Annotated in this window: 49 protein-coding genes and 1 tRNA gene; 34 read left to right on the top strand and 16 right to left on the bottom strand. The window is 52.7% G+C overall.

Going from position 1 to position 51,636, the window contains the following annotated elements:
- Positions 1 to 13 precede the first annotated feature (13 nt).
- The 20 genes from HMPREF9098_RS07720 (at position 14) to HMPREF9098_RS07820 (ending at position 20,623) form a co-directional block, all read left to right on the top strand.
- A tRNA-Trp gene (locus HMPREF9098_RS07720) sits at positions 14 to 89 on the top strand.
- 83 nt (positions 90 to 172) lie between these two features.
- The gene (gene secE, locus HMPREF9098_RS07725) at positions 173 to 391 is read left to right on the top strand and encodes a preprotein translocase subunit SecE (protein WP_003783590.1); all 219 of its coding nucleotides are present in this window, start codon (positions 173 to 175) and stop codon (positions 389 to 391) included.
- A gap of 16 nt (positions 392 to 407) precedes the next feature.
- Positions 408 to 959: a transcription termination/antitermination protein NusG gene (nusG, locus tag HMPREF9098_RS07730; RefSeq protein ID WP_003783591.1), complete on the top strand. Its 552-nt coding sequence runs from the start codon at positions 408 to 410 to the stop codon at positions 957 to 959.
- Positions 960 to 1,121: 162 nt separating this feature from the next.
- Positions 1,122 to 1,556 (top strand): 50S ribosomal protein L11, encoded by a 435-nt coding sequence (gene rplK, locus HMPREF9098_RS07735; protein ID WP_003783596.1) that lies wholly within the window; start codon positions 1,122 to 1,124, stop codon positions 1,554 to 1,556.
- Positions 1,556 to 2,251 (top strand): 50S ribosomal protein L1, encoded by a 696-nt coding sequence (rplA, locus tag HMPREF9098_RS07740; protein ID WP_003783599.1) that lies wholly within the window; start codon positions 1,556 to 1,558, stop codon positions 2,249 to 2,251. Before rplK ends, rplA begins: the two co-directional genes overlap by 1 nt.
- 231 nt (positions 2,252 to 2,482) lie before the next feature.
- On the top strand, positions 2,483 to 2,980 hold the full coding sequence (gene rplJ / locus HMPREF9098_RS07745; RefSeq protein WP_003783601.1) for a 50S ribosomal protein L10: 498 nt from the start codon (positions 2,483 to 2,485) through the stop codon (positions 2,978 to 2,980).
- 64 nt (positions 2,981 to 3,044) lie between these two features.
- Entirely contained in the window at positions 3,045 to 3,419 is a 375-nt protein-coding gene (gene rplL, locus HMPREF9098_RS07750; RefSeq protein WP_003783603.1) for a 50S ribosomal protein L7/L12, read from the top strand.
- 222 nt (positions 3,420 to 3,641) lie between these two features.
- Positions 3,642 to 7,844, top strand: a complete 4,203-nt coding sequence (rpoB, locus tag HMPREF9098_RS07755) for a DNA-directed RNA polymerase subunit beta (protein ID WP_003783605.1) — start codon at positions 3,642 to 3,644, stop codon at positions 7,842 to 7,844.
- A 61-nt stretch (positions 7,845 to 7,905) separates the two neighbouring features.
- Positions 7,906 to 8,244, top strand: coding sequence for a hypothetical protein (locus HMPREF9098_RS07760; RefSeq protein WP_003783606.1), 339 nt, complete (start codon positions 7,906 to 7,908; stop codon positions 8,242 to 8,244).
- A gap of 60 nt (positions 8,245 to 8,304) precedes the next feature.
- Positions 8,305 to 8,643 carry a hypothetical protein gene (locus HMPREF9098_RS07765; protein WP_003783609.1) on the top strand — a complete coding sequence of 113 codons (339 nt, stop codon included), beginning with the start codon at positions 8,305 to 8,307 and terminating at the stop codon, positions 8,641 to 8,643.
- Positions 8,644 to 8,711: 68 nt separating this feature from the next.
- Positions 8,712 to 9,200: a hypothetical protein gene (locus tag HMPREF9098_RS07770; RefSeq protein ID WP_003783611.1), complete on the top strand. Its 489-nt coding sequence runs from the start codon at positions 8,712 to 8,714 to the stop codon at positions 9,198 to 9,200.
- Positions 9,201 to 9,287: 87 nt separating this feature from the next.
- On the top strand, positions 9,288 to 13,514 hold the full coding sequence (rpoC, locus tag HMPREF9098_RS07775) for a DNA-directed RNA polymerase subunit beta' (protein WP_003783613.1): 4,227 nt from the start codon (positions 9,288 to 9,290) through the stop codon (positions 13,512 to 13,514).
- 326 nt (positions 13,515 to 13,840) lie between these two features.
- On the top strand, positions 13,841 to 14,761 hold the full coding sequence (locus HMPREF9098_RS07780; protein WP_003783616.1) for an ABC transporter ATP-binding protein: 921 nt from the start codon (positions 13,841 to 13,843) through the stop codon (positions 14,759 to 14,761).
- Complete coding sequence (locus HMPREF9098_RS07785) at positions 14,758 to 15,522, top strand: ABC transporter permease (RefSeq protein WP_003783619.1); 765 nt, start codon at positions 14,758 to 14,760, stop codon at positions 15,520 to 15,522. The genes HMPREF9098_RS07780 and HMPREF9098_RS07785 overlap by 4 nt, the downstream gene beginning before the upstream one ends.
- Before the next feature lie 81 nt (positions 15,523 to 15,603).
- Entirely contained in the window at positions 15,604 to 16,320 is a 717-nt protein-coding gene (locus HMPREF9098_RS07790; protein WP_003783621.1) for a hypothetical protein, read from the top strand.
- Positions 16,321 to 16,551: 231 nt separating this feature from the next.
- Positions 16,552 to 17,421 (top strand): 16S rRNA (cytidine(1402)-2'-O)-methyltransferase, encoded by an 870-nt coding sequence (gene rsmI / locus HMPREF9098_RS07795; protein ID WP_040564364.1) that lies wholly within the window; start codon positions 16,552 to 16,554, stop codon positions 17,419 to 17,421.
- 34 nt (positions 17,422 to 17,455) lie between these two features.
- On the top strand, positions 17,456 to 17,998 hold the full coding sequence (locus HMPREF9098_RS11750; protein WP_003783625.1) for a hypothetical protein: 543 nt from the start codon (positions 17,456 to 17,458) through the stop codon (positions 17,996 to 17,998).
- Positions 17,999 to 18,317: 319 nt separating this feature from the next.
- On the top strand, positions 18,318 to 19,322 hold the full coding sequence (waaF, locus tag HMPREF9098_RS07805) for a lipopolysaccharide heptosyltransferase II (RefSeq protein ID WP_003783628.1): 1,005 nt from the start codon (positions 18,318 to 18,320) through the stop codon (positions 19,320 to 19,322).
- Positions 19,323 to 19,507: 185 nt separating this feature from the next.
- Positions 19,508 to 20,194 (top strand): bacteriohemerythrin, encoded by a 687-nt coding sequence (locus HMPREF9098_RS11210; RefSeq protein WP_003783630.1) that lies wholly within the window; start codon positions 19,508 to 19,510, stop codon positions 20,192 to 20,194.
- A 27-nt stretch (positions 20,195 to 20,221) separates the two neighbouring features.
- Complete coding sequence (locus HMPREF9098_RS07820; RefSeq protein WP_003783632.1) at positions 20,222 to 20,623, top strand: bacteriohemerythrin; 402 nt, start codon at positions 20,222 to 20,224, stop codon at positions 20,621 to 20,623.
- Between the two features lie 106 nt (positions 20,624 to 20,729).
- Here the strand turns inward: HMPREF9098_RS07820 and ribA are convergent, their stop codons facing one another.
- The 5 genes from ribA to HMPREF9098_RS07845 form a co-directional block, all read right to left on the bottom strand.
- On the bottom strand, positions 20,730 to 21,329 hold the full coding sequence (gene ribA, locus HMPREF9098_RS07825) for a GTP cyclohydrolase II (protein ID WP_040564365.1): 600 nt from the start codon (positions 21,327 to 21,329) through the stop codon (positions 20,730 to 20,732).
- A 75-nt stretch (positions 21,330 to 21,404) separates the two neighbouring features.
- Complete coding sequence (locus HMPREF9098_RS07830) at positions 21,405 to 22,031, bottom strand: hypothetical protein (RefSeq protein ID WP_003783636.1); 627 nt, start codon at positions 22,029 to 22,031, stop codon at positions 21,405 to 21,407.
- 128 nt (positions 22,032 to 22,159) lie between these two features.
- Positions 22,160 to 24,439 carry a 5-methyltetrahydropteroyltriglutamate--homocysteine S-methyltransferase gene (metE, locus tag HMPREF9098_RS07835; RefSeq protein WP_003783640.1) on the bottom strand — a complete coding sequence of 760 codons (2,280 nt, stop codon included), beginning with the start codon at positions 24,437 to 24,439 and terminating at the stop codon, positions 22,160 to 22,162.
- A gap of 172 nt (positions 24,440 to 24,611) precedes the next feature.
- On the bottom strand, positions 24,612 to 25,139 hold the full coding sequence (coaD, locus tag HMPREF9098_RS07840; RefSeq protein ID WP_003783641.1) for a pantetheine-phosphate adenylyltransferase: 528 nt from the start codon (positions 25,137 to 25,139) through the stop codon (positions 24,612 to 24,614).
- 99 nt (positions 25,140 to 25,238) lie between these two features.
- Positions 25,239 to 26,183 (bottom strand): D-2-hydroxyacid dehydrogenase, encoded by a 945-nt coding sequence (locus HMPREF9098_RS07845; RefSeq protein WP_003783643.1) that lies wholly within the window; start codon positions 26,181 to 26,183, stop codon positions 25,239 to 25,241.
- A gap of 115 nt (positions 26,184 to 26,298) precedes the next feature.
- Here HMPREF9098_RS07845 and HMPREF9098_RS07850 point away from each other — a divergent pair, with 115 nt between their 5' ends.
- Entirely contained in the window at positions 26,299 to 26,625 is a 327-nt protein-coding gene (locus HMPREF9098_RS07850) for an FKBP-type peptidyl-prolyl cis-trans isomerase (protein ID WP_040564366.1), read from the top strand.
- A 119-nt stretch (positions 26,626 to 26,744) separates the two neighbouring features.
- On the opposite strand, the gene HMPREF9098_RS07855 is transcribed toward HMPREF9098_RS07850, so the two are convergent.
- Positions 26,745 to 27,335: a hypothetical protein gene (locus HMPREF9098_RS07855; RefSeq protein ID WP_040564367.1), complete on the bottom strand. Its 591-nt coding sequence runs from the start codon at positions 27,333 to 27,335 to the stop codon at positions 26,745 to 26,747.
- A 572-nt stretch (positions 27,336 to 27,907) separates the two neighbouring features.
- Positions 27,908 to 29,215 carry a 23S rRNA (uracil(1939)-C(5))-methyltransferase RlmD gene (gene rlmD, locus HMPREF9098_RS07865; RefSeq protein ID WP_003783651.1) on the bottom strand — a complete coding sequence of 436 codons (1,308 nt, stop codon included), beginning with the start codon at positions 29,213 to 29,215 and terminating at the stop codon, positions 27,908 to 27,910.
- A gap of 232 nt (positions 29,216 to 29,447) precedes the next feature.
- Between rlmD and HMPREF9098_RS07870 the strand changes: the two genes are divergently transcribed.
- Positions 29,448 to 30,404, top strand: a complete 957-nt coding sequence (locus HMPREF9098_RS07870) for a L,D-transpeptidase (protein ID WP_040564369.1) — start codon at positions 29,448 to 29,450, stop codon at positions 30,402 to 30,404.
- A 143-nt stretch (positions 30,405 to 30,547) separates the two neighbouring features.
- Here HMPREF9098_RS07870 and HMPREF9098_RS07875 read toward each other — a convergent pair whose 3' ends face one another.
- Positions 30,548 to 31,351, bottom strand: coding sequence for an RsiV family protein (locus HMPREF9098_RS07875; RefSeq protein ID WP_040564370.1), 804 nt, complete (start codon positions 31,349 to 31,351; stop codon positions 30,548 to 30,550).
- A 249-nt stretch (positions 31,352 to 31,600) separates the two neighbouring features.
- The gene (locus HMPREF9098_RS07880) at positions 31,601 to 32,677 is read right to left on the bottom strand and encodes a TerC/Alx family metal homeostasis membrane protein (protein WP_040564859.1); all 1,077 of its coding nucleotides are present in this window, start codon (positions 32,675 to 32,677) and stop codon (positions 31,601 to 31,603) included.
- Between HMPREF9098_RS07880 and HMPREF9098_RS12230 the strand changes: the two genes are divergently transcribed.
- Positions 32,666 to 32,791 (top strand): hypothetical protein, encoded by a 126-nt coding sequence (locus HMPREF9098_RS12230; RefSeq protein ID WP_257004615.1) that lies wholly within the window; start codon positions 32,666 to 32,668, stop codon positions 32,789 to 32,791. The genes HMPREF9098_RS07880 and HMPREF9098_RS12230 overlap by 12 nt on opposite strands.
- Positions 32,792 to 32,888: 97 nt before the next feature.
- Here the strand turns inward: HMPREF9098_RS12230 and ubiE are convergent, their stop codons facing one another.
- The 4 genes from ubiE to HMPREF9098_RS07900 are packed head-to-tail and all read right to left on the bottom strand — an operon-like array spanning position 32,889 to position 35,186.
- Positions 32,889 to 33,632 (bottom strand): bifunctional demethylmenaquinone methyltransferase/2-methoxy-6-polyprenyl-1,4-benzoquinol methylase UbiE, encoded by a 744-nt coding sequence (ubiE, locus tag HMPREF9098_RS07885; RefSeq protein ID WP_003783655.1) that lies wholly within the window; start codon positions 33,630 to 33,632, stop codon positions 32,889 to 32,891.
- A 21-nt stretch (positions 33,633 to 33,653) separates the two neighbouring features.
- Complete coding sequence (locus tag HMPREF9098_RS07890; protein ID WP_003783658.1) at positions 33,654 to 34,082, bottom strand: hypothetical protein; 429 nt, start codon at positions 34,080 to 34,082, stop codon at positions 33,654 to 33,656.
- The gene (locus HMPREF9098_RS07895; protein ID WP_003783660.1) at positions 34,082 to 34,753 is read right to left on the bottom strand and encodes a rhomboid family intramembrane serine protease; all 672 of its coding nucleotides are present in this window, start codon (positions 34,751 to 34,753) and stop codon (positions 34,082 to 34,084) included. The genes HMPREF9098_RS07890 and HMPREF9098_RS07895 overlap by 1 nt, the downstream gene beginning before the upstream one ends.
- A gap of 16 nt (positions 34,754 to 34,769) precedes the next feature.
- Positions 34,770 to 35,186: a gamma-butyrobetaine hydroxylase family protein gene (locus tag HMPREF9098_RS07900; RefSeq protein ID WP_003783662.1), complete on the bottom strand. Its 417-nt coding sequence runs from the start codon at positions 35,184 to 35,186 to the stop codon at positions 34,770 to 34,772.
- Between the two features lie 205 nt (positions 35,187 to 35,391).
- On the opposite strand from HMPREF9098_RS07900, the gene pheS reads away from it, so the two are divergent.
- The 6 genes from pheS to HMPREF9098_RS07930 all read left to right on the top strand — a co-directional run bounded on the left by pheS (position 35,392) and on the right by HMPREF9098_RS07930 (position 42,059).
- On the top strand, positions 35,392 to 36,387 hold the full coding sequence (gene pheS, locus HMPREF9098_RS07905) for a phenylalanine--tRNA ligase subunit alpha (protein ID WP_050781245.1): 996 nt from the start codon (positions 35,392 to 35,394) through the stop codon (positions 36,385 to 36,387).
- 54 nt (positions 36,388 to 36,441) lie between these two features.
- A complete protein-coding gene (locus HMPREF9098_RS07910; RefSeq protein ID WP_003783665.1) occupies positions 36,442 to 36,747 on the top strand; it encodes a hypothetical protein in 306 nt (101 codons plus the stop codon).
- A 133-nt stretch (positions 36,748 to 36,880) separates the two neighbouring features.
- Complete coding sequence (pheT, locus tag HMPREF9098_RS07915) at positions 36,881 to 39,241, top strand: phenylalanine--tRNA ligase subunit beta (protein ID WP_003783666.1); 2,361 nt, start codon at positions 36,881 to 36,883, stop codon at positions 39,239 to 39,241.
- A 157-nt stretch (positions 39,242 to 39,398) separates the two neighbouring features.
- Positions 39,399 to 40,262 (top strand): acetyl-CoA carboxylase, carboxyltransferase subunit beta, encoded by an 864-nt coding sequence (gene accD / locus HMPREF9098_RS07920; RefSeq protein ID WP_003783668.1) that lies wholly within the window; start codon positions 39,399 to 39,401, stop codon positions 40,260 to 40,262.
- Between the two features lie 199 nt (positions 40,263 to 40,461).
- Positions 40,462 to 41,844, top strand: coding sequence for a Na+/H+ antiporter family protein (locus tag HMPREF9098_RS07925; protein WP_003783672.1), 1,383 nt, complete (start codon positions 40,462 to 40,464; stop codon positions 41,842 to 41,844).
- The gene (locus tag HMPREF9098_RS07930) at positions 41,844 to 42,059 is read left to right on the top strand and encodes a SlyX family protein (RefSeq protein WP_003783673.1); all 216 of its coding nucleotides are present in this window, start codon (positions 41,844 to 41,846) and stop codon (positions 42,057 to 42,059) included. Before HMPREF9098_RS07925 ends, HMPREF9098_RS07930 begins: the two co-directional genes overlap by 1 nt.
- 90 nt (positions 42,060 to 42,149) lie before the next feature.
- On the opposite strand, the gene HMPREF9098_RS07935 is transcribed toward HMPREF9098_RS07930, so the two are convergent.
- From HMPREF9098_RS07935 to hscA, 3 genes are all read right to left on the bottom strand, one after another.
- Positions 42,150 to 42,515 (bottom strand): hypothetical protein, encoded by a 366-nt coding sequence (locus HMPREF9098_RS07935; RefSeq protein WP_003783675.1) that lies wholly within the window; start codon positions 42,513 to 42,515, stop codon positions 42,150 to 42,152.
- 67 nt (positions 42,516 to 42,582) lie between these two features.
- The gene (locus HMPREF9098_RS07940) at positions 42,583 to 42,987 is read right to left on the bottom strand and encodes a hypothetical protein (RefSeq protein ID WP_003783676.1); all 405 of its coding nucleotides are present in this window, start codon (positions 42,985 to 42,987) and stop codon (positions 42,583 to 42,585) included.
- Positions 42,988 to 43,080: 93 nt separating this feature from the next.
- The gene (hscA, locus tag HMPREF9098_RS07945) at positions 43,081 to 44,937 is read right to left on the bottom strand and encodes a Fe-S protein assembly chaperone HscA (RefSeq protein WP_003783678.1); all 1,857 of its coding nucleotides are present in this window, start codon (positions 44,935 to 44,937) and stop codon (positions 43,081 to 43,083) included.
- 220 nt (positions 44,938 to 45,157) lie between these two features.
- Here hscA and HMPREF9098_RS07950 point away from each other — a divergent pair, with 220 nt between their 5' ends.
- The 5 genes from HMPREF9098_RS07950 to HMPREF9098_RS07970 form a co-directional block, all read left to right on the top strand.
- Positions 45,158 to 46,534, top strand: coding sequence for an MFS transporter (locus HMPREF9098_RS07950; RefSeq protein ID WP_040564372.1), 1,377 nt, complete (start codon positions 45,158 to 45,160; stop codon positions 46,532 to 46,534).
- Position 46,535: 1 nt separating this feature from the next.
- On the top strand, positions 46,536 to 47,051 hold the full coding sequence (locus tag HMPREF9098_RS07955) for a single-stranded DNA-binding protein (protein WP_003783682.1): 516 nt from the start codon (positions 46,536 to 46,538) through the stop codon (positions 47,049 to 47,051).
- A gap of 628 nt (positions 47,052 to 47,679) precedes the next feature.
- The gene (locus tag HMPREF9098_RS12235) at positions 47,680 to 48,483 is read left to right on the top strand and encodes a site-specific integrase (protein ID WP_232617993.1); all 804 of its coding nucleotides are present in this window, start codon (positions 47,680 to 47,682) and stop codon (positions 48,481 to 48,483) included.
- Positions 48,484 to 48,627: 144 nt separating this feature from the next.
- Positions 48,628 to 49,989 (top strand): site-specific integrase, encoded by a 1,362-nt coding sequence (locus tag HMPREF9098_RS07965; RefSeq protein ID WP_306425525.1) that lies wholly within the window; start codon positions 48,628 to 48,630, stop codon positions 49,987 to 49,989.
- Between the two features lie 2 nt (positions 49,990 to 49,991).
- A partial coding sequence (locus HMPREF9098_RS07970) for a hypothetical protein (protein WP_003783691.1) occupies positions 49,992 to 51,636 on the top strand: 1,645 nt, incomplete at its 3' end.

The raw sequence follows: 51,636 nt of genomic DNA on the forward strand, positions 1-51,636 counted from the left end.
GTTGTAAGAGTTTAGGCCAATAGCTCAATTGGTAGAGTATCGGTCTCCAAAACCGAGGGTTGTAGGTTCGAGACCTACTTGGCCTGCCAGACAAAAAAACTAACCAGGCGAGACTTGGTTAGTTTTTTTTATATGATAATTTAGCTGTTAGATAACAGATTGAGACAATATTATGAATCAAGAAACAAGCCCTGAAAAACAAGGTGGTTTAAGACTGTTTCGTTATTTCAAAGAATCTATAGCAGAATTTAAAAAAGTGGTGTGGCCCAAGCGTTCCGACGCTGTGCGTATGACGGGATTCGTCTTGGTGTTTGTGACAATTTTTGCTATTTTCATTTATGGGGTGGATAGCATCATGTCTTTGCTGATCAATTTGATCCTGCTTAAATAAAAATAAGGAATTGGATATGTCGAAACGTTGGTATGTGGTACAGGCTTATTCTGGCTTTGAGAAGAATGTTCAAAAAACACTTAAAGAACGTATTGCCCGCGAGGGGATGGAGGAGTATTTTGGACAAATTTTGGTACCGGTTGAAGAAGTGGTGGATATTAAAAATGGTCGCCGTACGGTATCCGAACGCAAATTTTTTCCGGGTTATGTGCTGGTAGAAATGGAGATGATGGATAGCTCATGGCACTTGGTTAAGAGTATTCCAAAGGTTAATGGATTCGTTGGCGGTACAGTCCATCGCCCCCTCCCTATCACGCAAAAAGAGGTAGATGCCATGATGGCTCAAGTTGGCGGCTCTTCTCAAGATGGTGTAATGAAGAAACCTAAGCCGCGAGTGGAGTTTGATATTGGGCAGCAAGTGCGCATTAATGAAGGGCCATTCGCTGATTTTAATGGCGTTGTGGAACATGTAGAGTACGAAAAAAATAAATTACGTGTTATGGTGCAAATTTTTGGTCGGGAGACTCCTGTTGAGTTGGAATTTGGCCAGGTTGAGAAGACAGGTTGAGAAGATAGTGTGAGAGGTTTTAACTGATTGTTTATTTGAGTGCAGGCTGCTTTCATAGATTTTCGCTGTTGTGCTTTGAAAAAATATCAGTTATAATCGCCCGCTTAATTTGGGGAGCGGAATCGTTCTGCGTTTTACCCGTTTTTTGGAGTTTAATTTAAAATGGCAAAGAAAATTGTAGGCTACATCAAACTGCAAATCCCTGCAGGTAAAGCCAATCCATCACCACCTGTTGGCCCTGCGCTGGGTCAACGCGGTTTGAATATTATGGAATTTTGTAAAGCATTTAATGCGGCAACGCAAGGCTTGGAGCCTGGTTTGCCAACGCCAGTAGTAATTACGGCGTATGCAGATAAATCTTTTACTTTTGTTTTAAAAACACCTCCTGCATCTGTACTTTTGAAAAAAGCAGCTGGCATTAAGAGTGGTAGCTCAAATCCTTTGACCAACAAAGTTGGCACGGTTACTCGTGCGCAATTGGAAGAAATTGCGAAAACTAAAGAGCCTGACTTGACCGCTGCGGATTTGGATGCGGCAGTTCGCACGATTGCTGGTTCTGCGCGTTCTATGGGTTTGAATACTGAAGGAGTGGTGTAATGGCTAAGATTTCTAAACGCTTGAAAGAATTGCGCTCTTCAGTTGAGGCCAACAAGCTGTATTCAATTGATGAAGCAGTTGCTCTGGTAAAAAAAGCAGCTACTGCTAAATTTGATGAATCTATTGATGTATCTTTTAACTTGGGTGTAGATCCACGTAAATCTGATCAAGTGATTCGTGGTTCGGTTGTTTTGCCAAAAGGTACTGGTAAAACAACACGCGTAGCTGTATTTACGCAAGGTGCCAACGCTGAAGCTGCTAAAGCTGCTGGTGCGGATATTGTTGGTTTCGAGGATTTGGCTGAAGAAATCAAAAAAGGCAATATGGATTTCGACGTGGTGATTGCGTCTCCTGATGCAATGCGCATTGTAGGCCAGTTAGGTACAATTTTAGGCCCGCGCGGTTTGATGCCAAACCCTAAAGTAGGCACAGTAACGCCTAATGTTGCAGAGGCGGTTAAAAATGCTAAAGCAGGTCAGGTTCAATACCGTACTGATAAGGCAGGTATTGTTCATGCAACGATTGGCCGTGCTTCATTTGCAGAGGCTGATTTGAAAGCTAACTTTGATGCACTGTTGGATGCAATTGTGAAAGCAAAACCAGCTGCTGCTAAGGGTCAGTATCTGAAAAAAATTGCCGTATCCAGCACAATGGGTTTGGGTGTGCGCGTTGATACTGCAAGCGTGAATAATTAAGTAAAAGAATTTGGGTGGTCTGTATTTGTGCCGGCTGCCTGAAATGGGCTACTTAATTTATTTAAGTAGAAGTCCAAGACCGTAGGGAACGCAAGTTTTAAAAAATCACCCTACGCAGACGGTAGTCCTGAAAATATTAAGCAAGTGATTGCAAAATGTCTAATCAGGTTGCCGCGCTGGTGGAGTAGGATGTCTGATCCTATTCTTTTGATAAACAGTGGGAGGTAGACCTTGAGTCTCAATATTGAAACCAAGAAAGCAGCCGTAGAAGAGATTAGTGCAGGTATTGCCAATGCTCAAACTATGGTAATTGCTGAATATCGCGGTATCAGTGTTGCCAGCATGACTGAGCTGCGTGCCAATGCGCGTAAAGAAGGCGTTTATTTGCGTGTTCTGAAAAACACATTGGCTCGTCGTGCAGTTGAAGGAACTTCTTTTGCAAATTTAGCTGACCAAATGGTAGGTCCATTGGTTTATGCTGCATCTGAAGATGCAGTTGCTGCTGCAAAAGTGCTGCACCAATTCGCGAAAAAAGACGACAAAATCGTTATTAAAGCCGGTTCTTATAATGGTGATGTGATGAATGCTGCCCAAGTGGGTGAGTTGGCATCTATTCCAAGCCGCGAAGAACTGTTGTCCAAATTGCTGTTCGTTATGCAGGCGCCTGTTTCTGGCTTTGCCCGTGCTTTGGCAGCTTTGGCAGAGAAAAAAGAAAGCGAAAACGCTTAATTTCTCAACGATTTTATTTGTTTAACATTTTAAATTTGAATCAATATTTTGGAGTTTAATAGTCATGGCTATTACTAAAGAAGACATTTTGAATGCAGTTGAACAATTGACTGTGATGGAATTGAACGAGCTGGTTAAAGCTTTTGAAGAAAAATTCGGTGTATCTGCTGCTGCAGTTGCAGTTGCGGGTCCTGCTGCTGGCGGTGCTGCTGGTGCTGCTGAAGCAAAAACTGAATTTGATGTAATCTTGGCTGCTTCTGGCGATCAAAAAGTTGGTGTGATTAAAGTAGTTCGTGCAATCACTGGCTTGGGCTTGAAAGAAGCTAAAGACTTGGTTGACGGCGCTCCTAAAACACTGAAAGAAGGTGTTTCTCAAGCTGAAGCTGATGACATCAAAAAACAATTGGAAGAAGCTGGTGCAAAAGTAGAAATCAAATAATCTTTGATTTTTACAATTTGACAACTAGGGCTGGTAGTATTAAAACTACCAGCCTTGTTGTGCTTTGATATATTGGAAAAGTAAATTTTACAAAAAATTACTAATAAAGAGAATTTAAAAAGATTATTTTGTAAAATTTGTTTATATTTTACTCATTTTTACCAAAATCGGCCTGTGTCTTCATCGTCATGGGAATTTGTACTTTAATCGAGGTGTCTTGTAATGAATTATACGTTTACTGAGAAAAAACGTATTCGTAAAAGTTTTGCGAAGCGTGAGACCATTTTGGAAGTTCCATATTTGCTGACAACGCAATTGGAATCCTATGATAAATTTTTGCAACAAGACCGTGCCGCCGATAAACGTGTCGATGAAGGGTTGCAGGCTGCTTTTGGTTCGATTTTCCCAATCGTAAGCAATAACGGTTATGCAGAGTTGCAGTTTGAACAGTATATTTTGGGTGAGCCGGAGTTTGATATTCCTGAGTGTCAGCTGCGTGGTATTACCTATGCGGCACCATTGCGCGCCAAAATCAAACTGGTCATCTTTAATAAAGAGGGCTCCTCTAAGGTTGAGGATCGCGAAGTAAAAGAGATTCGCGAAAATACCGTGTATATGGGCGAAATTCCTCTAATGACACCGAGTGGCTCGTTTGTGATTAACGGTACGGAGCGCGTGATTGTATCGCAGCTGCACCGCTCGCCTGGTGTGTTTTTTGAACACGACCGCGGCAAGACGCATGCTTCTGGCAAATTGCTGTTTTCTGCACGGATTATTCCATACCGCGGTTCTTGGTTGGACTTTGAATTTGATCCGAAGGACTTGTTATATTTCCGTATCGACCGCCGTCGCAAAATGCCTGTAACGATTCTGTTGCGTGCATTGGGCTATAGCGATAGCGAAATGCTGAATATGTTTTACGATTGTGAGACCTATTATTTGGGTAAAGACGGTGTTCAAACCGATTTAGTCGTAGATCGTTTGCGTGGTGAAACTGCCAAGTTCGATATTGTGGACAACGATGGCAATGTGTTGGTATCGGCGGGTAAACAAATCAACGGTAAAGTGATTCGCGAAATTCAAAAAGCAGGATTGACGCGATTAACGATTGATGCGGAAATTTTGTTGGGCAAAACCCTGGCCAACGATATTATCGTTCCGGATACCGGTGAGGTACTGGCCGCTGCCAATAGCGAAATTACGGAAGAATTGTTGGCAGAATTGGATATTCAAGAGGTGAAAGAAATCAAAACCTTGTTTATCAATGATACCGATGCGGGCAATTATCTGTCGGCAACGTTGCGTACTGATGAAACACGCGACAAGCAGGCTGCACGTATCGCCATTTACCGTATGATGCGCCCTGGCGAACCGCCTACCGATGAAGCGGTAGAAGCCCTGTTCAACCGTATGTTCTTCCAAGAGGAGAGCTACGATTTGTCGCGCGTTGGCCGCATGAAATTCAACACGCGCACTTATGAGCAAAAATTGCTGCCTGCACAGGAAAATAACTGGTATGGCCGTCTGCTGAATGAAACTTTTGCCGGTGTAGGCGAAAAAGAAGCCAAACTGCATATTTTGAGCGTGGAAGACATCGTGATGACGATTGCCACGTTGGTAGAGTTGCGCAACGGCCATGGCGAAGTGGACGATATTGACCATTTGGGTAACCGTCGCGTGCGTTCCGTGGGCGAATTGGTAGAAAACCAGTTCCGTGCCGGTTTGGCGCGCGTGGAACGTGCGGTGAAAGAGCGTCTGAATCAGGCCGAAAGCGAAGGTCTGATGCCGACCGACCTGATTAACGCCAAACCCGTTTCTGCTGCCATTAAGGAATTTTTCGGTTCCAGCCAACTGTCTCAGTTTATGGACCAAACCAATCCGCTGTCCGAAATCACGCACAAACGTCGTGTGTCTGCATTGGGTCCGGGCGGTTTGACACGCGAACGTGCAGGCTTTGAAGTGCGCGACGTGCATCCGACCCACTACGGTCGCGTTTGCCCGATTGAAACGCCGGAAGGTCCGAACATTGGTTTGATTAACTCGCTGTCTGTTTATGCGCGCACCAATGATTACGGTTTCTTGGAAACACCGTACCGCCGCGTGGTGGACGGCAAAGTGACCAACGAAATCGATTATCTGTCGGCAATTGAAGAAGGACGTTATGTAATTGCGCAAGCGAACTCGGAAATTGATGAGAAAACCGGCAAACTGAAAGACGAACTGATTACCTGCCGTGAAAAAGGCGAAACCATTTTGGCGACTGCCGACCGCGTACAATACATGGACGTGGCGACCGGTCAAGTGGTGTCTGTTGCCGCTTCGCTGATTCCGTTCTTGGAGCATGACGATGCGAACCGCGCTTTGATGGGTGCGAACATGCAACGTCAAGCCGTGCCTTGCCTGCGCGCCGAAAAACCATTGGTCGGTACGGGCATCGAACGTGCCGTGGCCGTGGATAGTGCAACCGCCATTGTTGCCCGTCGCGGCGGCGTGGTGGAGTATGTGGACGCAAACCGCGTGGTGGTGCGTGTGCACGATGACGAAGCAACCGCAGCCGAAGGTGGTGTGGACATTTACAATTTGGTGAAATTCACACGTTCCAACCAATCCACCAACATCAACCAGCGTCCTGCCGTGAACAAAGGCGACGTGCTGCAACGCGGCGATTTGATTGCCGACGGCGCGTCCACAGACTTGGGCGAATTGGCTTTGGGTCAAAATATGACCATCGCCTTTATGCCTTGGAACGGCTACAACTACGAAGACTCGATTCTGATTAGCGAGAAAGTGGCTGCGGACGACCGTTACACGTCTATCCACATTGAAGAATTGAACGTCGTAGCGCGCGATACCAAACTGGGTGCGGAAGACATCACGCGCGATATTCCGAACCTGTCCGAAAAAATGCAAAACCGTTTGGATGAAAGCGGCATTATCTATATTGGTGCGGAAGTGGAGGCAGGCGACGTATTGGTCGGCAAAGTAACGCCCAAAGGCGAAACCCAGCTTACGCCCGAAGAAAAACTGCTGCGTGCGATTTTCGGTGAAAAAGCATCGGATGTGAAAGACACTTCTTTGCGGATGCCAACCGGCATGAGCGGCACTGTGATTGACGTGCAAGTGTTCACACGCGAAGGCATCCAGCGCGACAAACGCGCCCAATCCATTATCGATGCCGAGCTGCGCCGCTACCGTCAAGACTTGAACGACCAAGTCCGCATCTTCGACAACGACGCATTTGACCGTATCGAGCGTATGCTGGTCGGCCAAAAAGCCAACGGCGGCCCGATGAAACTGGGCAAAGGTAAGGCGATTACGGCGGAATACCTGCACGGACTGCCGAGCCGCCACGATTGGTTCGATATCCGCGTGGCCGACGAAGACATCGCCAAGCAGCTTGAACTGATTAAACTTTCACTGCAACAAAAACGCGAAGAAGCTGAAGCTGCGTTTGAAGTGAAAAAGAAAAAAATGACGCAGGGCGACGAGTTGCCGCCGGGCGTGCAAAAAATGGTCAAAGTGTTTATCGCCATCAAACGCCGCTTGCAGGCGGGCGACAAAATGGCCGGCCGCCACGGTAACAAAGGCGTGGTATCGCGCATTCTGCCGGTGGAAGATATGCCTTACATGGCAGACGGCCGCACGGTGGACATTGTGTTGAATCCGTTGGGCGTACCTTCGCGGATGAACATCGGTCAGATTTTGGAAGTGCACTTGGGCTGGGCGGCAAAAGGCATAGGCCAACGCATCGACAAAATGCTTGCCGAACAGCGTAAAGTGAAAGAAATCCGCAAGTTCCTGAACGAGCTGTACAACAAAAACGCGGCGCACAAAGAGGACTTGGACAGCCTGTCGGACGACGAAATCCTGTTGCTGGCCGACAATCTGCGCAAAGGGGCGACTTTCGCTTCCCCTGTGTTTGACGGCGCGAAGGAAAAAGAAATCTACGACATGCTGGAACTGGCTTATCCGAGCAATGACCCCGACGTGCAGAAATTGGGCTTCAACGATACCAAAACCCAAATCACCCTGTATGACGGCCGCTCCGGCGAACCGTTTGACCGCAAGGTTACCGTGGGTGTGATGCACTATCTGAAACTGCACCACTTGGTGGACGAGAAAATGCACGCCCGTTCAACCGGCCCGTACTCGCTCGTTACCCAGCAGCCGCTCGGCGGTAAAGCCCAGTTCGGCGGCCAGCGTTTCGGTGAGATGGAGGTGTGGGCGTTGGAAGCCTACGGTGCGGCATATACCTTGCAGGAAATGCTGACCGTGAAATCCGACGACGTTACAGGCCGTACCAAAATGTACGAAAACATCGTCAAAGGCGAACACAAAATCGATGCGGGTATGCCTGAGTCGTTCAATGTGATTGTCAAGGAAATCCGCTCGCTGGGTCTGGATATCGATTTGGAACAGAACTAACGGGGTGCAGGCTGCTTTTCAGGCAGCCTGCACATCAGGATAAATCATAGGGAAAACAGCAATGCCCAGAACAGAACGCAAATTGGCCAAGCAAAGACAGGAAGTCCGCAGCCTTGGATTGAAAAAATTGATGGTAGGCGGCGCGGCCAGTGTGTTGATGTTGCTGTGGCTGATGTCCGGCAAGCCTTCCACATCGGGCGGTGCATTCAAGCTGATTTTGTTTGCGCTGCCTTTGGTGGTGGCGATGATGGGGTTCTTGGAAACCTCGTCCGGCATCCCGTTTTCGCGGTTTAGCGAAGCATGGGACGAATTGCAGGGCTGGCAGCGCGGCGTGCTCGGCGTGGCGATTTTTGTCGTGGCCGTGGTTGTGATTATGGGCGGCTTTATGATGATTGCCTGACGGTTCGGGCTGCCCGAAAAAGCAGCCTGCACCCGCCGAATATTGCAAAAGGAATCGTGAATGATGAATAAAACCGCCGCTATTTTGGCTGCCGCCCTGCTTTTGGTGCAGCCTGCCGCGCACGCCGCCCCAAGCGACAGCGAGCGCATCGCCGAATTGGAACACCGAGTGAACGTGCTGACCGAACAGGTTAACCGCCTGCTGGCAGAACGGCACGGACGGCGAAGCGATGACGGACAAGCCGTGTATGTCTGTCGGCTGAAGGCGTTTACACAAACCTTCCGCGCCGAAAACACCAATCGGGGCAGGGCACGTTTGGACGTTATCCGCCAATGCCGCGCGGCGCACAACGAAATGTTCTGCAAAGACGAAGACGTGTCCTGCCAAACCTACCGCTAGCGTTTTCAGGCAGCCTGAAACCCCAAAAAGCAGCCTGCACCCTTCGAAGTCCATAGAAAGAAACTGTTATGCAGAAAAAATACCTGATTTTTTTGGCCGCATTGTTTGCCGTCGCGCCCGTGTTGGCCAAACCTGCCGTCATTCAAAAAGCGCAACTGGTCGGCAAATGGCAGTGCACCGCCGCCGATAAAACGCCGATGGCGTTTACGTTCGGCAATGGGCAGGAAGTATCCGCTACAGTAGATATAACGATTCCCTTCCCCGGCACGCCTAAAGACGAAACCCTGACGTACCGTCATATTGGCAACGGCACTTGGACGCTAACCGCAGAGAAAGTCGGTTTGAATATCAAAACCACTAATGTCGAGCGACGGCACAATCCTGAAAAAATCCGCACCGCCGCATGGCGCGAAACGGATAACGAAACGTTTGCCCAGATGAGAAGTACTATCGGCAAACTAGGCCGCCTGCAAATGCAGGTTAAGCAAATCGGCAACGGCACTATGCGCGTCCGCATGCAGGGCGACAGAAACGACATGACCTGCCAAAAGGCTTAATGCCCGCGCCGAACGCCCTAAAAGCAGCCTGCACCCCATAACCCAAACCCCAAGCACTCGAAAAAATTCTCTCAACAGGAGCAAAAAATGAACTTAACCGACCTGTTCGCACCTCTGCAACAAGCAGGCTCTGAAGAATTTGATGCCATCAAAATCGGCATCGCCTCGCCCGAGACCATCCGTTCATGGTCCTACGGCGAAGTGAAAAAACCCGAAACCATCAACTACCGCACCTTCAAACCCGAGCGCGACGGTTTGTTCTGCGCCAAAATCTTCGGCCCAGTGAAAGACTACGAGTGCTTGTGCGGCAAATACAAACGTTTGAAATTCAAAGGTGTAACCTGTGAAAAATGCGGCGTGGAAGTCACGCTCACCAAAGTGCGCCGCGAACGCATGGGCCACATCGAACTGGCCGCGCCCGTTGCCCACATCTGGTTTTTGAAATCGCTGCCGTCCCGCTTGGGCATGGTGTTGGACATGACCCTGCGCGACATCGAGCGCGTGCTGTATTTTGAAGCATTCGTGGTGACCGACCCCGGCCTGACCCCGCTGCAACGCCGCCAACTGCTGACCGAAGAAGACTATTACGCCAAATTGGAGGAATACGGCGAAGAGTTTGACGCACACATGGGCGCGGAAGGCGTGCGCGAACTGTTGCGCAGCCTGAACGTGGAACAGGAAATCGAAATCCTGCGCCAAGAACTGCAAAGCACCAGCAGCGAAACCAAAATCAAAAAAATCGCCAAACGCCTGAAAGTGCTGGAAGCCTTCCAACGCAGCGGCATGAAGCTGGAATGGATGATTATGGACGTGCTGCCCGTGCTGCCGCCCGATTTGCGTCCGTTGGTACCGTTGGACGGCGGCCGTTTCGCCACTTCCGATTTGAACGATTTGTACCGCCGCGTCATCAACCGTAACAACCGCTTGAAACGCCTGTTGGAACTGCGCGCGCCCGACATTATCGTCCGCAACGAAAAACGCATGTTGCAAGAAGCGGTGGACAGTCTGCTGGACAACGGCCGCCGCGGCAAAGCCATGACCGGCGCGAACAAACGTCCGCTGAAATCGCTGTCCGATATGATTAAAGGCAAAAGCGGCCGTTTCCGCCAAAACCTGCTGGGTAAACGCGTGGACTATTCCGGCCGTTCCGTGATTACCGTGGGCCCATACCTGCGCCTGCACCAATGCGGCCTGCCGAAAAAAATGGCGTTGGAACTGTTCAAACCGTTTATTTTCCACAAGTTGGAACAGCGCGAACTGGCAACTACCGTGAAGGCAGCCAAAAAACTGGTTGAGCAGGAAGTGCCGGAAGTTTGGGATATTCTGGAAGAAGTCATCCGCGAACACCCGATTCTGCTGAACCGTGCGCCCACCCTGCACCGTTTGGGTATTCAGGCATTTGAGCCGATTTTGATTGAAGGTAAAGCCATCCAGCTGCATCCCTTGGTGTGTGCCGCGTTCAACGCTGACTTTGACGGCGACCAAATGGCGGTTCACGTTCCTTTGAGCTTGGAAGCGCAAATGGAAGCGCGCACGCTGATGCTGGCATCCAACAACGTGCTGGCACCCGCCAACGGCGAGCCGATTATCGTGCCGTCCCAAGACATCGTGTTGGGTCTGTACTACATGACGCGCGACAAAATCAACGGTAAAGGGGAAGGCACGCTGTTTTCCGACGTGAAAGAAGTACACCGCGCCTACCACACCAAACAAGTGGAGCTGGGCACGAAAATTACCGTGCGCCTGCGCGAATGGGAACGCGACGAAGAGGGCGAACTGCAACCCGTTGTCAAACGCTACGAAACCACGGTGGGACGTGCGCTGCTGAGTGAAATCCTGCCAAAAGGTTTGCCGTTTGAATACATCAACAAGGCGTTGAAGAAAAAAGAAATTTCCCGTCTGATTAACGCATCGTTCCGCCTGTGCGGCCTGCGCGATACCGTGATTTTTGCCGACCACCTGATGTATACCGGTTTTGCTTTTGCGGCAAAAGGCGGCATCTCCATCTGCGTGGACGATATGGAAATCCCGAAAGAAAAACCGAAACTGCTGGCCGAAGCCAATGCCGAAGTGAAGGAAATCGAAGACCAATACCGCCAAGGTTTGGTGACCAACGGCGAACGCTACAACAAAGTGGTCGATATTTGGGGCCGTGCAGGCGATAAGATTGCCAAAGCGATGATGGACAACCTGTCCACCCAAAAAGTGATTGACCGCGAAGGCAAAGAAGTGAACCAAGAGTCGTTCAATTCCATCTATATGATGGCGGACTCCGGTGCGCGTGGTTCTGCGGCGCAGATTAAGCAGCTTTCCGGTATGCGTGGCTTGATGGCGAAACCGGACGGTTCGATTATCGAAACGCCGATTACCGCGAACTTCCGCGAAGGCCTGACTGTATTGCAATACTTTATTGCGACCCACGGTGCGCGTAAAGGCTTGGCGGATACCGCGTTGAAAACTGCCAACTCCGGTTACCTGACCCGCCGTCTGGTGGATGTTACCCAAGACTTGGTGGTGGTGGAAGACGACTGCGGCACCAGCGAAGGCTTCAGCATGAAGGCCGTGGTACAGGGCGGCGACATCATTGAGCCGCTGCGTGATCGTATTTTGGGCCGTGTAACCGCCACCGACGTGATTGACCCCAACACCGGCAGCACGCTGATTGAAGCCGGCACGTTGCTGGATGAAAAATTAGTGGATTTGATTGACAATTCCGGCGTGGACGAAGTGAAAGTCCGCACACCGATTACTTGTCAAACCCGCTACGGCCTGTGTGCGAAATGCTACGGCCGCGACTTGGCACGCGGCAAACTGGTGAATGCCGGCGAAGCCGTCGGTGTGATTGCGGCGCAGTCCATCGGCGAACCGGGCACGCAATTGACGATGCGTACCTTCCACATCGGTGGTGCGGCATCCCGTGCGGCAGCTGCCAGCCAAGTGGAAGCCAAATCCAACGGTACGGTGCGCTTCGGCGGTCAAATGCGCTACATCGCCAACAACAAAGGCGAGTTGATTGTCATCGGCCGTTCGTGCGAAATCATGATTTTGGATACGGCTGGCCGCGAGCGCGAACTGCACAAAATCCCTTACGGTGCGACGCTGAAAGTGAACGACGGCGATGTGCTGAAAGCCGGTACGACTCTGGCGACTTGGGACCCGCACACGCATCCGATGATTACCGAATATGCCGGCCGCGTGGAATTTGAAAATGTGGAAGAAGGCGTAACCGTTACCCGTCAAACCGACCCGATTACCGGCTTGTCTACAATGGTGGTGATTGACGGCAAACGCCGCAACAGCGCCAGCAAATTGTTGCGCCCAACAGTGAAATTGTTGGACGAAAATGGCGAACCGGTGAAAATCCCCGGCACGGAAACGCCTGTAACACTGGCATTCCAAGTGGGTGCGATTATTCAGGTGCGCGAAGGCCAGGAAGTCGGCAAGGGTGATGTGTTGGCACGTATCCCGCAGGCTTCGACCAAAACCCGCGATATTACCGGCGGTCTGCCGCGCGTGGCCGAGCTGTTTGAAGCGCGTATCCCCAAAGATGCGGGCATGTTGGCAGAAGTGACCGGCACCGTATCGTTCGGTAAGGAAACCAAAGGCAAACAGCGCTTGGTAATTACCGATTTGGACGGCGTGGCATACGAAACGCTGATTTCCAAAGACAAGCAAATCCTGGTGCATGACGGCCAAGTGGTGAACAAAGGCGAAACGGTGGTCGACGGAGCAGTGGATCCGCACGATATTCTGCGCCTGAAAGGCATTGAAGAGCTGACGCGCTACATCGTGCAAGAGGTGCAGGAAGTGTATCGCCTGCAAGGTGTGAAGATTTCCGACAAGCACATCGAAGTCATCATCCGCCAAATGCTGCGCCGCGTGAACATCGTGGATGCGGGCGACACCAACTTCATTACCGGTGAACAGGTGGAACGCGCCGAAGTGATGATGGCGAACGAACAGGCGTTGGCGGAAGGCAAAGAGCCGGCACGCTTTGAAAACGTGCTGCTGGGTATTACCAAAGCCTCTTTGAGCACCGACAGCTTCATTTCTGCCGCATCGTTCCAAGAAACCACGCGCGTGCTGACCGAAGCGGCGATTATGGGCCGCAGGGACGATTTGCGCGGTTTGAAGGAAAACGTGATTGTCGGCCGCCTGATTCCTGCCGGTACGGGCTTGAGCTACCACCGCAGCCGCCGTGCCGCGTGGGCAGCGCAACGCACCGCCGCAAGAGCAATGGAAGCGGAAGCGGATATTGCGGCGTTCGCGGACAACGAAGTAGCGGATGCTTCAGCCGAAAATACGGAAGCGTAAAACGGATTTCCGGCAACCCGAAAAGTGCAGGCTGCTTTTCGGGTTGCCGGAAGTTTTATGGGCTGTGCCGACATGGATATAGTGGATTAAAATAAAAATGAGACAAGGCGGCGAGCCGCAAGGCGTACAAATAGTACGTCAAGGCGAGCCAACGCCGTATCATTGCGATTTTAATTCACTATAACAGGCAAATGCCAAAGTGCAGACTGCCCGAACATGCCGCCACGGCCAATACAGAACCACAAGTGCAGGCTGCTTTTTGATTGCCCGAAAGCAGCCTGCACTTTTCCCACCCACCCATCTTCATTTCCCGCAAAGGCCGCCGCATGACCGACACCGCCCTCCATATCGCCAATGCCTGCAAACGCTATCAAAACGGTTTCCAAGCCGTCCGCGATATTTCGTTTGACGTGGCGCGGGGCGAATTTTTTGCCTTGCTCGGCCACAACGGCGCGGGTAAAACCACGCTGATTTCCGCCATTGCCGGGCTGAACCGGCTCACGTCCGGCACGATACGGATTATGGGCTGCGACGTGCAAAGCCAGGCGCATCAAGCGCGGATGAATCTGGGGCTGGTGCCGCAGGAATTGGTGTACGACCCGTTTTTCAACGTGCGCGAAGTGCTGCGCATCCAATCGGGCTATTTCGGCCTGCGCCGCAACGACGACTGGATTGACGAAATGCTGCACCGGCTGGGCTTGGACGACAAGGCCGACACCAATCTGCGCCATTTGTCCGGCGGCATGAAGCGGCGCGTGATGGTGGCGCAGGCGTTGGTGCACCGCCCGCCCGTGATTATTCTGGACGAGCCCACCGCCGGCGTGGACGTGGAACTGCGGCACAGCCTGTGGCAGTTTATGCAGTCGCTGAATCGGCAGGGGCACACCATCGTCCTCACCACGCATTATCTGGAAGAAGCCGAGCAATACTGCGGCCGTGTGGCCATTATGAAGCAGGGGCGGCTGGTGGCACTGGACACCACCGAAAACCTGTTGCGCCAAGAAGCACGGCTGATATTGCATATCACGCTTGATAAAGCCCTGCCCGAATCTTTGCAGGCAGCCTGCACCGCCCAATCGCCCGATTTCCGCTACACCCTGCTGCTGGACGATTACCGCCAACTGGGCGAAGCCGTGGCGCAGTTGCAGGCTGCAGGCTGCCGCATAGAAGCGATGGATATTGAGAAACCCAATTTGGAACAGGTGTTTATGCACCTGACGGCACACAACGGACAGGAAACTTTATGAATTGGATTGGCTGCTACACCCTGTGGCGCAAAGAAGTGGCGCGTTTCGGCAAAGTTTGGCTGCAAACCATTGGCGCGCCCATATTGACCGCCTTGCTGTACCAACTGATTTTCGCGCACGCCGTCGGCCGCCATGCCGCGCCGCTGCCTGATATTGCCTATACCGTGTTCCTGATGCCCGGCCTGGCTATGATGAGCATGACGCAGAATGCCTTTGCCAACACATCGTCCAGCCTGATGCAGTCGCGGCTCACGGGCAACCTGGTGTTTATCCTGCTGCCGCCGCTGTCGCCCGCCGCTCTTTTTCTGGCCTACACGGGCGCGGCATGGGTACGCGGCATGATGGTGGGGCTTGGTGTGCTGCTGGCTGTGCTGCCGTTTGGATTGCCCCTGCCGCAGCATCCCGTGTTGGCATTCGTGCTGGCGGGTGCAGGCTGCTTTTTCATGTCGTCGCTGGGTTTGGTGGTTGGCATTTGGGCAGAAAAATTCGACCAGTTGGCCGCCTTCCAAAACTTTTTCATCATGCCGCTCACGTTTTTGTCGGGCGTGTTTTATTCGCTGGACAGCCTGCCCAGCTTCTGGCGCGCCGTGAGTTATGCCAACCCGATTTTTTATCTGATTGACGGCTTCCGTTATGCCTTTTTCGGCGTGTCGGATGTGTCGCCACTGCTGTCCGCCGGCATGAGCACCGCCTTCGCACTCACCGCCTGCACCATTGCCTACACGCTGCTGCGCACGGGCTGGAAACTGCGGAACAGTTGAAACGGTGCAGGCTGCTTTTGGGGCGGGCTAATGCTGTCTCATTGCGGTTTTAATTCGCTATATCGCCAAATTTCAGACAATATGTCCTTACTACGCTTCGAAACCCTGCCTCATGCCGGCCTGCCCGAATGGCAGTACCACCAACGCCGCGCCTCCATCGACCGTTTCCACAAGCTCGGCGGCGTGCTCGACTTTCAACAGTTCGCTTATGCCGCCGCTGCCGCCAACGAAGCTGAACGCCGCGAATACCATCTGGATGCCGCCCGCCGCACCCTGCACGCCGTGATTGACGAACACAACGAACAGGCTGCCGAACGCGCGACCCGATACCAAGTGCCCGCACCCACCCCGATTGCCCGACATTTCAGCTTGCAGGTCGATATGGGGCGCAAAATCAACACGATGGAATTCTACGGCAACCAGCTCGATTTACTGCACAACCGCCTCATCGTGCGAGGGCAGGACAGCCAATTTGGTCGCCTCCTTTTCCATGACAGCGAAACCGATGCCGAACGTGCCTTCGCTCGAAACCCGCCCGACAACGCCTTCTGCCACGCTTTCCTCAATCCGCCTTATCCCGCTCATTTCGGCCGCACTGTCCGTGAAACCGGAGAATATTTCCTCAATTTTTGCCAAGAGCTGTTTGGCAGCCTGCACGATATCGAAGCTTACACATGGGATACCGAGTGTTCCGACTATTTCGCAGACGGCCGCGAATGGTGGGGTACTTATTTTTGGACCGTGTATAGCCCGCAAAGCGGCCTCTACACCGGCATCACAGGTTCTGCCACTGATTGATTGGAAATAAGGCCGCAGATGTTTAGGCAGCCTTTCCGAAATTCACAAGGGCTGCCCTAGAAAAACGCCGGCCGCCGAAAACCAACCATGCCTGCCCAAGCCCGACGCTTGCTCCAAGCCGAACCGGCGCAGTGGCATTGCCATTTTAGTCTGCTATATAATCATACCGATAAACCCTTCCGAACCATCATGCGGGTGCCCCAAAAGCAGCCTGCACCCCGAAAGGCCGCCATGCAGAAACATTTTCAAAAAGCACTCGACAGCGTTCAGCCGCAAACCCTGTATATCGTGGCCACGCCCATCGGCAATCTGGCCGACATCACCCTGCGCGCCCTTGCCGTGCTGCAAACGGTCGATTTGGTGTGCGCCGAAGACACGCGCGTGTCGGCACAGCTTTTGTCGGCATACGGCATCAGTGCCAAGCTGCTGTCCGTGCGCGAACACAACGAACAGCAGATGGCAGACAAAATCATTGCCGCGCTGGAAGGCGGGCAGAGCGTGGCGCAGATTTCCGATGCGGGCACGCCCGCCGTGTGCGACCCGGGCGCGAAACTGGCGGCGCGCGTGCGTGAGGCAGGATTCCGCGTGGTGCCCGTGGTGGGGGCCAGCGCCGTGATGGGCGCTTTGTGCGTGGCCGGCGTGAGCGAACCGAATTTCTATTTCCACGGTTTTCTGCCGCCCAAATCGGGCGAGCGTATCAAATGCTTTGAACGCTGGCTGGCGGTGGATTATCCCATCATCGCCTTTGAAACGCCGCACCGCATCGCCGCCGCCTTGGACGACATGATGCGCGTGTTCCCAGAGCGCCACATCCTGCTGGCGCGCGAAATCACCAAAACCTTCGAAACCTTCATCAGCGGCAGCGTGCAGGAAGTGCAGGCTGCTTTGGCGGCCGACAGCAACCAGTCGCGCGGCGAAATGGTGCTGGTGGTGTATCCCGCCGTTGCCGAAAAATCCGACACATTGCCCGAAGAAGCGCAAAACATCATGAAAATCCTGGCCGCCGAACTGCCGACCAAGCAGGCTGCGGATTTGGCCGCCAAAATCACGGGCGAAAACAAAAAAGCGCTGTACCAGCTGGCGGTCGGCTGGAAAAAATAACCGCAAAATCCCGACCATCTACAAGGAGAACCCCATGAAAGCCCTGCTGCTTACCACCTTTCTGCTTGCCGCCGCCGCGCACGGCAAACCGTATCAGCCGCATTATGATTTCGCCAAATATTCCAGCGGCGAAGTGTATAAAGGCCATCATCACGCGCCGATTGTGCCGCGCCGGTGGAATGTTGTCCGCAGTCGCATTAAAAATGCGCGCTACGATAAAATCGGCTTCGGCAGCTATTACATTCCAGCCATTTGGGGCTGCGGCATCAGCTGCCAATCGGGCGTGATGATTGACGCGCGCACGGGCAAAACCTACGATTTCCCGCTTGGCACCGATTATCCGTTGCACGGCTGCTACCGGCGGGACGGTCAAGAAGAGGCGGATATTTTCTATTACCGCCCGAACAGCCGCCTGTTCGTTTCCGCCAACTGCCATTACAGCGAAATCGAAGGGAGGGACGACCAAATCGTCCAGTACAAAACGACCAATGTGTATGAATGGCTGGAAGCGCGGAAACGGTTTGTACTGCGTCGCCGCAGCGTGGAAAAAACCATAGTGCCCAGTGAGGTTCGGTAAATGTAAAAGCAGCCTGCACGGTGTTTTGAAGGTGCAGGCTGCTTTTTTGACGGCAGGCAGATGGCGTATAATGGCGGCATCTGCCCGCGCCGAACCGAAACGGCGGATGACGGTCGGCCGTGTTGCAGCCGTCTGCCAACGATATAGTGGATTAAAATAAAAATGAGACAAGGCGGCGAGCCGCCAGGCGTACAGGTAGTACGTCAAGGCGAGCCAACGCCGTATCATTGCGATTTTAATTCACTATAAAACAGGAAATGCAAAAAGCAGCCTGCACTCTATTTGACGGGGTGCAGGCTGCTTTTCAAAAGGAACGCCTATGACCAAGCGCATATTGATTATTTCGCCTTCATGGATTGGCGATTGCGTGATGACGCAGCCGCTGTACCGCCGCCTGCACGAAAAACATCCCGGCTGCCGCATCGACGTGTTCGCGCCCAAATGGTCGATGGCGGTGTTCGAGCGGATGCCCGAAATCAGCAACATTATTGAAAACCCGTTCGGGCACGGCGCGCTGGCCTTCGCGCAGCGTTGGAAAACGGGCAGAAGCCTGCAAGGCTACGACCAAGTCATCGTGTTACCCAATTCGCTGAAATCCGTCATTGTGGCAGCCGCCACCGGCGCGAAGCAGCGCACGGGTTATGTGGGCGAATTCCGTTACGGCTGGCTGAACGACGCGCGCAAGCTGGACAAGCAGGCGCTGTATTTAATGGTGGACCGATACACCGCGTTGGCCGATGAAAAAGGCGAAACGTTCGGTGGCTCAACCTTCCCGCAATTAAGCGTCCGCCCCGAACGGCAGGCCGCCGCGCTGCACAAATACGGCCTGACGCGCGAACCGAACATCATGGCCTTGTGTGCCGGCGCGGAGTTCGGCACGGCCAAACGCTGGCTGCCCGAACATTACGCGGCAACGGCGCGGTATTATCTGGCACAGGGTTGGCAGGTGTGGCTGTTCGGCTCGCCCAAAGATTTCGAAGTGTCCGAATCCATCAACCAAATGGCGGGCGGCGGCTGCGTGAACCTGTGTGGCAAAACCGATTTGGGCGAGGCCATTGATTTGCTGGCGTGTGCCGACGGCGTGGTGGCGAACGACAGCGGCTTGATGCACATTGCCGCCGCGGTGGGCTGCCGCGTGGTGGCGGTGTACGGCTCGACCGACCCGAAGCACGCGCCGCCTTTGAGCGACACCGCCGAAATCGCCACGCTGAACCTGCCGTGCAGCCCCTGCGCCCAGCGCGAATGCCCGTTGGGACACCACGACTGTATGCGCAAACTGCAGCCCGAAAAAGTGATTGAACTGCACCGCCGGTTGGCATCGTGAAGCCGAAAAGCAGCCTGCACCCGTATCCGCCCGAATGCCCGCCCAGTTTGGGCACGGATACGATTTGAGTTAGGTTAATAATTGTCTAAATTGCGCAACAAAGGGCGAAAAGCCGCTTGGTCGGATATCGGGATAACCGCTATAATCATCTTGTTAAATCAATTCATTGCGCAAGAGAACAGAATATGAAACTCATCGAGTGGACGTCCGATTTGGACACGGGTTTTCACGACATCGACAAACAGCATCAAGAGCTTGTGTTCCACATCAACAAATTCTACCAAGCCAACGAAGCCGGCGATAAAGAACGCATGAGCATTGTGCTGTTCGATTTGATTGCCAGCGCGCATTCGCATTTCGAATACGAAGAAAAACTGATGGAAGACGCGCATTATCCGCTGGTGGAGCCGCACCGCCGCGTCCACCAGAATTTTGTCAATAAACTGATGGATTTGCACGCCAAGCTGCACAGCGGCGAAGATGTGAGCGACGAATTGCTGACCAGTTTGGACGGCTGGCTGTTCCGCCACATCAAAATCAACGACAAAGGCTATATCAACAGCGTAAATGAAGCGGGCGTGTATCACGACAGCCCCGATTATGCGGCGCAACTGGCGGCGCAGAGCCAGGAATACGGCGAAGTGGGACACGAAGAGGCGGCCGCGCCCACGCCGCAGCCAGAACCTGCCCCCGAACCTGTTGCGCCAACGCTGGTGTTTTCGCTTCAGGACGATGCGCCCAAGCAGCCTGCACCGCAGCCGGTGGAAGTGAAAGAAGAGCCAAAAGCCCCCGAGCCGCCGCCAGCGCCCAAACCCGAAGTGAAAAAAGAAGAACCGCGAATCCGCAGTTGGGCGGGCAATTACACCGATTAACCACCCCGAAAAAAAGGAACGACAATCATGGCTTATGTTTTTTGGACGCACGATTTGGAAACGGGCTTCAAAGATATTGACGATCAGCACAAACATTTGGTGGAGTGCTTGGAGCAGCTGTATGTGGCGAACGAAACCAACGACCGCGAAAAAATCGGCAAGGTGTTGGAAGAGCTGATTTTTTATACGGCCGACCATTTCGCATACGAAGAGCGGATGTTGGAAGAGGCGAACTACCGATTGGTGGACGCGCACAAAAAAGTGCATTTGAATTTTGTGAACAAAGTGTTGGAATACCAACAACGCTTCGACAACGGCGAAGACGTGACCAACGATATGCTGAACCTGCTGGAAGGCTGGCTGTTCCGCCACATCCGCATTAACGACATGGGCTTTGTGGCCGATGTGAAGAAGGCGGGGATTCGTTAAATTTTCCGCATTGCCAGAAACCTGAAAAAGCAGCCTGCACCTCGAAAACGGGGGTGCAGGCTGCTTTTTGCGTTAGGAAAGCAGCAGGAATACGCGTGCCTGCGCCTTAATCCCGTATCAAATGGTTGAGTTTTTCAGCTTTGGTATGCAGATAGCCTTGATTTTCGGGGTTTATGCCCACCACCAACGGCACGCGTTCGGCAATGCGGATGCCGCAGTCGCGCAGGGTTTGCAGTTTTTCGGGGTTGTTGGTCAGCAGTTTCACGGCCTGCACGTTCAGGTAATCGTAAATATGCTTGGCGATGCTGAAATCGCGCGCATCCACGGGCAGCCCCAAAGCCAGATTGGCTTCCACCGTGTCCATGCCTTGGTCTTGCAGGGCATAGGCGCGGATTTTGTTGATGAGCCCGATGCCGCGGCCTTCCTGCCGCAAATACACCAGCACGCCGCGCCCTTCGGCTTGAATCGCCGCCAAAGCAGCCTGCAACTGCGGGCCGCAATCGCATTTTTGCGAAAACAGCGCGTCGCCCGTCAGGCATTCGGAATGGATGCGCGACAAAACGGGCTCGCCGTCCGCCACGTCGCCCATCACCAGTGCAACGTGTTCTTGCCCTGTACGTTGGTCGATGAAGCCGTGCATTTGGAAAACGCCGTGCTCGGTGGGCAGGCGGCAGGAGGTAATGTGTTCGATGGGTGATGTGTTCATGATGTAATAATATGAAATATAAGTATATTGTGTTGATAAAATAGGGTGCGGCCGCGTCAAAAGCAGCCTGCACGTTTATTCGGCCGGTTCGGCTTCGGCATGCGGCAGCAGTTCGCGCAGCACGGGCAACACGCCCAATGCCAAGCCGACCCACGCGGCCACTTCTTCGTCGGATAATTTCTGTGCGTGTTCTAAATGCAAAACGCCATACACTGCGCCGTCTTCGCCGCACACGGGCAGGCTGGTTTGGCAGGCGGCGCGTTGGTTGTGGCTGCCGCGCAGTTCGCCAATTTCGAGCCAGCGGGCAATGTGGTCGGCAATGTTTGCCCAGCCCGATTGTGCAGTGCGGACGGCCAGATAATGCCAGGCGTTTTCTTCGCTGACGGGCAGCAGGTTTTCGGTGGCGGCGCCCATGTGGGCAAGGCGTACCAGTTGCGCGTCTTCGGGCAGCAGGGCGTATAAGGTGGCGCTTTGGACGGGGTGGCGCGAATAGGCCGCGTCCAATGCCATGAACAACCGCGCCAGTGCCGCCATGTTGCCCGCCAAATGTTCGGGCAGCTGCGGATGCTGCAACAGCTGCGGTTCGATGTGGGCGCGGGCATTGGCGATGACGGTTTGCGTCGCCAGCCGCGACAGGGCGATGTCTTGCGCGTTTAATGCGGTCAGTGCCTGCGTTTGCAGATAATCGCGGATGTGGTTCATGAAAAGCAGCCTGCAAAAGGAAAACGGGCATTGTACTCTGAAAACGGGCTTTCTTGAAACCGCGGGTATGAGAAAGCAGCCTGCACTTCCGTTGGCAGAAAGTGCAGGCTGCTTTTATTCAAGGGCGGTTATTTTTTCAGTTCCGCGCGCAGTTTTTCGGTAACGCGCATCATCACTTCCAACTGCTCCAAGGTTTCTTTCCAGCCGCGGGTTTTCAGGCCGCAGTCCGGGTTCACCCACAGGCGTTCCACCGGCACCACTTCCATGGCTTTGCGCAGCAGGTGTTCCACTTCCGCATCGGTCGGAACGCGCGGGCTGTGGATGTCGTACACGCCGGGGCCGATGTCGTTCGGATATTTGAAATCGCCGAACGCGGTCAGCAATTCCATGTCGGAGCGCGAAGTTTCAATAGTAATCACGTCCGCATCCATGCTGGCGATGGCGTCCAGAATGTCGTTGAACTCGGAATAGCACATGTGCGTGTGGATTTGCGTGCTGTCTTCCGCGCCGGTGCTGGACAAGCGGAACGATTCGCAAGCCCAATCCAAGAACTCTTTCCATTGCGATTTTTTCAGCGGCATGGCTTCGCGGATGGCCGGTTCGTCAATCTGAATCACTTTGATGCCGGCTTTTTCCAAATCCAACACTTCGTCATTCAAGGCCAATGCGATTTGTTTCGCCACTTCGCTCAAAGGAATATCGTTGCGGACGAACGACCATTTGAACATGGTTACCGGGCCGGTCAGCATGCCTTTCATCGGGCGTTTGGTCAGGCTTTGCGCATAAGTGGACCAGTAAACCGTCATCGGGTTCGGACGGGAAACGTCGCCGAAGATGATGGGCGGTTTCACGCAGCGAGAACCGTAAGACTGCACCCAGCCGAACTGCGTGAAGCAGTAGCCTTGCAGTTGCTCGCCGAAGTATTCCACCATGTCGTTGCGCTCTGCTTCGCCGTGTACGGGCACGTCGATGTTCAGTTTTTCCTGCACTTCAACGCAGTAGGCGATTTCTTTTTTCATGGCCGCATCGTAATCGGCCGCGCTCAATTCGCCTTTTTTGAAAGCGGCGCGCGCATGGCGGATTTCCGTGGTTTGCGGGAACGAACCGATGGTGGTGGTCGGCAGGATGGGCAGGTTCATCCAAGCCTGTTGTGCTTTAATGCGCTCGGCAAACGGAGATTTGCGTTGGTCCGCGCCTTTGGGCAGGTTGGCCAGGCGGGCTTTCACCGCGTCGTTGTGAATCAGTTTGTTGGTGGCGCGGTCGGCAGCGGCGGCATCGGAGGCTTTCAGCTCGGCGGCCACGCTGTCTTTGCCGTGTTCCAAAGCGCGTTTCACCACGCCCAGTTCCACCAGTTTTTGCGCGGCAAACGCCATCCATGATTTGATTTCGCCGTTCAGTTTTTCTTCCACGGCCAAATCTTGCGGGCTGTGCAGCAGCGAGCAGCTTGGGGCAATCCACAGGTTGTTTTGGAATTTCGCTTTCACGGGTTCCAGCGTGTCGATGACTTGCGTCAGGTTCGCCTTCCACACGTTGCGGCCGTCAATCAGGCCGACAGACAGGACTTTGTTGGTGGGGAACTGTTCGGCGAATACGGCCAGTTGTTCCGGTGCGCGAACGCAGTCGATATGCACGCCGTGCACAGGCAGGCTGCCCAGCAGTTTCACGTGTTCGGCAACGCCGGCAAAGTAAGTGCCCAAGATAATGCGCACGCCGGTGTTGGCCAGTTCTTTATATACGGGCGCAAACGCATCCAACCAAACTTGCGCCACGTCGGTGGCCAAAATCGGCTCGTCAATTTGAATCCAGTCCACGCCTTCGGCCGCCAGTTCGCGCAGCAGTTGCGCATAGGCAGGCAGCAGTTTCGGCAGCAGGATTTTTTCGATGCGGCAGCCGAAGTCTTCTTTTTTCTTGCCCAAGTAGGTCAGGGTGATGGGGCCGACCAAAGTGGGTTTGATGTCGTGGCCTTGCGCTTTGGCTTCTTTGATTTGGGCAATCAGGTTTTTCGCGTTCACTTTGAACGAAGTGTCGGCAGACCATTCGGGCACGATGAAGTGGTAGTTGGTGTCGAACCATTTGGTCATTTCCATTGCCATTTGGGTGGCGTTGCCGCGTGCCAGTTGGAAGTATTGTTCCAGCGTGAGGTTGGCGGCGTCGAAACCGAAGCGGGAAGGAATGCCGCCCAGCGTGCACAGCAAATCCAAAACGTGGTCGTAGAACGAGAAATCGCCCACGGGCACCAAATCGGCACCGGCGGCTTTTTGGGTGGCCCAGTTCAGGCGGCGGATTTCGGCGGCGGTTTCTTGCAGTTCCGCTTCGCTTTTCGCGCCTTTCCAATAGGCTTCTACGGCGAATTTCAGTTCGCGTTTCGCGCCCACGCGCGGATAGCCTGATAAGTGAAATGTATTCATGATTGTTCTCCGGAAAAAACGGTTTGTGAATTGGGATTTTGCGTAATCATCGTTGTTTTTGCCGTGTTTGGCAAACGCTTAATTTACGTTATTTGCATGAAGCAAATTCATGTGAATGGGTGCAGGCTGCTTTTGGGACGGGCAAAAGCAGCCTGCACATTGAATGGTGTGTTTATGATGCGCCGCCGTCTGCGTGGTCGGCGATGATTTTGTCGTACACGGCGGGCGGGACGTAGCGCGGCAGGACGCGTTGCCAGCCGTCCGGGCCCACCAGTCCTTTGACGAAGGTGGACGAGATTTCGGCGATTTCGCGCGGCGGCATCAGGAAAACGGTGCGGATGTCGGGCTGCAAGTCGGCGTTGATGTGGCGGATGGCGCGTTCGTATTCGTAGTCGGTGGCGGTTCGGATGCCGCGGATGATGAATTCGGCGTTCACGCTGTGGGCGTAATTGACGAGGAATTGGTTGGTGAACGAGTCGACGCGCACGTTGGCGAACGGGGCGACGATGGCTTGCAGCATGGCCTGCCGTTCTTCGACTTGGTAGCTGGCTTTTTTGTCGGGGTTCACGCCGATGGCGACGATGAGTTCGTCAAACAGTTGGGCGGCTTCGGCAATCATCCAGAGGTGGCCGTTGGTGGGCGGGTCGAAGCTGCCGGCATAGACGGCGCGGCGGGGGGTGCATTGGAGTGTGTGTGTCATTGGTGCGGGGTTTGGTTCGGTGGTAGTTTTGGTGGTTGGAAAGCAGCCTGCACGTTGCCGGTGCGGCGTATTGCCGTGCAGTCTGCTTTTGCGGCGGATTTAAGCGGCAATCACGTTGATGGGCGCGCCGGATACGAAGGCGCGGATATTGTCTTCAATCATGCGCGTCATCGTGTTCAGGGCTTCTTCGCTGGCCCAGGCGGTGTGCGGCGTAACGATGAGGTTGGGCAGCCGTGCGAGCAGCGGGTTGCCTTCGCGCGGCGGTTCGGCGGTCAGCACGTCGAAGCCTGCACCGCCGAGCTGCCCGTATTTAAGTGCAGCCATCACGGCGTGTTCGTCCACCAGCCCGCCGCGCCCGACGTTAATCAGCACGGCGCGCGGCTTCATGCGTTGCAGTTCGGCTTCGCCAATCATGTTGCGCGTTTGTTCGTTCAGCGGGCAGTGCAGGGAGACGATGTCGGCCTGTGCTAGGGCTTCGTCAAACGCGGTATAGCCTTCGCGCACGGCGGCGGCGTGTTTGTGTTCGCCCCAAATCACGCGCACGCCGAATGCCTGCGCCATTTGCGCCAAGCGGCTGCCGATGTTGCCGCGCCCCCAGATGGCGAGCGTTTTGCCGCTCAAATCGCGGATGGGCGCGCCGTGATGACAGAACATGGGAGACTGCTGCCAAATGCCGGCGGCCACGTCGCGCATATAGGCGGGCAGCTGGCGGATGAGGGCGAGCATGAGCATGAAGGCGTGTTCGGCCACGCTGTCGTTGCCGTAGCCGCGCACGTTGCACACGGTGATGTTGTGTTTTGCGGCGGCGGCCATATCGACATTGTTATAGCCCGTGGCGGCGAGTGCTACCATTTTCAGTTTCGGCGTTTGCGCGAAAAAGGCGTCATCGAGCAGCACTTTGTTAGTGATGATGATGTCGGCTTCTTTGGCGCGTTCCACCGCTTCCTGCGGGTTGGAGAGCGGGTATTCGGCGTATTGGTGTGGGAAGTCGAATCGGAAGGGGCGGCCGGGCAGCGTGGCGCGGTCGAGAAAGACAATATTCATGATGTGGCGGGTTGAAGAGTCTGAAAGCGCGAATCGTAGCATAAATGAAACGGGTGCAGGCTGCTTTTTTGTGGTACGCTTAACCTTTATCAACCCTGTTTCAAAGGAAAGCAAAATGGGATTTGTGATTGAAGACGTGCAGGAAGGCACAGGCAAAACGGCGCAAAAAGGCAAAGACATCACCGTGCATTACACGGGTTATCTGACCGACGGCACCGTGTTCGATTCCAGCGTGAGCCGCGGCCAACCGCTGACGATTACCCTGGGTGTCGGCCAAGTCATCCGCGGTTGGGACGAAGGCTTTGACGGCATGAAGGAAGGCGGCAAACGCAAACTGACGATTCCGCCGGAAATGGGCTACGGCGCGCGTGCCGTGGGCGGCGTGATTCCGGCCAATTCCACGCTGGTGTTTGAAGTGGAACTGCTGCGCGTGCACGATTAAGCAACGCGGGGCACGCATATCGGTTGCCCATCCATTCAAAAGCAGCCTGCACTTGGTTTTCCGAAAGTGCAGGCTGCTTTTCCTTCTTCAACCGTTCAGTCGTTAAATAGATAAATGGACTACAAATCCGGCACAGTATTCAGAAACAGCCCGCATATTTCGGGCAGACTGTGTTTGCCGTCCAAAGCGGCGGCAGGCGGTTCGGGCAGTGGATATTCCTCCATCACGCTCATGCCCGGTATATTGTCGGTGTAGTGCGTTGTCGTGATTTCCAGCGTTTGGCGATCGCGGTCATATTCCAGCAGGCTGATCAGTTGCAGCGTATTGTGATCGCGGTCGTATTCCGGCATGGTTTTGCCGCTCAGCGCAGGCAGGTGGCAGGTCAGCGAAACAATGCGCGGCCGTCCGTTTTCAACACGCAGGGTGATGTCGGCAAAATTATTGTCTTCAGTGCCGCTGCGGACGGAGAACGAGCCGTATAGCGCGTTCAGCTTGGCCACAGTAACATTTCCGGGGAGAAAATCGCGGATGTGCAGCAGGGTTCTGCGCGGCTGTTTTTGGGCAACCGTCAGCGAATAGCCCTGCGAATGGCGTTTCAATACCGCTTGTGTGGGGATATTGTCGGGCTGAAAATCGACGGTTTCGACAGGCATGGCGTACGAATGCGCCGCAAGCAGCAGCGTGGCGGATAGGGCGATGAAAGGTTTCATATCCAATTTCCTGAATAGCGGAATGGTGTTGGGTACGGCGTATTGTACGCAAAAGAATAGGGTGCAGGCTGCTTTCTGTATCGGTATTTTGGGTCGCAGCAACCCATCCCCTCTTCTGCGGGAGAGGGTAAATCCGAACGGCGGCAGCAAATTCAAAGGCAGAGCATGGCGTATCGCCGCCATACCCACTCTTTGGGCTGCTGCCCGCCCGCAAGTTGGCAAGCAACCCGCAAAGCCCTCACCCCAGCCCTCTCCCACGGGAGAGGGAGCAGGTTGCTGCCGCGCCAAAAGTTCGCCGCATCAGCCGCATAGCATAACGCATCAAAAGCAGCCTGCACCCCACTCATGCGCCGAACCTGAAAAAGCAGCCTGCACATTGAAAAATCAAGTGCAGGCTGCTTTTTGATGTGTTTCCGCCGCCCGTCCTCTTTTCTGCGGAAGAGGGGGAAATCTGAATGTTATCGGCAGCCTGCGCCACGGGCGGCAACCCGAAAGCGTGGGTATGGCGGCGATACGCCATGTCGGCTGTCGGGCTGCGGTGATGGCAGGTGCAGGCTGTTTTTTAAAGCGTTTCACGCCTGCCGTTCAAACCATGCCACGGCTTCGATGTGCGCGGTGTGCGGAAACAGGTTGAGTATGCCGGCGGCGCGGAATGCGTAACCTTTGCCGACCAGCACGGCGGCGTCGCGTGCCAGCGTGGCGGGATTGCACGACACATACACGATGCGCTCTGGCAGATACGGCGCGTGCAGGCTTTGCACCACGGCCAAGGCGCCGGCGCGTGGCGGGTCGAGCAGCATTTTGTCGAAATGCCCCCATTGCGCCACGGTGTCGGGCTGCGTGTCGAACAGGTCGGCAGTGGAAAATTCGATGTTGTCCAAACCGTTGCGCCGTGCGTTGGCTTGGGCGCGGCGGGTCAGGCTGTCTGCGCCTTCAATGCCGATGATGCGTGCGCCGCTGCGTGCCAGGGGCAGGGTGAAGTTGCCCAGCCCGCAAAACAAATCGACAATGCGTTCGTGCGGCTGCGGGTCGAGCAGGCGGACGGCGCGCGCTACCATTTGCGCGTTCATGGGCAGGTTGATTTGGGTGAAGTCGCCCACGCGGAAGGGCATGTGCAGATTAAATTCGGGCAGGGTGTAATACAGTTCGGGGGCGCTTTTTGGGGCGATGGCTTGTGCAGGCTGCTTTTGGCATTGCTGCCCAATCTGCCATGCCGTGCCGGAGTGTTGTTGCAGGCGTTCGGCGGTTTGACGGGCGATGGGTTCGGGCAGCGGCCGACTGCATTGGATGCTGCACGCGGTAATGGCTTCGCCGGCGCAAATGTCCACGGCGGTCAGGCGGTTTTTGGGCATTTGGTCGTGGATTTGCTGCAACATTTCCCGAATCAGGTGCAGGCTGCCTGACACGTGCGGCGGCAGCACGGGGCATTGCGACACGGGCACGATGCGGTGGCTGTGTTTGGCCTGATAGCCCAGCCGCACTTCGCCTTCGCGGGTAATGTGTACCGAAAGCCGCGTGCGCGAACGGTAGCCCCAGGCATTGCCGTAAATCGGCGGCAGATACACGGTAGGCTGCACTTTGCCGATGCGCTGCAACTGCTCTTCAAACACGCGCTGTTTATACGCCACCTGCGCGGCAAAATCCGCGTGTTGCAGGGCACAGCCGCCGCATTCGCCGTAATGCGCGCAGGCAGCCTGCACACGGAAGGGCGACGCTTCGATAACGGCTTCCGTGTCCGCCAGCGCGAAAGAAGCCTTTTCCTGCGTGATGCGGATGCGCACCGTTTCCAGCGGCAGCGCGCCCTGCACGAACACGGTTTTGCCGCCGACCCGTGCCACGCCGCGTGCTTCGTAATCTAAAGAATGAATGGTGGTTTGCATATTTGGTTATATTTATATTGTTTTTTCAATGTGTTGAATGGGCGAAAAAGCAGCCTGCACTCTGAATGTTTCGGCGGCGGCTGTCCGTTGTTGCAATGTGAACATACAGCGTCTGAAAACCGTTGTTTTTTTGCAACTACCAAAAGCAGCCTGCACCGATTATTGTCGCACGGAATCAGCCCGCTCGGGTATAATTTCCGCCTTTTATCGATTTGTCGATGGATTGGCCGCTATGAAAAATTGGTTTCTCGCCGTATTGGCATTCTGCGCCGCGTTCGCCTATGCGAACACCACCCCCGTTCCCGATATTGCCCCCACCGCGCAAGGGCAGTATGTCGTTATCAACATTCCGCAGCAGCGCCTGTTTCTGTACAACAATGGCCGCCTGCAAAAAGTGTATCCCGTGGCCGTGGGCAAGGCGATGACGCAAACCACGCTGGGCGAGCACCGTATCGGCGCGAAAGCCTTCAACCCGACCTGGCACATTCCGCTGTCGATTCAGCGCGAGCGCGGCGACGGTGTGAAAAGCGTGCCGCCTGGCCCGCGCAATCCGCTGGGTCCCGTGTTCGTCCGCTTGGGCGAGCCGCGTTTGGGTTTGGGCATTCACGGCACCAGCAATCCGGGCAGCGTTCCCGGCGTGGCCAGCCACGGTTGCGTGCGCATGAAATCGCCCGATGCGCTTGAATTCGCCCGCACGATTACTTCCGGCACCACCGTGATGGTGAGCTACGAAATGGCGGCGTTGAACCAAGACGGCGCGGGTAATCTGTGGCTGGCGGTGTTCCGCGATCCGTACAACAAACGCAATTTGCGCGTGGATGCGCTGAAACACGCGATTACCGAATGGGGTCGTGCCAACCGTCGCAGCATTGAGACTGCCAAAGTCGATCAAGCCTTGCGCGCCCGCAGCGGCAAACCCGTGTGTCTGACCTGCGGCAACCAGGCGGGCAAAATACAGGGCAGCCTGCTTTCTGTGGCATGGAATCAGCGTTCTGCTGCATTGACCGCTCCGAAAGGCGGCAATATGTCGGTACGTCCTGCTCAGGTGGATGAAATCCTGCCGGAAGGTACGGAAATCGAAGTGGATGCGATTGACGCGAGCGAATTGCCGCCGTTCAAAGCCACATCGGTCTTCGGCGATGCGGAACCTATCGGCAGCATTCCACTGCGCCCAATCCGTCGCCGTTGATTTTATAGTGGATTAAAATAAAAATGAGACAAGGCGAGCCAACGCCGTATCATTGCAATTTTAATCCACTATACATTGAAAAAAGCAGCCTGCACTTGGATGGTTCGAGTGCAGGCTGCTTTTTTGCCGTTGGAATATCGGAATTAGCGTTCCGGTTTTGCGCGGTAGTGTCGGGTTTCACGCAGGATTTCGGGTTTGATGATGTCCTGCAAATCTTTCACGGGAATGGTCAATTCGGGCCTGCCCAAAACATATGCGCCAATTTCGTAGGTTTGATACAGGAAGGTCAGGCCGTTTTTGTCGAAACGCCAGTTGCCGGTAGCGGGAAAACCTTCTTTGTTGAAATTATCCGCATATTCGCGCGCGGCTTGTTCGCTGTCTTCGAAAGTTCTCGTCAGATATTTGATATAGGCTTCTTTGAGCAGGTGTGTCAGCTTGGCTTTCTGGCCGGGCAGCAGGATGTCGTCCAGTGTCAGCGGTTTCGGGTTGGGTGTGCCGCGTTTCAGCACGGTCAGCGTTTGGACGCCGTTGCCGTGCGCGCCGCAGAGATATTGCCAATCTTCGCGGTCGAATACGGCGTAATGGGGCGTGTAGCCGCCCAGTTCCAGCGTGTCGACAAGGTGCAGGCTGCATATATTGCTATCTCCGCCGTTACGCCGAATCTCGCGGTTGCTTTGATTGGCCAGTTTCACATCTTCGCTGCGGTCCAGTGCGGCTTGGACGGAACGACGGGTGGGCAGTCGGCCGCCCATTTGTTTTCTGACCCAGTTGTCCAGATGGCGGTCGCCCGTGACCGGATAGGCAACGGTGGATTCGTGGCAGTTCCTGTCAGCGCAGGTTTTGGCTTCCAATGTGATGGTTTTGAAGGGCAGCGGTGCGGGGGCAGCCTGCACATGAGCGGCGAAGGCGGCGGAAAGCAGCATGGCGGTGAGCGTTTTGGCGAACATGGGGGTTCCTTTAAGTTGGGCGGCGTTGAATGTCTGCCGATGAAAAATTATAGTGGATTAAAATAAAAATGAGACAAGGCGGCGAGCCGCAAGGCGTACAAGTAGTACGTCAAGGCGAGCCAACGCCGTATCATTGCGATTTTAATCCACTATAGCCCTTGAACGAATGTGGTGGCACGTATTGGCCGGGGCTTTGAAAAGCAGCCTGCACTTGGAAAACAAGGGTGCAGGCTGCTTTTTCAGGGCGGGTTAATTGTCGTCCCGCTGGTCTTTTTTCGGGAAGATTAGCGATGCGGCAATGCCGATGCCCAAAGCGCACAGCACCACCAGCAAAGATGCGTTGGGCGAAATGTCCCAGCCGTGGTGGAACAGGTGGTTGGTGCCGGACAAGGCCAGTTTGAAGGCGATGAAGAACAGCAGGAACACCACGGCTTTTTCCAGATAAGCCAAATAGCCCTTCAAGGCTTCCAGCACAAAATACATGGTACGCAGCCCCAAAATGGCGAACATCATGGCGCTATACACAATCAGCGGCTCTTTGGACACGGCAATCACGGCCGGCACGCTGTCGAAGGCGAACATCACGTCCGACAGCTCGATGACGGCCAAACACAAAAACAGCGGTGTGGCCACCAATGCGCCTTTGCGCAGTTTTTTCGGGTGGCTGTTTTCGGGGTGTTTCACGTCTTCGCCCGCCAGCTCCAAATGCGCGTCGGGATATAGCGTGCGCGCTTCGGCCAATTCTTTTTCGTTCAGGAAGAAGCGGTGGCCGTACATCCGCGGGAAGACGGGGAAGAGTTTGTGCACCCAGCGGTAGGCCAAGTGTTCCGAATAATCGGCTTCCTCTTCGCTTTCCTCTTCTTTGTGGCGCAGCATGGCCACGGCGGAAAAGCCCACCACTGCGGCAAACAAGAGTTCCACATATGCGCCCATCATCGCCATCAGGCCCGCACCGAGCGCGACGAAAATCATGCGGAACACAATCGCGCCGATAACGCCCCAATACAGCACGCGGTGGCGGTAGCCCTCCGGCACTTTAAACCATGAAAACACGGCCATCATCAAAAAAAGGTTGTCCACCGACAATACTTTTTCCAGCGCATAACCCGTGAAGAACAGGCTGGCGGTTTCCGCGCCGTGGTGGATGTGCAGGTAAATGCCGAACAGCACCGACACCCCCACCCAAAACAGCGACCACATCGCCGCGTTTTTCAATGTGGGCGGTTCGTCGCTTTTGTGGGCGTGCAAATCGATAAAAATCGCGCCCACGCTCAACACCACAAAAACCGCTACGGTTTCCAGCGGGAAACCCAAATGTCCGACCATATCCTGTTCCTTTCCGTTTTGATGCCGCCGTTTTGCGGTATCGTTGAAGTGCAGGCTGCTTTCAACGGTCCAAAAGCAGCCTGCACCTTGCATAGTGAATTAAAATCGCAATGATACGGCGTTGGCTCGCCTTAACGTACTACTTGTACGCCTTGCGGCTCGCCGCCTTGCCTCATTTTTATTTTAATCCACTATATTGATTTGTATTTGCTTAAAGTTTTGTGCCTTTGTGCAGCGCCACAATCCCTGCGCTCAAATTGTGGTAGTCCACTTGGTCGAAGCCCGCGTCCAGCATCATCTGCTTCAAAGTTTCCTGGTCGGGGTGCATGCGGATGGATTCCGCCAGGTATTGATAGCTGTCCGCGTCTTTGGCAATCAGCTTGCCCATGATGGGCAGCAATTTGAACGAATACAGGTCGTACACGGGTTTCAGCGGTTCGTAGATTTTGGAAAATTCCAGCACCAGAAGCTGTCCGCCCGGTTTCAGCACGCGGTACATTTCGCGCAGGGCTTCGTCTTTGTGCGTCATATTGCGCAGGCCGAAGCTCACTGACACCAAATCGAAATAATTATCGGGGAAGGGCAGTTTTTCCGCGTCGCACACCGCCACGGGCAGAATCAGGCCTTCGTTCAGCAGGCGGTCGCGCCCCACGGTGAGCATGGAAGAGTTGATGTCGGTGAGCCACACTTCGCCCGTTTTGCCGACACGTTTGGCCCAGCCGCGCGACAAATCGCCCGTGCCGCCGGCAATGTCCAGCACTTTGCCGCCTTTGGAAATGCGCGCCGTGTTGATGGTGAAATGCTTCCACACGCGGTGCAGGCCGCCCGACATCACATCGTTCATGATGTCGTAGTTTTTTGCCACCGAATGGAATACGGCGGCCACTTTGCTGGCTTTTTCGCTTTCGTTCACCGTTTGAAAGCCGAAATGGGTTTGTTTGTTGGGGTCGGTCATGACGATTTCCTTTTTTGCGGGTTACTTGGCGGCAGAAGCATCAGAAGCAGCCTGCACTCGGGCGAAGTATTGCTGCGCGCATTGCTGCATGGCGGTTTGTATGGTTTGCTGCAATTTTGTGTCCATCGTTTGCTGTTGCTCGGCCTGCTTCACGGTTTCCAGCCATTGCGCGCTGCCGTATGCCTGCTCGCTGCTGTCGTAAACGCATTCGCACACGGTTTGCGCGAACTGCCGTTTTTCCGGTGACGGCGCGGTTTTGGCCGATGGGTTGTTCACGGCGGAATCAACGCATCCGCGCACAAAATTATCACGCACCGAATTGATTTCCGCCGCGTCTTCGGGCGCGGAAGCCGTGTTCGGCGCACTGGCGTTGCCGTTTGACGGCGTTCCGCCGCCGCAGGCTGCCAGGAAGAAGGCCAGCCCGAAAGCCGTTATTGGTTTCATGTTCATTATCTTGCCCTTTTGTTCACTAAAATTTCATACGCTAAATAACACAGCGGCAGCGACATAATGCCGATAAACAATGCGTTTTCCATGACAAACGTCGGGGTTAAAGCCGCTGCAAATGCCATGCCGCAGGCTGCCCCGCCCAAATGTGCTGCATGGCCGGTGTTGTCGTAATGGCGCGGATTGAGCATCATTGCGACCGAATAGGCGAAATACAGGGTGGCGTAAATCCACGAAGTAATCGGTATCGGTATCGGGAAAATGATGATGCTGCTCATGGGGGAAAGCGTGATGGCGGCAAACAGGATGCCGGATACGCCGCCGGATGCGCCGATGGCGGCATAGCTCGGCCGGTTTTTATACAGCCACAGGGAAAACAGGTTGCCCGCCAGCACCGAGCCGAAAAACAGCAGCAGAAATCCGAGCCAGCCATAAACCAAAGTGATGATGCCCGAGAAAAAATACAGCGTGAACAAGTTGAAAAACAAATGCCAGCCGTTGGCGTGCAGAAAGGCGGAGCTGATCAGCCGCACGTATTGTTTGTGGTAGCGGATGGCGCCGACGGAAAACTGGTAACGCTGGAAAATAAAGTCGTTGCGCCACGCGATAATGCTCACCAATGCAATGACGGCGGACAAAACGAGCGCGGGAATCTGGAAAACGTTAAACAACATAAACGGTGGTGTTCTTTCAATGATGCTTGCCGCAGCCGCCGCAGCCGTGTTGGGCGGGTGCAGGCTGCTCTTGCGGCTCTGCGTCGCGCGTTGCGTCGGCGGCGGCCAGTTTCTGCAAATAATCCTGCCAGCGGGTTTCGTATTCGTGTGCCAGCAGGTAGAGATAGTCCCAATCGTATAGGCCGCTGTCGTGCCCGTCCGAAAAATAAATTTTCAGCGCGTAATTGCCGGAAGCGGCGATTTCTTCAATTCGCACGCCGCGTTTGCCGGTTTGCAGTTTTTCGTGGCCGACGCCGTGTCCGCGCACTTCCGCGCTGGGCGACAAAACGCGCAGGTATTCGGCCGGCAGCGTGTGTTCGCCGCTGTCGTATATCAAAGTCAGCGCATCGCGTTCGGGATGCACGCGGATTTCTTGGGGCAAGGGATAGCGCATTTTCAGGCAGCCTGCACAAAGGAAAATGCGATTTTAGCAGATTTACTCCATATAGATAGCGGATAACCGCGCTTTTGCGTTAAAATAACGCTTATTTTCAGGAATTGACGCCGCGCCAAAGTGCAGGCTGCTTTTTTGCACCGCGCCGCCTTCCCGCGATACGCGTGTCCTCTGCCCGACACGCTTTCTATTTGAAATGGAAACCATGCAGAACAACGCCACCCAAATCACCGAAAACGGCATTGCCGCCATCCGAAACACCGCCGACCAGCAAGCCCTCGAACTCGTCAAAGCCCAGTATCTCGGCAAAACGGGCGAACTCAACGCCCTGCTCAAACAGCTCGGCAGCCTGCCGCCCGAAGAGAAAAAAACCGTCGGCGCGTTCATCAATGAGTGCAAACAGCGTTTCCAAGCCGCCTACGATGCCAAACGCGCCGAGTTGGCCGAAGCCAAACTTCAAGCCCAGCTTGCCGCCGAAGCCCTCGATATTACCCTGCCCGGACGCGCGCAGGAAAATGGCGGTCTGCATCCCGTAACCCTGACTTTGCAGCGCGTGGTCGAACTCTTTCACGGCATGGGTTTTGAAGTGGCAGACGGCCCGGAAATCGAAGACGATTTCCACAACTTCCAAGCCCTGAACATCCCCGCAAACCACCCCGCCCGCGCCATGCAGGATACGTTCTACGTTGAAAACGGCGATGTTTTGCGCACGCACACTTCCCCGATTCAAATCCGCTATATGCTCGACAAAAAAGAGCCGCCTATCCGCATTATTGCCCCCGGCCGCGTTTATCGTGTGGACAGCGATGCCACGCACTCGCCCATGTTCCACCAAGCCGAAGGCCTGTGGGTGGAAGAAGGCGTAACCTTCGCCGATTTGAAAGCCGTGTTCACCGATTTTATCCGCCGCTTTTTTGAACGCGATGATTTGCAAGTACGTTTCCGTCCGTCTTTCTTCCCATTCACCGAACCGTCCGCCGAAATCGACATCATGGGCGAAAACGGCAAATGGCTGGAAGTCGGCGGTTGCGGCATGGTACATCCCAACGTGTTGAAAAATGTGAATATCGATCCTGAAAAATACACCGGTTTCGCCTTCGGCATCGGCCTCGACCGTTTCGCTATGTTGCGTTACAACGTGAATGATTTGCGGCTGTTTTTTGATAACGATTTGAACTTTTTGAAACAGTTTGCGAAATGATTGTGCAGGCTGCTTAAAAATAAAAAAGCAGCCTGCACCGCAGAAAGCTAAATCATGAAACGCTATGTCGCCCCATCCATTTGCTATGCGTTTGCCGTTACGCTGTGGCTGCTGTCCATCTATTGCGAAAACCGCTCTTTGGCGTTGGCTGATTTGAAAACTCTGACCGGCGACGATGTGGAAGGTGCAATAAGGTGGTCGAATTACGGATTTAGCGCATTTGCCGTATCCTGTTTTGCCACCGCGATCGGCAGTTGGTTGATGCCGTGGTTTAAAAGCTGGGAACGTGTGGCGTTTACAGTGAGTGTCACCTTAGGCTATACCTTGCTGGCGTGGTTCGTAACAATATTATTGATTTGATTGCTTAAGGTTTGAAAAGGCTACCTGAAAACAACGCCCCAACAAAGTTAAAAAGCAGTCTGCACTCGCAAGTAAACAGGTCGTCTGGAAACAAAATCTGATAAAAAGTTAATTAGTTGATTGAGAACATAACATGCAATTCTCCTACTCATGGCTGAAAACCCAAGCCGATACCGAACTTTCCGCCGATAAGCTGGAACATTTGTTAACCATGTCCGGCTTGGAAGTGGAAGAAGCCGAGACTGCCGCGCCGGCTTTTACAGGCGTGGTGATTGCCGAAGTGAAATCCGTTGAAAAACATCCTGATGCCGACCGTTTGAACGTTACCCAAGTCGATGCGGGTACGGGCGAGTTGGTACAGATTGTGTGCGGTGCGCCGAATGTGAAAGCGGGCATCAAAGTGCCGTGTTCGTTGCCGGGTGCGGTGTTGCCGGGCAATTTCAAAATCAAGCCGACCAAGATGCGCGGCGTGGTGTCGAACGGGATGTTGTGTTCCACCGATGAACTCGGTCTGCCTGACGACGGCGTGAACGGCTTGCACATTTTGCCGCAAGATGCTCCCGTCGGCACAAACATCCGCGAATATCTGGATTTGGACGATACGGTATTCACGCTGAAAATCACGCCGAACCGAGCCGACTGCTTGAGCATCAAAGGTATTGCGCGCGAAGTGTCCGCGCTGACGGGTTGCGCGTTCAAGCAGCCTGCAATCCATGCCGCGCCAATCACGGGCAGCCGCAAACAGCCCGTGCAGATTGATGCGCCTACCGATTGTGGCCGCTTTATCAGCCGCGTGATTGAAAACGTGAACGCGCGCGCCGCTACGCCGGATTGGATGAAGCAGCGTTTGGAGCGCAGCGGCATCCGCAGTATTTCCGCGCTGGTGGACATTGGTAATTATGTGATGCTGGAAATCGGTCAGCCGATGCATGTTTTTGATGCCGACAAACTTTCAGGCAGCCTGCACATCCGCCGCGCGCGCGAAGGTGAAACGCTGGAATGCCTGAACGAGAAAACCGTATCTCTGTCTGAAAACACCTTGGTGGTAGCCGACGAAAAAGGCGTGTTGAGCTTGGCAGGCCTGATGGGCGGCGCGGCGAGCGCGGTTTCAGACGACACGCAAAATATCGTGCTGGAAGCGGCTTGGTTTGCGTCTGAAATCATCGCCGGAAAATCGCGCCAGTACGGTTTTGGCTCGGATTCGTCGTTCCGCTTTGAGCGCGGCGTGGATTACCGTTTGCAGGCTGACGCCATCGAACGCGCTACCGAACTGGTTTTGCAAATCTGCGGCGGTGCGGCAGGTGAAATGGTGGAAGCGCAAGGCGAATTGCCTGAAGCGAAGCAGGTCGAATTGCGTTTGGGTCGTCTGAAAACCGTGTTGGGCGTGGATATTCCCGCCGAACAGGTGGAAACCATTTTGCAGCACTTGGGCCTGCAACCTGAAAAAACGGCGGAAGGCTTCCGCGTTACCGCGCCGAGTTTCCGTTTCGACATCGAAATCGAAGCCGATTTGATTGAAGAAATCGGCCGCGTTTACGGCTATGAAAATATCCCCGACGATTACACGTCAGGTCGTCTGAAAATGCTGGTGCTGCCCGAAACCCGCCGTCCGCGTTTTGCCGTTTATAACGAAATGGCGGCGCGCGGCTACCGCGAAGTGGTCAGCTATGCCTTCGTTGATGAGCAGTGGGAACACGATTTTGCCGCCAACGCCAATCCCATCCGTCTGCAAAACCCGCTGGCGGCGCAGTATGCCGTGATGCGTTCCACACTTATCGGCGGCTTGGTGGAAATTTTGCAAAACAATCTGAACCGCAAGCAAAGCCGCGTGCGCGTGTTTGAAATCGCCCGCGTGTTCAGCAAAGATTCAGACGGCCAGTTTGTACAAAACGAACGCATCGGCGGCCTGTGGTACGGCGCGGCGATGCCCGAACAATGGGGCGAGAAAACGCGCAACGCGGATTTTTACGACATCAAGGCCGATGTAAAAAATCTGTTGAAAAACAAAGCAGTTGAGTTCGTCAAAACCGAACATCCCGCCCTGCATCCAGGCCGCGCCGCCAATATTGTTTCAGACGGCCAAGTCATCGGCTTTGTCGGCGAATTGCATCCGAAATGGCTGCAAAAATACGACTTGCCGCAAGCACCGCTGGTATTTGAAATCGATATGGCCGCCGTGTTGGAACGCGAAAAAACGCGTTATCAGGCAGTATCGAAATTTCAGCCGGTGCGCAGGGATTTGGCGTTTGTGGTGCCCGAAGCCACCACCTTCGAGCAGTTGCAGGCGGCTTTGCGCGGCGTGAAATCCGAGTTGATTCAAGAAATTACCTTGTTCGACGTGTATCGCGGCGCAGGGCTGCCGGAAAACCACAAAAGCATGGCGTTGAAAGTCATCCTGCAAAGCACGGAAGACACGCTGACCGACGAAGTGGTCGAGCCGATTGTGGCCGAACTGGTGACGGCGGCGGAAGGCGTGGGCGCGAGGTTGCGCTAAGCGGTATTGGACGGGCAGTCTGGAGCGGATTTCAGGCTGCCTGCGTTGCCAAATGAACGAATACACGTTATATTCGCGGGCGGTTCGTTTAGTATATAAACTTTAAAAATACAGGTGCAGGCTGCTTTTTTGCAGTTTGCGCGCGCAAAGGGACGTTATGAGCTGGTTAGACAAAATCCTTCCACCGAAAATCAAGAAAACCGACGGTAAATCGGGCATTCCCGAAGGTTTGTGGCGCAAATGCGCTTCCTGCGGAGCGACGCAGTATGCCACCGATGTGGAGCAGAACCACAATGTCTGCCCGAAATGCGGACACCATGAAGCCATCACCGCGCGCGAGCGGCTGGATATGCTGCTCGACAGTGAAAACCGCGAAGAAATCGGCGCTGCGGTGAAGCCGACCGATATTTTGAAATTCAAAGACAGCAAAAAATACCCCGACCGGTTGAGCGCTGCCCGCAAAGCGACCGGCGAAGACGACGCATTGGTGGTGATGAAAGGCGAATTGCACGGCCAGCCCGTGGTGGTGGCGGCGTTTGAATTCCGCTTTATCGGCGGTTCGATGGGCTCCGTGGTGGGCGAACGTTTCGTGCAGGGCGTGCGTCGTGCGGCGGCCGACGGCTGTTCCTTTATCTGTGTGGCGGCTTCGGGCGGTGCGCGTATGCAGGAAGGCCTCACATCGCTGATGCAGATGACCAAAACCAGCGCATCGCTGCATTTGCTACGCGAGAAGAACCTACCGTTCATTTCTGTGCTGACCGACCCGACCATGGGCGGCGTGTCGGCCAGTTTTGCCTTTTTGGGCGATATCGTGCTGGCCGAGCCGAATGCGCTCATCGGCTTTGCCGGCCCGCGCGTGATTGAGCAAACGGTGCGCGAAACCCTGCCCGAAGGCTTCCAGCGCGCGGAATTTTTGCTGGAAAAAGGCGCGATTGACCAGATTGTCGACCGGCGCGAAATGAAGCGTCGTTTGGCGGATTTGATAACTTTGCTGCGCCGCCGTCCGCCGGTATCCGCGTGACGTTTTGAATGCCAAAAAGCAGCCTGCACTTTGGAAAAATAAGGTGCAGGCTGCTTTTTTGCCACTGCAAAACCGTATTGGCGGAAGATATGCAGGCAGCCTGCACATTTGGCTGCCAATATACCCGTCCGAAATGGGGCTTTGCATGTAAAGAGATGTTAAGGTATGATAGGTTCTTGCTTACGTTGGGAGACTCAAAATGAATGCAATCATGATAGGCGTGTTGGTGATGTTGATTTTATCCGTTGCCCGCGTACACGTTGTATTGAGCCTGGTGGTGGGCGCGTTTGCCGGCGGTTTGGCGGCAGGCCTTCCGTTGGCCGATGTGGTGAATGCCGCAGGCGACGTTACCCAAAAGGGCGTGATGACGCATTTCCAAGACGGTTTGGCCGGCGGCGCGGGTATTGCGCTTTCTTATGCCATGCTCGGCGCATTTGCGATGGCGATTACGCACTCTGGCCTGCCACAGCAAATTGCCGGCGCCATTATCCGCAAAATCAACAGCAGTCAGGCGCAGGACAGCATTCCTTCGGGGGTGAATTTTGTGAAATGGGGCTTGTTGCTGGGTTTGCTGGCGATGGGTGTGATGAGCCAAAACGTGATTCCCATCCACATTGCCTTCATCCCCATGGTGATACCGCCGCTTTTGCTGGTGTTTAACCGCCTGCAAATCGACCGCCGCCTGCTGGCCTGCATCATCACCTTCGGTTTGGTAACGACATATATGTTCCTGCCTTATGGCTTCGGTGCGATTTTCTTGAACAAAATCCTTCTGTCCAATATCGAACAGGCCGGCATGAGCGTGAAACACATCGATGTGATGTCCGCCATGGCGATTCCCGCGCTGGGCATGGTGGCCGGTTTGCTGCTGGCATTTTTGCACTACCGCAAACCGCGCATTTACCAAAACAAGCAGATTGACGAGCAAGCCGCGCAGCAATCGGCCGCGCAACCGCAAATCTCGTCCTACCGCAGCTTGGTGGCCGCCGTTGCCATTTTGGTGTGCTTCGCCATCCAGTTGATGTATAAAGACGCGCTGCTTTTGGGCGCACTGCTGGGCTTTGCCGTGTTCATGATGTTGGGCGTGGTGCGCCGCAGCGAGGCCGACAGCGTGTTCAACAGCGGTATCCGCATGATGGCGATGGTCGGCTTCATTATGATTGCCGCGCAAGGTTTTGCCGAAGTGATGAAGGCAACGGACGAAATCAAACCGTTGGTGGAAGCCAGCGCCAATATGTTTGCCGGCAGCAAACCGGCGGCTGCATTTGCCATGCTGATGGTCGGCCTGCTGGTGACCATGGGCATCGGCAGCTCGTTTTCCACATTGCCCATCATCACCACGATTTATGTACCTTTGTGCATGAGCCTGGGTTTTTCGCCCATGGCGACCGTGGCGATTATCGGTACCGCAGGCGCATTGGGTGACGCGGGCTCTCCCGCTTCTGACTCCACACTCGGCCCTACCATGGGTTTGAACGTGGACGGGCAACACGACCACATGCGCGACAGTGTTATCCCCACCTTCATCCACTACAACATTCCCCTGTTTATTGCAGGCTGGATTGCCGCGCTGGTGCTGTAATGGGCGATCAGGAAAGCCGCATCACCGAGCTGGAAATCCGCGTGGCCTTGCAGGAAGATTTGCTGGCCGTGCTGAACGACACGGTGGCCAAATTGCAGGACACGCTGGATTTGCAGCAGGCGCAACTGCGTTTGCTTTATGCGCGGCAGCAGGCGCAAACCGCCGAATCCACGCAGCCGTACAGCTTGGCAGACGAAGTACCGCCGCATTATTGATGAAACGGTTCGGCATATAAAAAAGCAGCCTGCACTTTGGTTTTCAGAGTGCAGGCTGCTTTCGCATGATGTTTGTTCGCGGCACGGAAATCAGCCCGCCGCATTCACGCACAGCTGTTCCACTTTTCCCGCGCGCGGGAACGTGATGCTGTAGCGGCCTTTGCGGTCGAGGTCGGCAAAGCTGAATCCGTCGCCATTTTCTATGTCGGTACCTTTTTCCAACGCAATTCGCTTGCCATCCGGGCCTTTCACGATAATGTCCGGGCTGACGGGGCGAATGGTCAGCACAACATTACCCGCCGTGTTGCGGAAGTGGTAGGTTTCGCCGCGTTTCACCGTCAAAGGTTGGGCAATGCAGTTCGTATCGTCCAGCGGTAGGTCTTTGGCGGGCGCGGCATAGGTGGCTTGGGCGGTCATGCCGAGAGCCAGCAGCAGAATGGAAGCAATGTGTTTCATATTCAAAATCCTTTCATGTAAAAACGGCGGATTGGCAGGCAGCCTGCACCTGAAATCTGCCGAAGCATTATATGTTGTTGGCAGGCGTAAAGAAATAAAGAAGCGCCGCAAATTGCGCCAAACAGCCCAGTAGCACGGCGGATAAAGCCATGCCGAATGCGGTGCTGGCGTTGTGCATGGCCGCCAACCCGAACAGCGCCAGATAAACGCCGTGCAGCAGCGCGCCGGTCAGCCAGAACACGGCTTTGTGCCGCCGAAAAAACGCAAACAACGATAAGAAGGCGGACGACAGCGGCAAAAAAGCATAAACCGCCGCCAAAGTTAGCGAATAAGTCCAACTGTCGGGAAAATACATTTCGCCCGTGATGTAATGCGGGACGGGGGTGCGGTAGTCGGGCTGCAACAGGATGAGCGCGAGCCACGCCGCCGTCCATAAACACCAGAAAATCCGCCATTGTTTCCAAAACGGCATAGGGTGCTCCAAGGTTGGTTGAAGTGTTTGGACGGCGCGCGGTTTTTCAGGCAGCCTGCACGTTTCTTTTTGAGGTGCAGGCTGCTTTCGGTGTTACAAACTCTCCACGCTCACGCCGCCCAGTGCGCGCTGGATATTCCGGTCCATCCGCCGCGCGGCGAAGTCGTCCGTGGCGTGCGAGAGTGCCTGCACGGCGGCGCGGATTTGGTCGGCGGTGTGGTTGGGCAGGCTGTTGTGCAGTTGTGCCATCAGGTTTTGAATGTGGGACAACTCGGCTTCGTCCAGCAAATCCGCGTCCAAATCCAAAGCAGCCTGCACGGCGGCCATCAACCCTTCCGCTTCCACTTTGGCTTCGGCGCGGGCGCGGGCGGCGGCGTCGTTTTTAGCGTTGGCCATGCTGTCGCGCAGCATTTGGGTGATGGTTTCGTCGTCCAGGCCGTAGGACGGTTTCACTTCAATCTGCGCCTGCACGCCGGTGGTCTGCTCGCGGGCGGACACGGACAGCAGCCCGTCCGCATCCACTTGGAAGGTAACGCGGATTCGCGCTGCGCCGGCGGCCATCGGCGGAATGCCGCGCAGGGTGAATTTGGCGAGGCTACGGCAGTCGGCCACCAGTTCGCGTTCGCCCTGCACCACGTGGATGGTCATGGCGGTCTGGCCGTCTTTGAAGGTGGTGAATTCCTGCGCGCGCGCGGTGGGCAGCGTGCTGTTGCGCGGAATGATTTTTTCCGCCAAGCCGCCGTAGGTTTCCAAGCCCAGAGACAGCGGGGTAACGTCCAGCAGCAGCCATTCGCCGTCGTTTTTGTTGCCTGCCAGCACGTTCGCCTGCATGGCCGCGCCGAGTGCGACGACTTGGTCGGGATTCAGATTGTTCAGCGGCGTTTGCCCGAAAAACGCGCCCACGGCCTGCTGGACGTGCAACATCCGCGTTGCGCCGCCCACCATAATCACACCTTTGATGTCGGATTTGGATACGCCTGCGTCTTTCAGCGCCTGCTTCACGGGTTCGAGCGTTTTGGCGACCAGATGCTGCGTGAGGGCGTGAAATTCGGCGCGGGTGATGTGTACATCCAACGATGTGCCGTCGCTCAAAGCAGCCTGCACCCGCGTTTCAGGCCGGCTGCTCAGTTCTTCTTTGGCGGCGCGTACCAAGCCGAACAGCAGCTGCACGTCGCGTTCGTCCGTCAGCGACAGGTTGTTTTTTTCCACGATGTGGCAGAACAGGCGGTGGTCAAAATCGTCGCCGCCCAGCGCGGAATTGCCGCCCGTCGCCTTCACTTCAAACAGGCCTTTGGACAGTTGCAGCACGGATACGTCGAACGTGCCGCCGCCCAAGTCGTACACCACGAACGTGCCTTCCGCCGCGTTGTCCAAACCGTAGGCAATGGCGGCGGCGGTGGGTTCGTTCAGCAGGCGCAGCACGTTGATGCCGGCCAGCCGTGCCGCGTCTTTGGTGGCTTGGCGTTGCGCGTCGTCAAAATACGCGGGAACGGTGATGACCGCGCCCACCAGTTCGCCGCCCAACGATTGTTCGGCGCGCGCTTTCAGGCTGGCCAAAATGTCGGCGGATACGTCAATCGGCGTTTTGATGCCGTTTTTGGTGTGCAGTTCGATGATTTTTTCCGATTGGCCGAAGCGGTAGGGCAGGTGTGCCGCGTCGATTTCGGACAGCGTGCGGCCAATCAGGCGTTTGGCGGAGGAAACGGTGTTTTGCGGGTCGGTTTTTTGCGCGGCCAGCGCTTCTTTGCCGACCACGGTTTCGCCGTTGCCCAGATAGCGCACCACGGACGGCAGCGAGGTGTTGCCGTCTTCATCTGCCAAACACACGGCGGAACCGCTTTTCACGCTGGCGACCAGGCTGTTGGTGGTGCCCAAGTCAATGCCGGCCGCCAAACGGTGCTGGTGCGGCGCGGCAGACATATTGGGTTCGGCAATTTGGAGGAGTGCCATGGTGTGTGTCCTTTGAATGGTTGTATCGGCGGTATTTTAGCATAATTAGTTGAGTGATTTGCTCGGATATTGGGCGGCGCGTGTCGAAAGCAGCCTGCACTTTGGAAACGGCCCGCGTTTGGTAAATCTGCATTGGGGCGGGCGGAATAATGCTATAATCCGCGCCATTTTGGGTATTTAGGTGCAGGCTGCTTTCGGGTGGCGGCACAGAACGGATGTTATGGCCAGAAAAGCAAAAATACAGATGTTTGCACAGGAATGGCGTGCCGCTACGTCGCTTTCGGGCGTGTATGCGCTGCGGATGCTCGGCATGTTTTTGGTGCTGCCCGTGCTGGCATTGCACGCACACAAATTGGCGCAGGCAGATTTGAAGCAGGTGGGGATGGTGATGGCGGCCTATGGGCTAACGCAGGCCTTGCTGCAACTGCCGCTGGGGATGCTGTCCGACAAAATCGGCCGCAAGAAGGTGATTTATTTGGGTATGTCGGTGTTTGCGCTGGGCAGCTTTTGGGCGGCGGCGGCCGACACGGTGGAAGCATTGGTTTGCGCGCGCGCCATGCAGGGTGCAGGTGCGGTGAGCGCGGCGGTTACGGCGTTGTTGGCGGATTTGACGCGCGAAGAAGTCCGCACGCGCGCCATGTCGATGATTGGTTTGAGCATCGGCCTGACGTTTTCCGTCAGCCTGGTGCTTTCGCCCGTGCTGACCAGTTGGATTGGCGTGGAAGGTTTGTTCGTGTTGATGGGCGTGTTGAGTATGGCCAGTATCGCGCTGGTGGCGGGTTACACGCCCGAGCCGACGCGGTTGCGCATGCATCAGGACACGCAGGCGAAGGTGGGCTATATCGGCACGGTATTGAAAGACCGGCAGTTGCTGCGCCTGAACTGGGGCATTTTTGTGTTGCAGGCTGGTTTGATGGCCATGTTTACCGTGTTGCCGTTTGCCTTGCGCGAATTGGGCTGGGATAAGGCGGAACACTGGAAGGTGTATCTGCCGGCCACGGTCATCGGCCTGGCGCTGATGGTGCCGGCCATTATCATCGGCGAAACGCGCAACAAACTGAAACCGGTGTTTATTTTGGGCATCGGCCTGGTTTTGGCATCGCAGGCTGCTTTAATTTTCAGCCTGGGTTCGGTGTGGACGATTGGCGTGGCGCTGGTGGTGTATTTCATCGGCTTCAATATTTTGGAGGCAAGTATGCCGTCGCTGGTATCCAAAATCGCTCCGGCTAATTTGAAAGGTACGGCGATGGGGGTTTACAATACCATGCAGTCGCTGGGCTTGTTCACGGGCGGCATGATGGGCAGCAGGGCTTATGAGGCTTGGGGCTACACGGGCGTGTTCGTGCTGTGCTGCGTCCTGATGGCGCTGTGGCTGGTGTTGGCATGGACGGCGCCCGCGCCGCTGCCGGTGAAAAACGTTGTGTATGCCGTGCCGGAACATTGGCAGGCGCAGTTGGACGAATTGCAGCGGAAATTGCAGGCTGCTTCGGGCGTGCAGGCCGTGAGTTTCAGCGATGACCGGGAAACCGTGTTCATCAAGGCGTGGCAGCAGGGATTTGATGAAGAATCTGTCAAACAAATATTAGGAGTATCATAAAATGTCGTTAAACAAAGTGATGTTAATCGGACGCTTGGGGCGCGACCCCGAAGTGCGCTATATGCCCAACGGTTCGCCCGTGTGCAATTTCTCGGTGGCCACCAGCGAAACATGGACCGACCGCAACAGCGGGCAAAGGCAGGAACGCACGGAATGGCACAATATCACCCTGTATGGTCGCGTGGCCGAAGTGGCGGGGCAATATCTGAAAAAAGGCAGCCAAGTGTTTTTGGAAGGCCGCATCCAGTCGCGCAAATACACCGACAAAAACGGCGTGGAGCGCACGGCATACGAAATCGTGTGCGACGAAATGAAAATGCTGGACAGCAAAAACGCGCAAGGCGGCCACACACAGGCTTATGACGCACCGCCGGCATACAACAACAGCCAGCCGCAACAGGCGTATACCGCGCCGCAGCCTGCACCCGTGCCGCCCGCCCCGCCGCAACGCCAAGAAGCGGCACCTGTTGCACCGGCACAGCCCATTGACAATATTGATGAGGATATTCCGTTCTGAATTCCATATACAGAAATTATGTAAAAATACATCATAGAAACCAGAGAGAAGCCTTATAAAATAAGACTTCTCTTTTTTTTACATTAGTTTTGACACAACATCTTTAATTTGATAGTATTTATATATGATATTTTTGTAAATTAAATGAATATGCATAGATTAGAAACAGTCCTTTTTTCAAATGGAGAACGTTTTCCTCTATTGGTTAATGTTAAAACTGGTATTCCTGATTTTTATTCAACCTTATGGGTAACTGTAGAACTACGTAATCAATCCGCAGTAAACACAATTAGAAATAAGCTGGGAACTATACAGTGGATAATGAATTGGGAAAAACAAAATAATCTTGTTATTAGTGATCTAATTCATGACAAAGTACTCTTAACAGAAAACCAATTAGAATCTCTTATTCGACATATGAGAATAAATGTAAAAAAGCAAAAGAATGTAATTAATACAAAAAAAAAGTGTGTTAATGAAAGGTAGGACTCAATTTATTGATATTTATTCTGCCGTATCTCTTAGTCATCAATATAATAGACTAACAACGCTTTCAGAATACATATTATTTCTATCTAAAGTAATTAATGTATCTAATGAATATATTGAAAAATTGACGCAACTAATTATGTTAATTAAAGAGTCAAGACCTAAAAATCATAAAACATTATCTATCAAACCAGAAAGTGAGCTACCTGATGGATTGTTAGATGAGTTTATGTCTATTGCGAACTTTTCTAATCCTAATAATCCATTTCAAGATATTGGAATTAGAAAAAGAAACCATTTAATGTTTATCTTATTAAAGGAATTAGGGATTAGAAGAGGAGAGCTATTATCAATTCAAATCCCATTTATTGATATAGGAACAGCTAAATCCTCAATTACAATTAGACGAACGCATGATGATAAATTTGACACAAGGAAGAAGCAAGCTGTAAGTAAAACGAAAGAAAGACGACTTCCTATTTCACAAAATATAGCTCAACTTATAAATGACTATATTATGAACTATCGCTCTAAGATTCCTAACGCTAATAAACATCCATATTTATTTGTAACCCATCGAAAAGGAAAAACGCAAGGAAACCCAATTAGTACCAGTTCTTTTGATAACGTTATTGTACCAACAATGAAAAAGATAGATCCTAAATTTTCTATTATTCATCCGCATATTTTTCGTCATGAATGGAACTTAGATTTTTCACGAAAGGTGGATAAAAATAATCAAAATATAAATCATGATTTTTCTCATAAAGATTTTATTTCTTCCGAAAAAGAAGCAAAGATGAGACAACATCTTATGGGGCATACATCCGAGAAATCAGGAAATATTTATAATCAACGCTATGTAAGAGAAAAAGCTAACAAAATATTATTAGAGCTTCAAATTGAGCTCCAAAAAAAGGTTGATAATTATGAATCAAAATAGATATTTTAGACAGTCAAGAGATGGGTATGCATTTGATGAAAATGAAAACTTTTGGCGTATAAGTAAAGACAAAACCATTAACTTTTCTCAACATATATTAAATATAAATAAAAAACATTAGACGGTTTTAGAAAAACATTAGCAATATATGCCGAAAAATACTCAAGTTATCACGTATCTCACATGTATCAACAGTTTCAACGATTAGTAATTTCAACTAACTTAGAAATAATTAATGTGCCAATAATCTTGGATTGGAAAAATAAACTAGGAAAAGAGCATGAATGGTATTTAGGAGCATTAAAGGGTTTTTTACTGTCATGGCATGAGTATGGCTATTATGGAGTTGATAAATCTGTTGTGTCATTGCTAGAAAGCTTTACGTTGAGTGGAAATGAGAAAGGTAAATCGGTATTAATGAGATGCCCTTATACAGGAGCATTTACCGAAAATGAAGTTTTGGCTTTAATGGCTGAACTTGCTAGACTTTGGAGAGAAGATCTTATTTCATTTGAAACATATGCATATATTCACTTACTTCAATCTACAGCTAGAAGACCCATTCAAATACGCCATTTAAAATTTGAAGATTTAAGAAAGGAAATCTCTCAAGGAACATGGAATTATTTTTTAAATATCCCTAGTGCAAAAAAAAGAGGAGGGCTATTTAGAGAAACGTTTAAAAAGCTTGCTATCACAGAGGACTTATATTTAATTCTCCTAAACTTTATGGAACATCAATATAAGAAATTGCTTAGTCTGGTTGATGAAACCTTTATTTCTAGTTATAAAATGAAATTACCAATGTTTATTGATTGGAATTGTTTAAAGAAGAATATCAAAAATAGGAATTTTGATCTTTCATTATTAAACAAAGATATTTTTCATTATTCTGCTTCTTCGTTGGAGCTATACGCATTACGAAAATTCTGTATTCACCAAAAAGCAATTTCAGAACGAACAGGTGAAATTATTCATGTAACAGCAAGACGTTTTCGCCATACTAGAGGAACAAATCTAGGAAGAAAAGGGGTTGGGGCAACGATTATAGCAGAGCTCCTAGATCATACAGATACACAAAACGTTAAAGTTTATACTGAAAATACAGCTGATACAGTGCAATACATTGATCGTGTTATGGGTGCTGAAATGGGAAAACTCGCCCAAGCATTTACAGGTAGAATTATTTCTAACTTAAATGAAAGCGAAAGGGGGCACGATCCAACATCTTTAATAACCAATAACGGAATAGATACAATAGGTGCTTGTGGTACAAATGATTTTTGTATAACTAGCTATGAAACTTGTTATTTATGTCCTAAGTTTAGACCGCTCGTTGATGGTCCTCATCAACAAATCTTAAATAAGTTGTATGAGGAAAAGGAAGAACGTTTAAAACAAACCAAAAGCATAGATTATGCATCATCCAAAGATCGTATTATTTTAGCTGTTGAGTATGTTGTTCAAGCTTGCAATGATATGAAAAGAACTATTGGGAGCCACTAATTATGAATAATCTAATTTTTACTCCACAAGATAATAATCCTAAATCTAATTTAGAGCAATTTATTAATTTTAGTAAAAATCAGCTTACTACCTTTGGAAATGATTGCTGGGAAAACAACCAATGGAAAACAACATTCAGCATTTATCCAGTTCAGGTTCGTTTTTCCACAGAAAGAATTAAATCTACAGCTTATAAATATGAGCCATTAGCTGCACCATTCATTGAATTTGCCAAAGCCTATATTCGTTATACTTATTCTCTAAATCCTATTCGGAATTTAGCCCGACATACTGAATCTTTACGTATAGTTGAAATGGCTCTCTACAATATTAAAGGAAAAGCTGACATACTTCAGCTTGATTATTTAGTTATTCATGAAGTAGAAAATATCGTATCAAAAAAATATAAAAAAGGTACGGAATCAGTCAATAAATTAGGTTATCAAATTCAAAAATTATTTGATTTTTGTAGAGAAAATCAAATTACACCTCAACTACCTTTATGGAAAAGTCCTTACAAACGCCCTAGAGATTTGACTATATTACTGGATGAAAAAGGAAAAGAATACCGCTCCAGTAAAATGCCAACTGATGAAGAAATGATGTTGGTAGCTAAACTCTTTCATGATGCCCCCAATTTAGACAAAGAAACTGAATATTACACAGCTGTTATGGCTCTACTTATGGTTGCTCCATCTCGTTGTTCTGAGTTAATGTCGTTATCTGTTAATTGCTTAGAATGGGAGAATGATAGCTTAGGAAATAAGCAATTAGGTATTCGATGGATACCCGCAAAAAATGGTAAAGTGGGATTAAAATGGGTTCCTAGCTGTATGCAAGATATTGTTGTTGAAGCCGTTAAACGCTTAACAAATATAGGCACCCTAGCAAGAGGAGTTGCTAAATTTGCAGAAGAAAATCCTAATATATTGATGTTATCCAATAAAGAGGCTGCGCCATCCCGTTCTTTATACCAAAAGCCTTTAACTAAAAGTGAAATTTTTGAAGTACTAGATATTGACAAAAATAGCACTAATACTAAATGGTTTAAAAATTTAATAAGTGAAAATGATGGAATTATAACTTATGAGGTGTTAGGAAAATTTTTATATAAAAAATATACATCAAAATTTCATAATTGGCCTTATGTTGATAAACATAAAAATGTTAAGGTTTCTGAAGCTTTATTATTATTTAGAGAAAATGAATTTCATGATGACTTTTCCCCTAAAAGTTTTTCTTTTGTGTTACCAACGGTGAATCAAATTAATGATAGGTTTTGCTATTCTGAAACTCGTCCCAAAACATCATTATGGGAAAAGCATTGTATAACTACTTCGAAAGGAGAGTTTGTTAGATTACTATCACACAATGCAAGGCATTGGTTAAGTACAAAAGCTGAGAGAGGTGGAATGGATGAATTAACTTTAGCGAACTGGGCAGGGAGGGCTAGAATTGCAGATAATAAGGCTTATGATCACAGAACAGAAGAAGAAAAAAGTGAATCAGTTAGGAATTTACTCATTCCCGAAGATATTTCTATCTTAGATAAAATTCATTTGAATCTTCCTATTACCTATGAAGACTTAGGGAAAGATAGAATTGGAATCGCAACGGTAACAGAAATAGGGATCTGTGAACATGATT

It is taken from the genome of Kingella denitrificans ATCC 33394, assembly GCF_000190695.1.
GTDB lineage: Bacteria > Pseudomonadota > Gammaproteobacteria > Burkholderiales > Neisseriaceae > Kingella_A > Kingella_A denitrificans.

Bases quoted from the DNA above. Each gene is read 5' to 3' on its own strand.
- secE (WP_003783590.1), top strand. From the start codon at position 173: ATGAATCAAGAAACAAGCCCTGAAAAACAAGGTGGTTTAAGACTGTTT.
- nusG (WP_003783591.1), top strand. From the start codon at position 408: ATGTCGAAACGTTGGTATGTGGTACAGGCTTATTCTGGCTTTGAGAAG.
- rplK (WP_003783596.1), top strand. From the start codon at position 1,122: ATGGCAAAGAAAATTGTAGGCTACATCAAACTGCAAATCCCTGCAGGT.
- rplA (WP_003783599.1), top strand. From the start codon at position 1,556: ATGGCTAAGATTTCTAAACGCTTGAAAGAATTGCGCTCTTCAGTTGAG.
- rplL (WP_003783603.1), top strand. From the start codon at position 3,045: ATGGCTATTACTAAAGAAGACATTTTGAATGCAGTTGAACAATTGACT.
- rpoB (WP_003783605.1), top strand. From the start codon at position 3,642: ATGAATTATACGTTTACTGAGAAAAAACGTATTCGTAAAAGTTTTGCG.
- HMPREF9098_RS07760 (WP_003783606.1), top strand. From the start codon at position 7,906: ATGCCCAGAACAGAACGCAAATTGGCCAAGCAAAGACAGGAAGTCCGC.
- HMPREF9098_RS07765 (WP_003783609.1), top strand. From the start codon at position 8,305: ATGATGAATAAAACCGCCGCTATTTTGGCTGCCGCCCTGCTTTTGGTG.
- HMPREF9098_RS07770 (WP_003783611.1), top strand. From the start codon at position 8,712: ATGCAGAAAAAATACCTGATTTTTTTGGCCGCATTGTTTGCCGTCGCG.
- rpoC (WP_003783613.1), top strand. From the start codon at position 9,288: ATGAACTTAACCGACCTGTTCGCACCTCTGCAACAAGCAGGCTCTGAA.
- HMPREF9098_RS07780 (WP_003783616.1), top strand. From the start codon at position 13,841: ATGACCGACACCGCCCTCCATATCGCCAATGCCTGCAAACGCTATCAA.
- HMPREF9098_RS07785 (WP_003783619.1), top strand. From the start codon at position 14,758: ATGAATTGGATTGGCTGCTACACCCTGTGGCGCAAAGAAGTGGCGCGT.
- HMPREF9098_RS07790 (WP_003783621.1), top strand. From the start codon at position 15,604: ATGTCCTTACTACGCTTCGAAACCCTGCCTCATGCCGGCCTGCCCGAA.
- rsmI (WP_040564364.1), top strand. From the start codon at position 16,552: ATGCAGAAACATTTTCAAAAAGCACTCGACAGCGTTCAGCCGCAAACC.
- HMPREF9098_RS11750 (WP_003783625.1), top strand. From the start codon at position 17,456: ATGAAAGCCCTGCTGCTTACCACCTTTCTGCTTGCCGCCGCCGCGCAC.
- waaF (WP_003783628.1), top strand. From the start codon at position 18,318: ATGACCAAGCGCATATTGATTATTTCGCCTTCATGGATTGGCGATTGC.
- HMPREF9098_RS11210 (WP_003783630.1), top strand. From the start codon at position 19,508: ATGAAACTCATCGAGTGGACGTCCGATTTGGACACGGGTTTTCACGAC.
- HMPREF9098_RS07820 (WP_003783632.1), top strand. From the start codon at position 20,222: ATGGCTTATGTTTTTTGGACGCACGATTTGGAAACGGGCTTCAAAGAT.
- ribA (WP_040564365.1), bottom strand. From the start codon at position 21,329: ATGAACACATCACCCATCGAACACATTACCTCCTGCCGCCTGCCCACC.
- HMPREF9098_RS07830 (WP_003783636.1), bottom strand. From the start codon at position 22,031: ATGAACCACATCCGCGATTATCTGCAAACGCAGGCACTGACCGCATTA.
- metE (WP_003783640.1), bottom strand. From the start codon at position 24,439: ATGAATACATTTCACTTATCAGGCTATCCGCGCGTGGGCGCGAAACGC.
- coaD (WP_003783641.1), bottom strand. From the start codon at position 25,139: ATGACACACACACTCCAATGCACCCCCCGCCGCGCCGTCTATGCCGGC.
- HMPREF9098_RS07845 (WP_003783643.1), bottom strand. From the start codon at position 26,183: ATGAATATTGTCTTTCTCGACCGCGCCACGCTGCCCGGCCGCCCCTTC.
- HMPREF9098_RS07850 (WP_040564366.1), top strand. From the start codon at position 26,299: ATGGGATTTGTGATTGAAGACGTGCAGGAAGGCACAGGCAAAACGGCG.
- HMPREF9098_RS07855 (WP_040564367.1), bottom strand. From the start codon at position 27,335: ATGAAACCTTTCATCGCCCTATCCGCCACGCTGCTGCTTGCGGCGCAT.
- rlmD (WP_003783651.1), bottom strand. From the start codon at position 29,215: ATGCAAACCACCATTCATTCTTTAGATTACGAAGCACGCGGCGTGGCA.
- HMPREF9098_RS07870 (WP_040564369.1), top strand. From the start codon at position 29,448: ATGAAAAATTGGTTTCTCGCCGTATTGGCATTCTGCGCCGCGTTCGCC.
- HMPREF9098_RS07875 (WP_040564370.1), bottom strand. From the start codon at position 31,351: ATGTTCGCCAAAACGCTCACCGCCATGCTGCTTTCCGCCGCCTTCGCC.
- HMPREF9098_RS12230 (WP_257004615.1), top strand. From the start codon at position 32,666: ATGTCCGACCATATCCTGTTCCTTTCCGTTTTGATGCCGCCGTTTTGC.
- HMPREF9098_RS07880 (WP_040564859.1), bottom strand. From the start codon at position 32,677: ATGGTCGGACATTTGGGTTTCCCGCTGGAAACCGTAGCGGTTTTTGTG.
- ubiE (WP_003783655.1), bottom strand. From the start codon at position 33,632: ATGACCGACCCCAACAAACAAACCCATTTCGGCTTTCAAACGGTGAAC.
- HMPREF9098_RS07890 (WP_003783658.1), bottom strand. From the start codon at position 34,082: ATGAACATGAAACCAATAACGGCTTTCGGGCTGGCCTTCTTCCTGGCA.
- HMPREF9098_RS07895 (WP_003783660.1), bottom strand. From the start codon at position 34,753: ATGTTGTTTAACGTTTTCCAGATTCCCGCGCTCGTTTTGTCCGCCGTC.
- HMPREF9098_RS07900 (WP_003783662.1), bottom strand. From the start codon at position 35,186: ATGCGCTATCCCTTGCCCCAAGAAATCCGCGTGCATCCCGAACGCGAT.
- pheS (WP_050781245.1), top strand. From the start codon at position 35,392: ATGCAGAACAACGCCACCCAAATCACCGAAAACGGCATTGCCGCCATC.
- HMPREF9098_RS07910 (WP_003783665.1), top strand. From the start codon at position 36,442: ATGAAACGCTATGTCGCCCCATCCATTTGCTATGCGTTTGCCGTTACG.
- pheT (WP_003783666.1), top strand. From the start codon at position 36,881: ATGCAATTCTCCTACTCATGGCTGAAAACCCAAGCCGATACCGAACTT.
- accD (WP_003783668.1), top strand. From the start codon at position 39,399: ATGAGCTGGTTAGACAAAATCCTTCCACCGAAAATCAAGAAAACCGAC.
- HMPREF9098_RS07925 (WP_003783672.1), top strand. From the start codon at position 40,462: ATGAATGCAATCATGATAGGCGTGTTGGTGATGTTGATTTTATCCGTT.
- HMPREF9098_RS07930 (WP_003783673.1), top strand. From the start codon at position 41,844: ATGGGCGATCAGGAAAGCCGCATCACCGAGCTGGAAATCCGCGTGGCC.
- HMPREF9098_RS07935 (WP_003783675.1), bottom strand. From the start codon at position 42,515: ATGAAACACATTGCTTCCATTCTGCTGCTGGCTCTCGGCATGACCGCC.
- HMPREF9098_RS07940 (WP_003783676.1), bottom strand. From the start codon at position 42,987: ATGCCGTTTTGGAAACAATGGCGGATTTTCTGGTGTTTATGGACGGCG.
- hscA (WP_003783678.1), bottom strand. From the start codon at position 44,937: ATGGCACTCCTCCAAATTGCCGAACCCAATATGTCTGCCGCGCCGCAC.
- HMPREF9098_RS07950 (WP_040564372.1), top strand. From the start codon at position 45,158: ATGGCCAGAAAAGCAAAAATACAGATGTTTGCACAGGAATGGCGTGCC.
- HMPREF9098_RS07955 (WP_003783682.1), top strand. From the start codon at position 46,536: ATGTCGTTAAACAAAGTGATGTTAATCGGACGCTTGGGGCGCGACCCC.
- HMPREF9098_RS12235 (WP_232617993.1), top strand. From the start codon at position 47,680: ATGTTAATTAAAGAGTCAAGACCTAAAAATCATAAAACATTATCTATC.